Origin of the sequence: Bradyrhizobium sp., assembly GCF_027451485.1 — a bacterium.
Classification (GTDB): Bacteria; Pseudomonadota; Alphaproteobacteria; order Rhizobiales; family Xanthobacteraceae; genus Bradyrhizobium.
This window is the reverse complement of record NZ_DAIDJE010000009.1, coordinates 1-57,285: the sequence shown is the minus strand read 5'-3', so window position 1 is coordinate 57,285 and position 57,285 is coordinate 1. Positions and strand designations below refer to the sequence as shown.

Here is a 57,285-nt window from a genome sequence, read left to right as displayed (position 1 = left end):
CGAGGCCGGGCCGGCCTTCAGCCACGGCGCGTCGTCCAGCCGCCGCGCGCCGCTCATTTCTCCACTCCGGGAACGAGGCGGCCGTTTTCGAGATGCGCCGGAAAATATGTCGAGTTGGGCGGAGCGCCCGAGAACTGCGCCAGCAGTATCAGGCTGAGGACGACCAGCAGCAGCGAGCCGAGCAGCAATCTTCCGACGATGATGGCCGGCCACGACGAAAACGTCAGCAATCCGGAACGGGTGGCGAGCAGAAATAGCGCATAGACCGCAAACGGGATCAGAAAGATTCCGATCTCGGTCAGGGCCGGGCGGATCATGGCGCAAAGATCCGCTCGTACAGCACGCGCAGGATTCCGGCCGTGGCGCCCCAGATATATCGTTCCCCATAAGGCATGGCGTAGTAGAACCGCTCCATGCCGCGGAATTCCTTGCTGTGAAGCTGGTGGTTGGCCGGATTCATCAGGAATGCCAGCGGAACCTCGAAAGCGTCCTCGACTTCCGATGCGTTGATGCGCAAGGTGAAGCCCGGCTGGACCCGCGCCACGGTCGGCAGGATTCGAAAACCGAAGCTGGTGCCGTAGAGATCAAGATACCCGACCGGATCGATGAATTCGCGCGGCAGGCCCACCTCCTCTTCCGCCTCGCGTAGCGCCGCATCGAGCGGGGATGCATCTGCCGCATCGATCTTGCCGCCCGGGAATGAGATTTGACCGGCATGCTCATTGAGATGGGCAGAACGTTGCGTCAACAGCACCGTCGGCTCCGGGCGGTCGACAACCGGAATCAGCACCGCGGCCGGGCGGATCGGCTGTTCTCGCGCCAGAATCTCGAGCATGCGATCGGTACCCCGGTCACCGCTGGCCGGGATCAGTTCCGGATCGGTCAGACCTGCGGGAATGTCGAAGCCCAACCGTTGACGCGCCCGCGCGAAGAATTCTGCCGAACTGACTGTCGCCGGTTCGTTTTCCGTCATCGCCCCAGTCAAGATGCGCCCCTCACCTCTTCCGCATCCGCCATGGCAAAGAATGCGCCGGCGGATGCCACCCCGAACATCTCGCGACCATCGACCATCCGCGCCTCGCCGATGTCAACCAGATCATAATAGAGCGCCCGCGTGATCTTTGCCCAGAGATCGGCGCGCACATGCAGATAGGGCGTCAGCCCGCCTTCGGCTGAGGCCTCAAACCGCAGCGGATGGGCAGAATCGCACACCACCCAGTCATCCACGTTGGTCCGGAAGCGCAGACAATCGCCCTGCTCGCCCGGCTCCTTGATCATCTCGACGGCCAGGAACGGCACATCGTCGACGCGGATGCCGACCTTTTCGACCGGTGTCACGAGAAAATATTTGCCTTCCTCGCGTTTGAGGATCGTCGAGAAGAGACGGACCAAAGCTGGCCGCCCGATCGGCGTCCCCATATAGTACCAGGTGCCATCGGCCGCGATTCGCATGTCGAGATCGCCGCAAAACGGTGGATTCCACAGATGAACCGGCGGCAGGCCTTTTCCGGCCGTCGCAGCACCCTTCGCCGCGGCGGTGAGACCGTCAAGATCTTGAACCGGTTCCTGCCCTTGCTTCGCCATGGTTTGCCGTGAGTTTGCGCCGTGAGATTGGAACAGTCAGGTTTTGGAACGCTTGAGCGTTTGATGCTGGAATCGCGCCTCGGTGTTGAAACAAAATCAACCGTATTTGCCCGGACCAAGTCGCCATATCGTGATGCGGTTCATACCCCGAAATGCCACTAATGTGGGGATAGTTTAATTCAACGGATACAGGGCCTTCGCATGAGTTTAGCGTGGACCTGGCGAAGGTTTTCAGGAGAATAGAATGGCTGGCGCAGACAGTGTCGAGAAACTCGAGGACGTGATCGTCCGTTCGGCTGAGCAGGTCGCCGGTCAGGTTCGCAGCGCCAAGGAAGCGATTTCCACCGTTATCTTCGGTCAGGATCGGGTGATCGAGAATACGCTTGTGACGATCCTGTCGGGTGGTCACGCGCTTCTGATCGGCGTGCCCGGCCTTGCCAAGACCAAGCTCGTCGAAACCTTGGGCCTGACGCTCGGCCTTGACGCCAAGCGCATTCAGTTCACGCCGGACCTGATGCCTTCGGACATCCTCGGCGCAGAAGTGCTGGATGAGAGCAATTCAGGAAAGCGCTCGTTCCGCTTCATCTCCGGCCCCGTGTTCGCGCAGCTCCTGATGGCCGATGAGATCAACCGCGCCAGCCCCCGCACCCAATCCGCATTGCTCCAGGCCATGCAGGAGCAGCACATCACGGTCGCAGGCGCACGCCACGATTTGCCGAAGCCGTTCCATGTGCTGGCAACACAAAATCCGCTCGAGCAGGAAGGCACCTATCCGCTGCCCGAAGCTCAGCTCGATCGCTTCCTGATGGAAATCGACGTCGACTATCCGGATCGCGACGCCGAGCGGCGGATCCTGTTTGAAACCACGGGCGCCGAGGAGACATTGGCGAGAGCTGCGATGGATGCCGAAGCCCTGCTGACCGCGCAGCGGCTGGTCCGCCGGCTGCCGGTCGGCGATTCTGTTGTCGAGGCGATCCTGTCGCTGGTGCGCTCGGCGCGTCCTGGCCCCGAAGGCGGCGAGGCCGGCAAATTGATCGCCTGGGGACCCGGTCCCCGCGCCAGCCAGTCCTTGATGCTCGCCGTTCGCGCCCGAGCACTTCTCGATGGCCGTCTGGCACCGTCGATCGACGACGTGCTTGATTTGGCCGAGCCGGTGCTCAAGCATCGCATGGCGCTCACCTTCTCGGCCCGCGCCGAGGGCCGCACGATTGCAGACGTCATCAAACAGTTGAAGACGCGGATCGGTTAATGGTTCCGGCCGCCGCGCACAACACCAGAGAGATAGAAGCAGTCCGACGAGCTGATGGCGAAAGCCGGACGCTCGCCGCATCGCTGCCGCGCCTGGTGCTGGAAGCCCGCCGCATCGCCGCCAACGTCATCCATGGTTTGCACGGACGGCGGCGTGCCGGCGCCGGCGAAAGCTTCTGGCAGTACCGCCGTTTTGTCTCCGGCGAACCTGCCCAGCGCGTCGACTGGCGCCGCTCGGCGCGAGATGACCTTCTCTACGTTCGCGAACAGGAGTGGGAAGCCGCGCACACCATATGGCTGTGGCCGGACCGTTCCCCGTCCATGGCATTTGCCTCGAAAGAGGCGCGCGACAGCAAGCTGGAGCGTGCGCTGATCGTGGCTTTTGCGCTCGCTGAGCTTCTGGTCGAAGGCGGCGAGCGGGTCGGCATTCCCGGCCTTGTCAGCCCGACGGCGAGCCGCAGCATCATCGACAAGATGGCCCAGGCGATGTTGCACGACGATACGGCCCGCCTCAGCCTGCCGCCGTCCTTCGTGCCGTCACCGCTCTCGGAAGTCGTCGTGCTGTCGGATTTCTGGTCGTCGATCGCCGACATCCGGACCATGCTCGGGGGACTGTCGGCATCGGGCGCACATGGCACGCTGATCCAGATCGTCGATCCTGCGGAAGAAATCTTTCCCTATTCGGGACGGGTCGAATTCGTCGAACCGGAAAATGGCAACGTCATTCTCGCGGGCCGTGCCGAGAGCTGGGCGAACGATTATGTCGCGCGCCTGGCGCTCCACCGCGAGCAAATTCGCATCGAGACCGGCAAGCTCGGCTGGCTGTTTTCGACCCACACCACCAGCCGCTCGGCGGCCGAGCTGTTATTGTTCCTGCATTCGGGCATGATGGTGAATAAGGGAATTGCGCGCGGCACCACCGTCGAAGCGGGGCGCAGCGCATGATCGCGGGTTTGCCGCTCTCCTTTCTCGAGCCGATGCTGCTGCTGGGGCTGTTGAGCCTGCCGGTGCTCTGGTGGCTGCTCAGGGTGATGCCTCCGCGACCGCGGCGGATCGAGTTTCCGCCGACGCGGCTCTTGTTCGACATCGCGCCCAGGGAAGAGACCCCGTCCCGCACCCCTTGGTGGTTGACGGCGCTGCGGCTCGCAGCAGCCGCGCTGGTCATTCTGGCAGCCGCCGGACCGATCTGGAATCCGCCTGTTGGCGCCTCCGCCTCGCACGCTCCGCTGGCCATTCTGATCGACGACGGCTGGAGTGCGGCGGCGAGTTGGGACGCGCGCGTCAAGGCCGCGGACGAATTGATATCCAACGCCAGCAACGAGCGCCGCGGCGTCGCGCTGATTCCGCTATCCGAGCCGACGCGGGACATCACGATCATGCCGGGCGGCACCGCGCGAGTCGCCTTGCGGCAGCTTTCGCCCAAGCCCTATTCGATCGAACGGACAGAAAGCTTGGGCACCATCGATCGCTTCCTGAAGGCGACCGGCGATTGCGAGGTCATTTGGCTGTCGGACGGGGTTGATAGCGGGCACGGAGCCGACTTCCTCCAGGGCCTCAAGAAAGTTGTCGGTGACCGTACCGTGACGGTGTTCGAGGGCGGCACGGCGCCTGCCCTCGCGCTCGCTGCGGCCGAGAACGCTGCGGCCAAAATGACGGTGAAGGTGCTTCGCGCCGGCGGCGGCGTTGCAAGCGGCGCCGTGCGCGGGCTTGACCAAAAGGGTTCCCCGATCGGGGAAGCACATTTCGGCTTTGCGCCGGGGGAGCGTGAAACGGAGGCTTCATTCGACCTGCCGGTCGAGCTGCGTAACGACATCGCACGCCTGGAAATATCGGGCGAGCGTTCGGCCGGCGCGGTGCAACTGCTTGACAAACGATGGCGCCGCCGCGCCGTCGGTGTCGTTTCCGGCTCCAGCGCCGATGTCGCACAACCGCTATTGGCATCGACATTCTATCTCACGCGAGCGCTCTCGCCGTTTGCTGACGTCAGGCTCGGCGGCCACGGGGCTCCGCAACAGGCAATCTCGCAATTTCTTGACCAGAAGCTGCCCATGATGGTGCTGGCGGATGTCGGAACGCTGTCGCCGGAACTTCGCGAACGCATCGATGCGTGGATCGAACGCGGCGGCGTGCTGGTACGCTTTGCCGGCCCGCGGCTGGCGCAAGCCGATGACGATCTGGTGCCGGTAAAATTGCGCCGCGGCGGTCGAAGCCTCGGCGGCAGCCTGACCTGGGAAAAGCCGCAGCACCTCGCCGCTTTCGCGGCCGATAGCCCCTTTGCCGGGCTGGCAGTGCCGAAAGACGTTACCGTCAACCGGCAAGTGCTCGCCGAGCCCGACGCTGTGCTGCCAACGAAGAGCTGGGCATCACTGGAGGACGGCACGCCGCTCGTCACCGGCGAGCATCGCGGCAAGGGCCTGCTCGTCCTGTTTCACGTCAGCGCCGACGTGCGCTGGTCGGATCTTCCGCTGTCCGGCTCTTTCGTCGAAATGCTGCGGCGGATCGTCGATATTTCCGGCTATGCATCGGGTCCGGCTCCCGGCGCGGCCAGTGCAGCCAGTACCGAAACGGTGGCACCGCTGCACATCCTCGATGGTTTTGGGGCATTCGGGCCGCCGCCTTCGACCGCTAAACCGCTCGCCGCAGACTTCCGCAGCCGTGCGACGCTGGACCATCCGCCCGGATTTTATGGTCCCGCCGATGGACCACTGGCCGTCAACACGCTGGCGGCAACCGACCGTGTCACGCCGCTCGATACGTCGGTCCTGAACGCACGGCGTGCCAGTTACACCAATTCGGAACCGCGCGACCTGCGCGGCATCCTTCTGACCACAGCGCTCGCCTTGTTCCTGATCGACGCCGTGGTGGTCGCTTTCCTCGGCGGCGGAATCGCCGGCCTGTTGCGCCGGCGCGCGGCGCCGGCTGCGTTGATGCTCGCGCTGCTGTTGCCGATGGCCATGCCGGCGCCGACCAGGGCCGACAGCGCGGCCGACCAGTTTGCCATCAAGGCGACCACGCAGACGCGTCTCGCCTACGTGGTGACCGGCAACGCCGACGTCGACAACATTGTCAAAGCCGGACTGTCCGGGCTCACGCTGTTTCTGGCGCAGCGCACCGCGCTCGAAGCCGGCGACCCGGTCGGCGTGGATCCTGCGCACGACGAACTTGCCTTCTTCCCGCTGATCTATTGGCCGGTCGTCCCCGGTGCGCCAAAGCCGCCGCAGGCAGCGATCGACAAGATCGATGCCTACATGAAGCAAGGCGGTACGGTGCTGTTCGATACGCGCGACGCCATCGAAGCGCCACCGGGCGAGAACGGCGCCTCGCAAACGCCGGGCATGCAGACGCTGCGGGAGATTCTTTCCTCGCTCGACGTACCCGAACTCGAACCTGTGCCGCGGGAACACGTCCTGACCAAGACTTTCTATCTGCTGCGCGATTTTCCAGGGCGGTTCGACACGGGCCAGACCTGGGTCGAAGCGCTTCCGCGCAACGAGGACGATGACACCGCCTCGCGCCCGGCGCGCGGCGGCGACGGCGTCTCGCCCATCATCATCACTTCCAACGATCTCGCCGGCGCCTGGGCCATACGTCCGGACGGGCAGCCGATGCTACCGCTGTCTCCCGGCGAGCCGCGGCAGCGCGAATTCGCCTTCCGGGCCGGCGTCAACATCGTGATGTACACGCTGACCGGCAACTACAAAGCCGACCAGGTGCACGCACCGGCATTGATCGAGCGGTTGGGACAATGATCGCTGCGATCACGGACGGGTCCATGTCATGAACTACGGTATCGCGTTTACCCCGCTGATCCCCTCGCCCGTGCTCTGGGCGGCGCTGGCCGCGATCGCCGTGATTGCGGTGCTGCTGCTCGTGGGCCGCCCGCGTGGTGCGTGGCTGCGGCTGGCTGCGTTGGGCCTGCTGCTGCTGGCGCTCGCCAATCCGTCGTTCACCCGCGAGCGGCGTGAACCATTATCATCGGTGGCGGTCGTCGTCGTCGACAAGAGTCCGAGCCAAAGCTTTGGCGATCGCACCAACGAGACCGCGCGAGCGCAACAGGCCCTGGTCGACCGCCTGAAGAAGATTCCCGGACTTGAGGTTCGCGTAGTCGAAGCCGGCCAGGCCGATGGCGAAACCGACGGCACCAAACTGTTCGGCGCAGTTTCGTCAGCGCTCTCCGACGTACCGGTCGATCGCGTCGCCGGCGCGTTTCTGATCACGGACGGACGGGTGCATGATATTCCGGCCAACGCTGCCGCGCTCGGATTTCAGGCTCCGGTCCATGCGCTGATCACCGGCCGCAAGGACGAGCGTGACCGCCGCATTGCGATTACCGCAGCGCCCCGCTTCGGCATTGTCGGACAGCCGCAGACCATCACCTACCGTCTGGACGATCAGGGCGTCACCGGCCAGCGCGCCAAGGTCGCGGTGCGCATCGATGGTGAAACCATCAACGAACGAACGGTTCTTAGCGGCCAGACCGTCAATGTCGACGTCGACATCAAGCATGCCGGCCAGAATATCGTGGAGATCGAGGCCTCGCCGCTCGAAAACGAGCTCACACTCGTCAACAACCGCGCGGTCGTCGCGATCGACGGCGTGCGCGACAAGTTGCGCGTGCTGCTGGTGTCCGGCGAACCGCATTCCGGGGAGCGCACCTGGCGCAATCTTTTGAAGTCCGACCCCAGCGTCGACCTCGTGCATTTCACGATTCTGCGGCCGCCGGAGAAACAGGACGGCACGCCGATCAACGAGTTGTCGCTGATCGCCTTTCCGACACGCGAACTGTTCCAGCAGAAGATCCACGAATTTCAGCTGATCATCTTCGACCGTTACGCGCGCCAGGGCGTGCTGCCGACCGCTTACTTCGACAATATCGCGCGCTACGTACGCTCGGGCGGCGCGGTCCTCGTGTCTGCCGGTCCCGACTATGCCTCGTCCACCAGCATCTGGCGCACTCCGCTGGATACAGTACTTCCCGCAGAACCCGTCGGGGTCACCGAGAAGCCGTTTTATGCCCAGCTCAGCGACTTCGGCAAACGCCATCCCGTGACACGCGGCCTCGAAGGCTCGAACAGCAATCCGCCGCACTGGAGCCGCTTTTTCCGCACCGTGGATACCCGCAACGCGACAACCCCGCCTGTCATGACGGGGGCCGACGGCGAACCGCTGCTCTTGCTGTCGCGGTTTGGCGAGGGCCGCGTCGCGCTGCTGCTCACCGATCATATCTGGCTGTGGGCGCGCGGTTATGAAGGCGGCGGGCCGCACCTCGATCTTTTGCGGCGGATGTCGCACTGGCTGATGAAGCAGCCGGATCTCGACGAAGAAGCATTGCATTTGCAGGTGCACGGCCATGATCTTGTCGTGCAGCGCCAGACCATGGCCGACAGCGTTTCGCCGGTTACGGTGACCTCGCCGTCGGGCGCTACCCGCGAACTGACCTTGAGTGCCGGTGAGCCCGGGCTGTGGACGGCAACCATGCAAGCCAACGAGCTTGGCCTGTGGCAGGCGACCGACGGCACATTGAAGGCACTGATCAATGTCGGGCCGACCAACCCGAAGGAATTTTCGGAAGTCACCTCCACTACCGAAACGCTGAAGCCGCTGGCGCAAGCGACCGGCGGCGACGTCCAGCGTGTCGTTGACGGTTCCAGCATCGACATCCCACGCATCGTGCCGGTTCACGCTTCGAGCATTTTCCGTGGCGACGGCTGGATGGGCGTGAAAATGCGCGACGCCAGCATCGTGAAGGGCGTCGGCGTTCTGCCCGTCTTTGCCGGCCTGATCGGCTTGCTGCTGCTGCTCGGCGCGTTTGCTGCGACCTGGGTGCGCGAAGGGCGTTGAGCTGTTCGGACCTCACTCCCGGGCAGCGCTTCTACTTCGCAAAATCCCAATCGGGACGAATGGCGCCGGAGACGCCCTCGAATGCGCCGTCCACGAGTTCAGCGACCAGCAGGCGGCTATAGTCGACCGGTCCCGGCATGGTCGCCCGCCCGCGCGGCACAGGCCTGAAGCCGACACGGCTGTAGTAGGCCTCGTCGCCGACCAGGAGAACCAGGCGGTGGCCTTTCGCCTTGGCGTCGCGAAGGGCGCGTTCGAGCAGAAGGCGTCCGACGCCGTGCTTGCGAAACGGGGGTTCGACCGTCAACGGCCCGAGCAGCAGCGCCTTGACGTTTCCGACAGTGATCGGCAACTGCCGCACGGAGCCGACCAGCAGGGTCCCGATCCAGGCGGTGAACGACAGGTCCAGCAAATGATCGACGTGCTCGCGAATGCGATAGGCGCTCAGGACGAAACGGCCGGGCCCGAAGGTACGCTCAAGCAGACGTTCGACCGCCTGCGCGTCATTGGCGGTCTCGGCCAGGATCGTCAGCGAGAGATCACTCATCGGGCCACGTTGAACTTCGAATGTACGAGCCCGTCAAGCCTTCTCCACCACCCCTTGCGCCAGATAGGCCAACAGCTTCATCTCCCGGCGACCGCGCGTCACGGTGTCGAGCACCAGACCGGAGGCCAGCGAAAGCATCGCCAGGATCATCATCCCCATTGACAGCACCGCGGTCGGCAGGCGGGGGACGATGCCCTGCTCGAAATAGGTGATGAACACCGGAATCGCGAGCCCGATCGAGAGAAGCGCTAGAAAGATGCCGATCGCGGTGAAGAACCGCAGGGGCTTCTCGGATCGATAGAGCTTGAGGATGGTCCCGAGAATACGAAAGCCGTCGCGCCAGGTATTGAGCTTGCTCGTCGACCCTTCGGGGCGTGCATAATAAGGCGTCTCGATCTCGGCCGTCGGCAGCGCCAGTTCCAGGGCGTGAACGCTCAATTCGGTTTCGATCTCAAAACCGTCCGACAAAACGGGAAAGGATTTGACGAAGCGCCGCGAAAACACGCGATAGCCGGAAAGAATATCGTTGAAGGCCTTTCCAAACATCGACGCCAGGAAGCTGGTCAAAAGCCAGTTGCCGGTGCGGTGGCCCGGCCGCCAGGCAGCCCGCGCCTGATCCACCCGCAATCCTACCACCATATCGAGACGTTCCGACGCAAGAGTGTCGATCATTTTCGGGATGCTTGCGGCATCATAGGTGGCATCGCCATCGACCAGCACGTAAATATCAGCATCGACGTCGGCAAACATGCGCCGGACGACATGCCCCTTGCCCTGGCGTCTCTCGCTGCGAACGATGGCGCCGGCATCGCGGGCGACTGCAGCAGTGCGATCGGTTGAATTATTGTCGTAGACATAGATCGCGGCCGAAGGCAGGGACTTCCGGAAGTCGGCGATCACGGTTGCCACCGCGGCTTCCTCGTTGAAGCATGGCACCAGGACAGCCACTCGCGGCCGCGCCTCCTCAGCTTCCGGAAATTCGGACTTTGCGAATTCCGCCAGCGCCTCTGCCATACCCGCCAGATCGCCGCGGAACTTCAGCGGGCGCGTGGACTGCGGTGCGGCGCTCATGGGCAAATCCTTAACGATCGTTAGGGTTTGTCCGATCATACGGGCCTATCGCTAACGTTCTCTAACGCCAGGTTCGAATCGGCGGCTTGTCTTCGGTCACTTCCGAGATCCGCAATCGCGTTCCCAGTGTCGTGCCCGGCGGCAATGCCCGCGTTTCGAAAAAGCCACAATCGATGATCTCGCGGTTCGGCTCCGGTAAGCGATCCTGCCGGAAATTCCGGACCACGTAGAGCACGACATGATCACGCCTCGAAATATGACTGTTCAGATAAACGCCGAACAATATTGGCTCGCCGGCAAGCTCGATCCGTCCCTCCTCTACCAGTTCACGTTGCAGAGCCAGACGAATCGTCTCGCCGGTTTCCACCCCCCCGCCGGGCAGATGCCAGCCGCTGACATAGCTGTGCTTGACCAGGAACACGCGGTTGTCGCTGTCCAGCACCACCGCACGCACGCCGAGGGTCATGCCGCGCGCAAACCGCCAATAGAAATGAAACAGCCGCCGAAGCATCGGCTCAAAACGGGTTCGCAGGCGCTGTATGGTCGTCGTCACGGTAATCCTTGCAACGTCTGCGGTTGCGTTTGATCCTTGCATCCCGGCTAACGGCTTGCCAATACTTCGTTACTGCTTGCCGACAAAGTTGAGGCGCTCATCGGCAAGCTCTTTCGAACGGAAGCGGCTAATGGCGGCGTTTTCGCTTGCACATGTATCGGACCCGCACCTTCCGCCGCTGCCAGATCCGCGGCTCTCCGAACTCATGAGCAAGCGGTTGCTGGGCTACCTGAACTGGACCAGGAACCGGCACCGCTATCATCGGCGCGATGTGGTCGATGTGCTGACGTCGGACTTGGCGGCACAGGTGCCGGACCACGTTGCGGTCACCGGCGATCTCGTCAACCTGGCGCTGGAGGCCGAATTCGCGCCGGCTTTGGCATGGCTGAAGACTATCGGTCCGCCGGATCGCGTCACTGTCATTCCCGGCAACCACGATACCTATGTCCGCGCGACAGCTCACCGGTTTGCTGAAGCTTGGGGAAGCTATGTCGCTGGCGACGGCGCGCCGGATCGGGATGATATCTTTCCGTCGCTGCGACGCCGCGGCCCCCTGGCCTTGATCAGCGTTTCATCGGCGGTACCGACTCCGCCTTTCATGGCGACAGGTTGGCTCGGAAAAAAGCAAATGGAAGCGCTGGAGCGCATGCTCGCTTCGCTGGCCACCGAACCGCTGTTTCGTGTTCTGCTGATTCACCATCGGCTCCGCTCCACCGCACGCAGCAAGCGCCTGACCGACTCGTCTGATTTACTGACGCTGTTGAAGCAATATGGCTTGGAAATGGTGCTGCACGGGCATGACCACATCCACTCCACAATCCGGATCGATGGGCCGAATGGATCGTCGATTCCGGCAATCGGGGTGCCATCGGCCTCGGCATTCGCGCACGGCCAGCATCCGCACGCCGCCTACAACCTGTTTTCGATCGCGCGCGACGGCGATGGCTGGCGCTGCCAGCAGACGGTGCGCGGTATCAATGATGCGCTTCAGGTGCGGGAAATCAGACGGGTACGGCTGCTTTAGTCATGGGCTTAGAGGCTGCTCAGGCTCGCAAACAGCGCCACGGCGAATAGCGCCAGCGCCCCGAGAATGAAGCCAAGCGTAAACGGCCAGAACCGACTGCGGCGCGGCTCCTCGACCGGCGCTGCGTCAGCCGCGGGCGAAGCGACCAGCGCATGCTCGCGCTCGATCATGCGGCGCGCGACATAATCGGTGACGGCATCGACGATGACCGGCACGTCATGGGATTCGGCGATCAGGATGCGGCCGAAGCGGGTGTCCTGTACGAAGCGATAAGCGCGTTTGTCGCGTCCCATCAGCACATGGGCGACCACGTCGATCCACAACCGCGGTGTCTCGCCCTGGCTGATGCCGCGGTCGAACAAATCAACGTTGTCGGGAATTTGTGCAAACAGCGGGTCCAACGCCTCGCTCAGGATTTCAAGGCGCGCGACTTCGGCGTCCCGCAGATCGACCACGACACCGGTTCGGTCGGCAGCCTCGATCCGCGCCTTGCGGAGCGCATCGCGCAACCGCGTCGAGCGCGCCTCGCCAGCCTCGCTTCCGATATTCTGTGCCTCTGCCATCGGCTCTACGTCCCGTGCTGATCGCCCCCGGAAATCTGGTTAACCTATCAGTAACCTTGGCATCCGCAAAGAGCGTTTGTTCCCAACGGCTTAAGCCGTCCCCAAAAGCGAAGGCGATTATCCCTTACTTGACAGAAAGCCTCAGACATGGCAAAATCCTTCCATTCTAGGGAGGCATTGATGGCCAAACGTCCGAAGGCGGTTCACCAACTGACCGAAAAGCAATTCGAGGACATGTTTCCGCATGAAGACGCTTGCCGCGCCTACTTGGTGGCGCGCCGCTGGCCCGAAGGCGTCCGCTGCCCGCGTTGTGGAAATCCTGCTGTCTATGATCTGCCGTCCCGCAAATGGCATTGGCAATGCGAGAAATGTGCGCCGGATGGCTATCGATTCTCGGTTCTCGCCGGAACGATCTTTGAGAATACCAACAAGCCGCTCCGCGACTGGTACAAGGTCGTTCACCTCATGCTGACTAGCAAGAAGGGCATGAGCGCGCTGCAAATCAAGCGCTACATGGGTTTCGGTTCGTACAAGACCGCTTGGAGCATGTGCCACAAGGTCCGTACCGCGCTGATGCAGGACCTCGATAAACTCGGCGGCATCGTTGAGGTTGATGAAACCTTCGTCGGCGGAAAAGACAAGAACCGCCATTGGGATAAGAGGTCGGGCAAGAGCGGCGGCGCTGGCGATCCTCTCAAATTCGTCGTGATCGGTGCCGTCAAGCGTAAGGGTAATGTGATCGTCCGCGTGATTGATAAGATTAACACGCCCACACTTGAGACATTCGTCAGAGAAACCGTCTCGACTCGCGTCAGCCTTCTCTGCACCGATGAAAACGCTGGCTATCGTCGGCTGGGCTTCCGCTACAACCACGGCGTTGTTGACCATGCCAAGGGGGTTCATGTCGTCGGTGCAGTGCACACCAATACGATTGAAGGCTTCTGGTCGATCATCAAGCGCGGCGTCGTCGGTACTTTCCATAAGGTCAGCAAAAAGTACCTGCCACTTTACGTTGCAGAGTTCCAGTTCCGGTATAATAATCGCTTCAACGAGGATATTTTCGGCGCGGCGATTGAGGGCGTATGAAATTTCGGGTGCCAGAGCTTTTTCTTGGTGTGTTTCTGGCAGTCGCGGTCTTCGCAGTGGGAATGTTGTTCGCCTCATCGCGCAGCTCTCCACCCGAGCATCAATCCCCCACCAATGCTGCAAAAGAAAATGGCCAACAACCACCAGAAGGCGGATTTTGGGATTGGGTTACGCATGATGCGGCCGGTTTTTTCACGCTTTGGCTGGTTATTGTAGGAGGTGCCCAGATTGGATTGTTCTATTGGCAGTTGCGACTGATCCGCTTCGCCGCTGACGACGCCAAAAAGGCCGGTATAGCCGCTGAGCGTGCCGCCGATGCTACCTCCGCATCTGTGGAACTGGCGCGTGATACCGCTAAGCGGCAGTTGCGCGCTTACGTAACGGTCGCGGGAGTTATCAGAACCAAGGATCCTGGTAACTTGAATAAAAAAGAAGGCTTCGCCGTATGCGTTGACGTTAAAAACAACGGGCAAACTCCAGCCAGCGACGCTCTCCAGTGGGCTAAGATTGAGATTCGAGAACTTCCACTTGTTACCCAACTGCCCCTTCATTGTTTGGAAAACCCAACAAAAGGAATTTTGCCTCCCGGCGCTGGGACTGCAAATGTGATGTTTCCAACTTTCGAACGCGATCTGACGGCATTCGAGGAAAACGCCATCCTTCAAAATCACACGGCGATCTATGTTTACGGCGAGATCGACTACCTTGATGTTTTCGGTGATAGACACCTGACGCAGTTTCGATTCCGCTGCAATGGACAAGGGTACCCCCTTGGACTGTTCAAGCCCGACAGCGAAGGCAACGAAGCCACATAAAGCGAGAAAGCCGCTCTGTCTCAGCCACCGTAGCGACTTTGATCTACTTCTGTCAAGTTGGGTATAATCGCCAAAGCGAACACGGCCTCCCGCCCCTCAAAGGGACGAAGAGGCCGCGACCGCCCTTGGACGCCTTCTATTGGGGGATCAGGCCATCACGCGGGAAGGCTCTTCGACGATGGAAAAGCGAACGCCGGCCTTGTGGCGATGCTCCTCCGAAACTTCGCGCCAGCAGCTTTCCGCTTCGGCGCGAGTCTTGAACGGACCCTTCACCTGGGCCGAACCTTCCACGAGCTTGTGGAAGTTCATCGAGCCGAACTCCCCGCCGATCACCCAGAAATTGCTACCTGTGCTCATTGTCAGTCTCCTGTGCTGTCGCGCGATAAATCTGGAACTCGACAAGTCTCCAGACGGATCAACTTCGCCGTTAGCCGAACTGGTTCATCGTGTTGTGGACACCACCCGCCTTCAGGGCGGCTTCGCCGGCGAAATACTCCTTGTGATCGTCGCCGATGTCGGAGCCAGCCATGTTCTGATGCTTCACGCAGGCGATGCCCTGACGGATCTCGGCGCGCTGGACGTTCTTCACATAGCCGAGCATGCCTTGCTCGCCGAAGTATTCCCTCGCCAGATTGTCAGTCGAGAGCGCTGCCGTGTGATAGGTCGGCAACGTGATCAGATGGTGGAAGATGCCGGCGCGCTTCGCTGAATCGGCCTGGAAGGTGCGGATACGCTCGTCGGCTTCCTTCGCCAGCGGCGTGTCGTCGTATTCCGCCTTCATCAATTCGGCCCGATTGTACTTGCTGACGTCCTTGCCGGCCTCCTTCATTGCATCGTACACCTGCCAGCGGAAATTCAGCGTCCAGTTGAAGGACGGCGAGTTGTTGTAGGCCAGCTTCGCATTCGGGACTATCTTGCGGATCCGATCGACCATCTTGGCGATCTGCTCGATATGCGGCTTCTCGGTTTCGATCCACAAAAGATCGGCGCCGTTCTGCAGCGAGGTAATGCAGTCCAGCACGCAGCGATCTTCGCCGGTGCCCGGGCGGAACTGATAGAGATTGCTGGGCAACCGCTTCGGACGCATCATCTTGCCGTGACGGTTGATGATGACATCGCCGTTCCGGAAATTTTCGGCCGTGACTTCCTCGCAATCCAAGAAGCTGTTGTATTGGTCGCCGATATCGCCGGGCTTGTGGCTCACGGCGATCTGCTGGGTGAGACCGGCCCCGAGCGAATCGGTGCGGGTCACGATGACGCCGTCTTCAACGCCCAGTTCGAGGAAGGCGTGACGACAGGCGCGAATCTTGGCAAGGAAGACCTCGTGCGGCACGGTCACCTTGCCGTCCTGATGTCCGCACTGCTTTTCGTCGGAGACCTGATTTTCGATCTGGAGAGCGCAGGCGCCCGCTTCGATCATCTTCTTGGCCAGCAGATAGGTTGCTTCCGCATTGCCGAAGCCGGCATCGATGTCGGCGATGACGGGGACGACATGGGTCTGGAAATTGTCGATCTTTTCGATCAGCGCCTTCTCCTTCGCCTTATCGCCTTGATTGCGCGCAGCATCGAGCGCTCGAAAGATATCGTTCAGCTCGCGCGCGTCGGCCTGACGCAGGAAGGTATAGAGTTCCTCAATCAGGGCCGGCACCGACGTCTTCTCGTGCATTGACTGGTCAGGCAGCGGTCCGAATTCGGAGCGGAGCGCTGCGATCATCCAGCCCGACAGATACAGGTAGCGGCGATCGGTCGTGCCGAAGTGCTTCTTCACCGAGATCAGCTTCTGCTGCGCGATGAAACCGTGCCAGCAGCCCAGCGACTGGGTGTACTTGGTGGGGTCGCCATCATAGGCGGCCATGTCGGCCCGCATCAGCGCCGCAGTGTAACGGGCGATGTCGAGGCCGGTCTTGAAGCGGTTCTGCAGGCGCATGCGCGCCACCGCCTCGGCGGTTACCCCGTTCCAGGTCGGCTTGGTCTCGAGAAGCGCCCGGGCCGCCTCGATCTCGCTCTGATACGAAGCTGGACCCTGGAGGGCCTGAGTGCCGATTCCCCGAGGCTGGTAATTCATGCTCGCAATCCTTTCGAAGCAGCGCCGCTATGGTCAACATCTTTGACACCGCAGCGCAAAATGAGTGCCGTAAGATAAACGCGAGACTCAGAATTTGGTAAATAGCGGCAGATATTGATTGGTGATGCCTTGTAACACATGCACATGTAATATAAGTTATTTTGTAATTATTTGTCACAGGCCTGTCTCCCACAGGCCGAGATCAGGACAGCGCCATGCCAGCGGATTCCGGAAAGAAATTGTTTGTCGGCCCCCGCTTTCGTCGCATCCGCCAGCAGTTGGGCCTGTCGCAGACCCAGATCGCCGAAGGTCTCGGCATCTCGCCGAGCTACATCAATCTGATCGAGCGCAATCAGCGCCCGGTGACCGCGCAGATCCTGCTCCGCCTGGCGGAGGCTTACGATCTTGACCTGCGCGATCTCGCGACCGCCGACGAAGACCGTTTTTTCGCCGAACTGAACGAGATCTTCTCCGACCCGCTGTTCCGGCAGATCGATCTGCCGAAGCAGGAATTGCGCGATCTAGCCGAACTTTGTCCTGGCGTTACGCACGCGCTGCAACGCCTTTACGCCGCCTACACCGAAGCCCGCCGCGGCGAGACCATGGCGGCAGCGCAGATGGCCGACCGCGACGAGGGTACGCGTTTCGAGGCGAATCCGATCGAGCGCGTGCGCGATCTGATAGAGACCAACCGCAACTATTTTCCCGAACTCGAAACGGCCGCGGAAAATCTGCGCGACGAAATCAACGTACCTGCGGAGGATTTGTTTGCCGCGCTGTCGGGCCGCCTGCGTGAAAAACACTCGATCCTCACGCGCATCATGCCGGTCGATGTCATGCGCGAAACGCTCCGCCGCTTTGACCGTCACCGCCGGCAACTTCTGATTTCGGAACTTGTCGATGGCCCCGGCCGCGCCTTCCAGCTCGCTTTCCAAACCGGACTTGCCGAATGCGCCAGCACGATCGAGACAATCATCGGCCGCGCCGGGCCGCTGGATGACGCGCCACGGAGGCTTTATCGGATCACACTCGCCAATTACTTCGCTGCCGCGGTAATGATGCCGTACCAGCCGTTTCAAACCGCAGCCGATGCGCTTGCCTACGATCTCAACATCCTGTCGCAGCGGTTCAACGCCGGCTTCGAGCAGGTCTGTCATCGCCTGACCACCTTGCAGCGCCCCAATGCGCGGGGCGTTCCTTTCTTCATGCTGCGGGTCGACAATGCCGGCAACGTGTCGAAGCGCTTTTCCTCCGGCACGTTCCCGTTCTCGAAATTCGGCGGCACCTGTCCGCTATGGAACGTGCATTCCACCTTCGACACACCAGACCGCCTGCTGAGCCAGGTGATCGAGTTGCCCGATGGCACGCGATATTTCTCGATCGCGCAGGTGGTCCGCAGACCTGCGGCGCCGCACGCGCAGCCGCAGCCGCGCTTTGCGATCGGACTGGGGTGCGAAATCCGCCATGCCTCGAAGCTCGTCTATGCGAGCGGCCTCAATCTCGACACGTCGGAAGGCACGCCGATCGGGGTCAACTGCCGGCTGTGCGAACGCGAGAATTGCAGCCAGCGCGCAGAACCGCCGATCACCCGCACGCTGATCCTGGATGAAAATACGCGGCGAATGTCGTCGTTCGTCTTTTCCAATGCCCGCGAATTGTGAGCAGCCCTAACAATCGCGTGCGGAGGGCGGAAGCTTGGCGGCAGCGGTTGGCTAATCCGCCGGAACCGTTATGGTGCGTTGAGCCTTCTCCACCTCCCCGCCCCCGAAAGTGGATATCCCGACATGTTCGTTTCGTTCTTCCCTCGCCCGAAGCTGTTCTTCTGGTCAGCGCTCGTTTGGATCGTGCTGTCGATGGCCCTTTGGTACGGGTATGCAGGCCATGTGGTACCAGCGAAGGAACCCGAAATCATCGGCGTGGCGCGGTTCTGGTCGGCGCCGGAATTGTGGTTCGACCTCTATTTTGCGATCAGCGTCGCAATCTTCGCCGGTTTCTGGATGGTGCTGTCGCCGCATCCGTGGTCGGCATGGTCGATCCTTGGCTCGGCGCTGATCCTGTTCACCTCCTATTTCCAGGTCCAAGTGAGTGTGGCCATCAACGACTGGCGCGGGCCCTTCTATAACCTCATCCAAAAGGCGCTTACGCCTTCGACAAAAGGAATGGTCACGGACGCGGAATTTTACGGCTATATCCTGACTTTCTTCAGCATCGCTACGGTCTTCATTTTGGTCGTCGTGCTGACGCGGTTTTTCGTGAGCCACTTTGTTTTCCGCTGGCGCACTGCGATGAACGACTTCTACGTCGCGAATTGGCCCCGCTTGCGCACAATCGAAGGCGCCTCGCAGCGGGTGCAAGAAGATACCATGCGGTTTGCGACCATCCTGGAAAACCTCGGGGGCAACCTGGTCAACGCGGTGTTGACGCTGATCGCATTCCTTCCGGTGCTGTTACTCCTGTCAAAGGATGTCACTGAACTTCCCCTGGTCGGCGCGATTCCCTACCCGCTTGTCGTCGCGGCGGTGCTTTGGTCGGTGTTCGGCACCGGCCTTCTGGCGCTGGTCGGAATTCGTTTGCCTGGAATCGAGTTTCACAATCAAAGGGTCGAGGCGGCCTACCGCAAGGAGCTCGTCCTTGGCGAGGACAGCGCCGAGCGCGCCGACCCGCCGACCCTGGCTATGCTGTTTTCCTATGTTCGCCGGAATTATTTCTGGCTCTATCTGAACTACATGTACTTCAACGTGGGACGCTATCTTTACATTCAGACCGATGCGATCTTCGCCTACGTCCTGCTCGTGCCGACACTTGTTGCGGGAGCAATCACGTTAGGCATCATGCAACAGATTCTGGGTGCATTCTCGGAGGTCAGGAGTTCGTTCCAGTACCTTGTCAACTCCTGGAGCACGATCGTCGACCTGCTCTCGATCTATAAGCGCCTGCGTAGCTTTGAGGCAAAGCTCCACGGGGAGCCGCTGCCGCCGATCGAGTCGGAAGCGGAGCCGCAGCCTTCATGATTTCCGGTGCGAACGCTCGTTCATTCTACTAAAGGCTAATTTCTGGGAGGTTGCTGCGGACTCCTAATTTTTTTTTAAGCCGCGAGGAAACTGTTTTCCGCAACTCCGGGGGCTCGCGTTCGTTACCGCACCATACGAGCCCATAAAGGTAGGAGTTCTATATGAGAAGGCAGATTCTCGCGGGCGCGGCTGCGCTCGCTCTCGCAGTCGGAATGTCGACCAGCGCAATGGCCTTTGGTCATGGTGGCGGCGGCGGCTTCCACGGCGGAGGCGGTGGTTTTCACGGTGGCGGTGGCTTCCATGGCGGCGGCATGGGCTTCCATGGCGGCGGCATGGGCTTCCATGGTGGTGGCATGGGCTTCCACGGCGGCGGCATGGGCATGGCCCGCGGCGGCTTCCATGGCGGCATGGCCCGTGGCGGCTTTGGCGGCGCCCGCTACGCTGGCATGCGCGGCTACGGCGGCTGGCGCCATGGCGGTTGGGGCGGCAGGCGGTTCGCACGCGGTTACGGCGGCTGGGGCGGTTACGGCGGCTGGGGCTGGGGCGGCGGATGGGGTTATCCCTACGGCGTCGGATATGATGTCGGATACGATTACGGCTATCCATATGATGCTTATGCTGCCGACGTAGGATTGGTCAGTGTCGGGCTTGGAATAGCAGATGCGGTCACCGGCTATTGTGACCCATATTACGGCTACGGCTACGGTTACTGCGGACCGGGTTACGGCTATTACGGCGTGCCCCTCAATCCGTGGTAAGCGCCCGCTCCGCAACTTAGAAAGCGCCTCAAGATCCGCCCGGAGAACCCAGGCGGATCTTGGATTTATGGTGGCGGCCCACCGTCCCCAGACAGAACGTACGTAGCTTGCTGCCAGCCGGCATTGCACGTGCCCCTCCGAACACCCACTTCAATTCGCCGCATCCAAATTGGTGCAGGAACCGCGGGAATTGTCCTGACCGGGACGGAGGAGATGCGATGAGAAAGCAAATTCTGGCCACCACCACGGCGCTGGCGCTTGCCGCAGATCTGACGAGCCCCGGGATGGCTCTTGACCATAAGGCCGAGAGCCGTCGTTACGCCGGACATTTCGCTGGCGCGTCAGGTGGAATGCACGACCGCCGGGGCACGCACACCAGCCGGTTTCCAGGAGTTGCCGGCCCGGAGAGGCAGCACCGCGGTGGCTTTGTCGATCTCGGTCCACTCGGCATTACGACGGCTTGCGGCTCCTATCGCTATGGGCACGATGACTGCGGCTCCGGCTACGGCACGCCAATTGACGCCTGGTCCCGATAAGCAGCGGCGCGAGTTGTTAAGGGTAACCACAGATTCAGGGACATATCAGAACGGATCATCCGTCTTCGACCGAAACATGGGTTCATGTCGGCGCTAGTCGTCGCAGGCGCATCACCGTCGGCCCGTTCGCTGCTGCGCGTGAGGCTGCAGCCGTTGACCAGCTCGCTCGCTCCGTCGCGGCTATACCGGGCTCGCCACGATAGATCTCGCCTGTTCGCCTCATGCCCCTAAAATAATCTCAAGCCGATGGGGCGGCAGGGGTGATAACGGTGCTACTGGAGATCAATAGACAGCGACATCCAACCGGTAGCGGCATGCGGATATACTCGAAGTTCGGTCTTCTGTTTGGTTCAATCGGCCTCGCGGCGCTCGGGAGCCTGGCATGGGCGCAACCTGTCGCGCCGGAATTTCACCGGCCGGCACGCGCCGCCGTTCCGCGAGCCGCTAGTTGTCATAACGGGGCGAGTTTCGACCGCTTCCTGGCTGACCTCAAGCAACAGGCGCTGGCGGCCGGCGTTTCGCAGCGCGCCATCAACGAGGCCGCGCCTTACCTCGTCTACGATCAGGGCATCGTCAACCGCGACCGCGGCCAGCGCGTATTCGGGCAGATCTTCACCGAGTTCGCCGGCCGTATGGCCGCGCCCTATCGGATGCAGCAGGGCCAGGCGCGGATCAGAACTTATGCCGCCGCATTCGCTCGGGCCGAAAAGGAGTACGGCGTGCCTCCGGCGGTGATTGCGGCGTTCTGGGGCCTGGAAAGCGATTTCGGCGCCAATATGGGCAACCTGCCGACACTGCGCTCGCTGGTATCGCTCGCTTATGATTGCCGGCGTTCCGAGCGCTTTGTCGGCGAAACCATTGCCGCGCTGAAGATCATCGACCGCGGCGATCTCACGCCGGATGAAATGATCGGCTCGTGGGCCGGCGAGCTCGGCCAGACGCAATTTCTGCCGACGCATTATTTCACCTATGCCGTGGACTATGGCGGCCACCGCAATCTCCTGCATAGCCCCGAGGACGTGATCGGCTCGACGGCGAACTACATTGCGAACGGGCTGAAATGGCGGCGCGGCGAGCCCTGGCTACAGGAGGTTCGCGTGACGGCACCGGCCAATTTCCCGTGGGAGCAGGCCGATCTCACCATACGACTGCACCGTTCGAAATGGGCGCAGCTTGGCGTCAGATATCCCGACGGCCGGCCGTTGCCGAATGACGAGATGCCGGCTTCGCTGCTGCTGCCGATGGGCCGCAATGGCCCGGCCTTTCTCGCCTACGCCAATTTCGCGGCCTATACCGAATGGAATAACTCGCTGATCTACTCGACGACCGCGGCCTATCTTGCGACCCGCATTGCCGGCGCACCGCCGATGCAACGGCCGAGCGCCCCCGTGGCACAACTGCCGCTCGGCCAGTTACGCGAACTGCAACAGCTGTTGGTGCGCGCCGGTTACGACGTCGGCAAGATCGATGGCGTGATGGGGCAGCAGAGCCGCAGCGCGGTCAAGGCGATGCAGATCAAATTCGGCTTGCCGGCCGACTCCTGGCCGACGGCCGAACTGCTGGTGAAGATGCGCGGGGCGCGCTTGCCGTCCGCCGCTGCACTTGCGCAACCGCCGCGGTAATATCCAATCACGTTTTCGCTGCTATAGAATTGCAGACTTCCGGCCGCATCTCATTTGTGGCAAGCCGCCCGGCGACAAGAATTTACACGCCACGAAAGAGCATCACATGTCCTTCTATGACGCTTCCGTTCCCGCCCTCCTGCAGATTCTCGGCAGCCTCTCGGGCATTCTCAGCAAGGCAGAGGCCCATTGCGCATCGAAAAACCTCCAGCCGGAGGTATTGCTCTCGGCACGGCTCTATCCCGACATGCTGCCGTTCACGCGCCAGATTCAGCTGGCGTGCGATTTCGCTGGCAAGGGCTGTGCGCGGCTTGCCCATATCGACGTGCCTTCCACGCCCGATACCGAAAAGGGCTTTGGGGAATTGCGGCAGCGGCTGGCGAACACCAGCGAATATCTCAAGAAGTTTACCCCTACACAATTCGAAGGCGCCGACAGCCGCGAGGTCACTTTCCCGGTCGGCGCGGATCGCACGCTCACGCTGAAAGGTCAGGAATTCCTCAACCGCTTTGTATTCCCCAACTTCTATTTCCACGCAGCGATTGCCCACGGCATTCTTCGTCACAATGGCGTCGAGATCGGCAAACGGGACTTTCTCGGCGTTGCCTGAGCGATCCTCCGCAGTGCCGGCGGAGCGAAGTTTGCTAAAATGACGCGAACCAAAGGATGGTCTTCATTATTTGCGCCGTTTTCGAGCAAAATCTTGCCGGCTGGCGGTTTCGTGATTGCGAACGGCTTGTTGTTGCGAGCCGGAATGCACAACTCGATGTCACGTCCCGTCGATCGTACTCCCGCCTGCTTTTTCACTCACCGAGATCATCCCAATGAGCACATCCAAACTTTTCGAACCGTTCACGCTTGGCTCGATCACTCTCTCAAACCGCCTTGTGATGGCCCCGCTCACGCGCAACCGCGCCCTCAAAGGTTTCGTGCCCAATCCGCTGGCGGTTGAATATTACGGCCAGCGTGCGTCGGCAGGCCTTCTGATCAGCGAAGCCACCCAGGTTTCACAGCAGGGCCAGGGATATCAGGACACGCCCGGCATCTATTCCGAGGAACAGATTGCCGGCTGGCGCAAGGTGACGGATCGCGTGCACGCCAAAGGCGGGCGCATCTTCCTCCAGCTTTGGCATGTCGGTCGCATCTCGCATACCTCGCTGCAACCGAACAATGGTGCACCGGTCGCGCCATCCGCGATCCGGGCCAAGACCAAGACCTTCGTCAACGGTACCTTTGCCGACGTATCCGAGCCGCGCGCGCTCGAACTTTCGGAGATTCCTGGCATCATCGCCAGCTTCAGGCAGGGCGCCGCCAATGCCGTTGCGGCCGGGTTCGACGGTGTCGAGGTGCACGGCGCCAATGGTTATCTGCTCGACCAGTTCGCCAAGGACGGCACCAACAAGCGCACCGATGCCTATGGGGGCGGAATCGAGAACCGCGCCAAATTGATGCTGGAAGTCGCAAAGGCCGTCGCCTCGGAAGTGGGCGCCGAACGTACCGGTATCCGAATCTCACCTGTCACGCCGGCCAATGACGTCTCCGACTCCAACCCGCAGCCGCTGTTCGACTACATCGTCGACCGTCTCAACGCGTTGAATCTGGTCTATATCCACGTCATCGAAGGCGCGACGGGCGGTCCGCGGGATATCGCCCCATTCGACTACCAGTCGCTGCGCAATCGCTTCAAGGGCGCCTATATCGCCAACAACGGCTACGACTTTCAGCTGGCGAACAAGGTGCTGACGGCCAATGAGGCGGATCTGATCGCATTCGGGAAATTGTTCATTTCCAACCCGGATCTCGTCGAGCGCTTCAAGCGCGGCGCGCCCCTTAATGCATTCGACAAGGCCACTTTCTATGGTGGCGGCGCCAAGGGATATACGGACTATCCGGCGCTCGAATCCGCCTCCACCGCGGTGTGACAGGCGGTTATGCCGGTCTATGGCGCAGTCGTTCCCGGTTGCCCTCTCGCCTACGGCTGAGGGCGGCCGCGGCATCGATCTCGCCCTGGTATTAGTCCAGCGGCTGATCTTGCTGAATGGCTTGCGGCCGGCCTTCTTCGTCGATCGCGACATAGGTGAAGTGGCCGTCGGTCACGAGGATCGGCTGCAATTCCTTGCGGCGAAGCACCCAGGCTTCGAGGTGCACCGTGATCGACGTCCTCCCCATCCTGACGAGATTGGCGTGCACCGAAACGAGATCTCCGACATAGACGGGCTTGCGGAAATTCATCGCATCGATCGCAACGGTAACGGCGCGTGATTTCGTCGTCTTGGATGCAAACACGCCGCCGCCGACATCCATCTGGCTGAGCAGCCAGCCGCCGAAAATGTCGCCATTCTGGTTGGTATCGGCCGGCATCGCCAGCGTGCGAATGCAGAGCTCGCCGGACGGCGCGGTTGCGGTGACAGGCGAAGCGTGAACGGCTTGCGGGTCGGTCATATCATTACCTGAAATTTTCCCAGCCCGCATCCGGCGCGAACCGGCCGCCGAATTTGGTTTCCAGCTTACGCAAAGCGGACGTCACGTTTTCCACTCCTCGCGTCCGCGCGTAATTCAACGGACCGCCGCGGAACGGGGCGTAGCCCGTGCCGAAAATCATGGCGCCATCGACCATATCGGGATCATCGACGATGCCCTCGCGCAGGCAGGCGACGCAGACGTTCGACATCGGCAGGATCAGCCGGTCGATCATCTCCGCGTCGGGCTCCGCAGCGGATACAGGCCGGGCTTTGTCGGCCTTGCCGTCACGCCAGACATAAAATCCCCTTCCGGTTTTGCGGCCGAGTTCGCCCTTTGCAACCTTGTCGCGCAGCCAGGCCGGCGTCGGCGGCAACAGGTCGCCGAATTTCGAGCGGAGCATGTCGCCGACCGCAAGGCAGATATCGAGCCCGACCTGATCGGCGAGTTCGATCGGCCCCATCGGCATCCCGAACTTTTCGGCCGCCGCATCGATCACCGTCTTGTCGACATTGGCATCGAACAGCACCATGGCTTCCAGCATGTAGGGCGTCAACGCGCGATTGACGACAAAACCGGGCGAACTCCTGACCGGCAACGGCAGGCGATCGATCGCACCGACAAAGGCCAACGCTTCCTTCAGAAGCTGCGGATCGGTGCCGTCATGGCTGACGACCTCGATCAATTGCAGGCGCGAGACCGGATTGAAGAAGTGCAAGCCAAGCAACCGCTCCGGCTTTTCCAGAGTCGCGCGCAAATCCTGCAAAGGGATGCTAGACGTATTGGTGGCAAGGATCGCGCCCGCCTTCATTCGCGGCTCGAGGCCGGCATAGACCTTCTGCTTGAGCTCAAGCTTTTCCGGCACCGCCTCGATGATGAGGTCCGCCGTACGAACTCCCTCGCCGTCGAGATCGGGGATCAGGCGATCGAGTGCGTCACGCACTTCGGTACGCTTGCGGATGATCTTGCTGAACAGATCGGCCGCGCGCTTGACTGCGCCGGCAATCGGATCGGGCTTCATGTCCGCCAGCGTGGCCTTCAATCCTCGATTGGCGCACCAGGCCGCGATATCGCCGCCCATCGCACCGGCGCCGATGACGTGGACTTGCCTGATCTTGTTATCGGAGCCAGCCTGCTTCTTCATCTGATCGCGCAGGAAGAATACCCGGATCAGGTTTTGCGCCGTGGGCGTCACCATCAGGTGCGCGAACGAGCTCCGTTCGGCGGCGAGCATCGCAGCCTTGTTGCCGCCGTGCTTTTCCCAGAGATCGATCAATCCGTAGGGCGCCGGATAATGCTCGGGCGAGGCGGCCTTCGCCGCTTCGGAACGCATGCGCGAGGCGAGAAAGCCGCGCACCGGGCCGGCGTTCAAAACGCTATGGAGGAAACCGGGCCCGGCACGCTTGAGCCGGCCGAAGACGGCGTCCTTCACGGCATTGCGAACATGCCGCTCTTCCGTCACTGCATCGACGAGGCCGAGCGATTTGGCGCGGCGCGCATCGATGGTGCGGCCTGTGAGCATCAGCGTCATCGCCTGCATCGGATTGATGAGCTCAGTGAAACGGGCCGTGCCGCCGAGGCCGGGATGCAATCCCAGCATCACCTCCGGAAAACCGAAGCGCGCGTCGGAAATGGCGATGCGCGACTGACAGGCGAGCGCGACTTCCAGCCCACCACCGAGGCAAAAGCCGTGGATCACGCTCACCGTTGGAAATTTCACTGCTTCCAGCCGGTCGATCACCGCATGGGCGCGCGCAATCTGCGCCTCGACTGCAGCCGAATCTGTTGCTCCGCGGAATTCGTTGACGTCGGCCCCGGCGATGAAGCCGGAAGCTTTGGCCGAGCGGATCACCAAACCGGCCGGCCGCTCACTTTCGAGCGCGGCCAGCACCGCGTCGAACTCGGACAGCACCTCGGCTGACAGCGTGTTGGCGCTGGCGCCGTCCCGGTCAAACAGCAGCCAGGCGATGCCATCGGCATCGCGCGTCAGTTTGAAATGACGGTACGCGCCGCTAGCCGCCGGCTTCGGTCCGAGTTCGAGCACGCGGTCAGAAAGAACGTCGAGGATATGGCTTTCCATGACGCCCCCTATACCGTCTCGATCAGCATGGCGCCGCCCAGCCCGCCGCCGATACATTCGGTGGCGATGCCGCGCCTGGTGCCGAGCCGCTTCATCGCATTGACGAGATGCAGCACGATGCGGTTGCCGCTGGTGCCTACCGGATGGCCGAGACTGATCGCGCCGCCATCGACGTTCAGCCGGGTCTGGTCGAGCTGGCCTGCGGCGCCGTCGAGCCCCAAAACCTCCCGGCAGAATTTGTCGTCATTCCAGGCCGCAAGGCAGCCCAACACTTGCGTGGCAAAAGCCTCGTTCAATTCCCAGGTCTCGATATCCGGGAGCGCCAATTTGTTGCGCTTCAACAGTTCGGTCGCCGACATCACCGGGCCCAGTCCCATGATCGAGGGATCGAGCGCCGCCCAGTGGCTGTCGACGATCACGGCCTTTGGCGTAAGACCATGTTTTGCAACCGCCTCTTCCGAAGCGAGGATCACCCACGAGGCGCCATCGGTTATCTGCGAGGAATTGCCCGCGGTGACCTGGCCCCATGGCCGCTCGAACACTGGCTTCAGCGTAGCCAGTTTCTCCGGCGTCGAATCCGGCCGCACGCCGTCGTCGTGATCGTAGAATTTGCCGTCGCGGGCAAAGGCTGTCTCGACTTCTCCCTTCAAAAATCCGCTCGCTTGCGCATGCGCTAGCCGCCTGTGGCTTTCCGCGGCGTAGGCGTCGGACTGCTCACGCGTGATGCCGAAGAGATGGCCGACAACCTCCGCGGTCTGCCCCATGTTGAGTTCGGTGATCGGGTCGGTGAGGCCGCGCTCAAGCCCGATCACCGGCTTGAAATAGGCCGGGCGCGCTTTCGCGATCGCGCCGAGTTTCGCCAGGATCCCCTTGGCGGTCGCAAGCCCTGCAAACCAGCGCACTCCCTGCTGCGGCCATACCAGTGGCGCATAACTCAGCGCTTCGGTGCCACCGGCCAGAATAAGATCAGAGATGCCTTCGCGAATGTAGCGAAAGGCCGTGTCGATGGACTGCATGCCGCTGCCGCAATTGATCTGCACGGTGAAGGCCACCATCCGCTCGCCCATGCCGAGCCGGAGCGCAGCGACCCGCGCGGGATTCATTTCGTCGGCAATGACGTTGACGCAGCCAAGGATGACCTGATCGAAGCTGTCGGGTGCGAAGGGCTGGCGGGCGAGCAGCGGCCGGCCACACTGAACAGCCAGATCAACCGGCGTGAACGGACCGGGACCGGAGCGCGCCTTCAGGAACGGCGTGCGGCTGCCGTCGACAATAAAGACGGGTCGCGCCATCAGCTTGCCGCCCTCTGCTCACCGAGCTCCTGGAAGAACTGGTGCACGTTCGGCTTTTTGTAAATCGGCGACAGCGCCTCGGGCGCAAAATCGTCGACATCGATCACCTTCGCAACAGCCTCATGTGCCGCCTTGAGTTTTTCACCTTCAGCCTGCGTGATCACGCCCTGTTTTACGGCCTCATGCCAATCGTGCAGGCGTGCCGCGCGCATGCGCTTTGCAATCTCTTCCGCACCGGTGACGAGAAGGAATGCCTTCTCAAGTCGCGCCACGCCGCCATCGTCGTCCACGTGCGCAAGGTCGGGCGTCAGCCGATCGCGCACCGCCGATGGCTCCAGCACGAGCTGAGCACATTCGTGCACCACGCGGTCGGAAGGCCCGAGCACGCGTGCGCCGAACGGCTGAACCACGAGCTTCAAAATGGCGGCAATAAACCGATTGGGCAGGTTGGCCAGAATTTCCGCAAAGCGAATCTCGATGGTGCGAAAGCCGCTCGCCATGCACCATTCGAGCGCAGCGAAATCGGCGGCCTGACGTCCCTCGTCCTGCCAGCGTTTCAGCGCTGCCGACAACAGATAAAGCTCGGAGAGGATGTCGCCGAAACGCGCGGACAACATTTCCTTTCGCTTGAGCGCGCCGCCAAGCGTGAGCAGCGCCATATCGGCGCAGAGTGCGAAGGCCGACGAATACCGTGACAGCTGGCGATAGAATCTGGTCGCGTCACCGGCGTCGGGCGCCGGCGCAAACAGGCCGCCGGTCCAGCTACGTCCCAAGGCACGGAACAGCGTCATCACGCTGTGTCCAACATGCTTCCAGAACGCATCATCGAAATCATCCAGACCCTTGGCGCGGTCCTGTTCGCCGAGCGCGTTCATTTCCTGCAGCAGATAGGGATGAGCGCGGATCGCCCCCTGCCCGAACACGATCAGGTTGCGCGTCAGGATATTGGCGCCCTCGACGGTGATGCCGACCGGCACCGAGCGGTAAAGGTTGCCGATGTAATTCTGCGGCCCGTCGATCACGGCCTTGCCGCCATGGATGTCCATGGCGTCGTCGATCGCGATCCGCATGCGTTCGGTCGCCTGCAGCTTCATGATGCCGGAGATGACAGCCGGATGGTGGCCTTTGTTGAGCGCCGCACAGGTCAGCCGCCGCGCCGCATCGAGCAGGTATGCGGTGCCGGCGATGCGCGCGAGCGGTTCTTCGATGCCTTCGAATTTGCTGATGGAAATGCCGAACTGATCGCGAATGCGCGCATATGCACCGGTGGTGCGTGCAGCGTAGGCCGCGCCTGCCGCCGACAGCGATGGCAGCGAGATTCCGCGTCCGGCGGCAAGCGCCGTCATCAGCATCTTCCAGCCCTGGCCAAGGCGTTCCTTGCCGCCAATGATATAGTCGAGCGGAATGAAGACGTCCTTGCCCCAGTTCGGACCATTCTGAAAAACCTGCATCGCAGGCAAATGCCGGTGGCCGATGGAGACGCCGGGAAGATCGGTCGGGATCAGCGCAACGGTGATGCCGAGTTCGTCGTCGTTGCCGACGAGATGGTCGGGGTCGTAGGCCTTGAACGCCAGCCCCAGGAGTGTCGCGACCGGACCAAGCGTGATGTAACGCTTGTGCCAGTTGAGGCGAAGGCCGAGCACCTCTTCGCCCTCGAACTCGCCCTTGCAGATCACGCCGCTGTCGATCATCGAAGCCGCGTCCGAGCCCGCCTCCGGGCTGGTAAGGCCGAAACAGGGAATGTCGCGGCCATCCGCCAGCCGCGGCAGCCAGCGCTCCTGCTGCTCCTTGGTGCCGAAGCGCATCAGGAGTTCGCCGGGTCCGAGCGAGTTCGGCACCATGACGGTGACGGCTGCGACCAGCGAGCGCGATGACAATTTGCGCACCACTTCAGAATGCGCGTAGGGCGAAAAGCCGAGTCCGCCATGTTCCTTCGGGATGATCATCCCGAAGAACTTCTTCTGTTTGATGTAATCCCATACTTCGGGCGGCAGGTCGCGCCATTCCCAGTTGATCTTCCAGTCGTCGAGCATCGTGCAGAGTTCGTCGACGGTGTCGTTGAGGAAGGTCCTCTCCTCCGCCGTCAGCGTTGCCGGCGCATAATTGAGCAGCTTCGACCAGTCCGGGTTTCCGGTGAAGAGATCGGCATCCCACCAGACGTCGCCGGCCTCGAGCGCCTCCCGCTCGGTATCTGACATCGACGGCAGGACGCCGCGTGCCCAGGAGAAGATCGGCTTGGTCAGAAAATCGCGGCGGAAGGAGCTCATGACGATGTCCTTGGATCAGGCGGCGCGGACCTCAATTCTAACGGAAGAAACCGGATTCGGGTGAAGACTTCGACCCGAAAGAAGGACAAATTGATACGGCCTCACCGGAACGATTGTTTACGCTCCTGTCTGGAAATGCCTGATTTCGGCGGGCTTTGTGTGATGGCGCGCCGCGGACGCAAGCTGGCGGAAGAGCCTCAGTCCGGCCGCGGCATTTCAAACATGGCGTCCTGGCGAATCTCGAAATAATCGCCCCTGCGGCCGGCGCGCACGATCGGATGGGCCAGCGCCGTCTGATAGACGCCGTCCTTGATCATCGCCTTGTCGATATGGACGGCAACGACCTCGCCGAGCGTGAGCCACGCCTGCGCCTTCCTGCCGTCGGCGCCCTGCAGCTGAACGATCTGCGTCAGTTTGCATTCGAACGAAACCGGGCTTTCGCCAACGCGGGGCACCTTCACCAGCTTGCATGGCACAGCGGTGAGGCCTGCGATTCCGAATTCGTTGACCTCGTGGGCGACATGCGCGGCGGTCGCGTTCATCTGCTGTGCCAGATGCCTGGTCGCGAGATTCCAAACGAACTCGCCGGTCTCCTGGATATTGGCGACGCTGTCCTTCCAGGCGGTCGAGGAAAATCCGATGATCGGCGGCGTATAGCAGAAGCCGTTGAAGAAACTGTATGGCGCCAGATTGACGTTGCCCTTGCCATCGCGCGAGGAAATCCAGCCGATCGGCCTCGGCGCGATGATGGCATTGAATGGATCGTGTTTCAGGCCGTGGCCGTTCTTCGGCTCGTAATAGTACAGATCTTTTTCGGTCACGCTGGGCTCTTCCTGTGAAATGTCATTCATTCCGGATGCGATGTCTCGCACCGCCCCGGGCACGGCAACATATCTTCAGAATGTTCAGAAGGCTATTCCACCTTCCGTGTCGCCAGTCCGGCGAGCAGGAAATCGACCATCTGCTCGATTGGCGCATGGGGCTTCGGCTTGTTGAGCGCCTGAGCGATCATCTGGGGATGAAAATAACCGATCATGGCCTGACAGGTGCACAGGGCAGCCGATGGCACGTCGCTAGTCTCGAATTCGCCGGACGCGACCCCTTGCGCAATCACCGTGCCGATCGCCTCGACAACGGTCTGCATATGGGCAACACAGACTTCCCAGCACTCCTCCATCGCAATCTCGACCATTTCGTGCAGCTTGGAATCGCCGACAAAGCGCTCCGAATTCATGCGATGGATCGTGGTCAGCAGTTCACGCAGACGCGGCGTTGCGGGCCCCGGCTTCGCCACGATCGCCCTCGCCGCCATTTCCACTTCGCCCATCAGGTCACGCGCAACGCCTTCGTGAATCGCCTTTTTCGACTCGAAGAAGCGGTACACGTTGGCCGGGCTCATATGCAGCTCTTTGGCGATGTCCCCGACCGTGGTCTTCTGGTAGCCGATCTGGCGGAACAGCCGCTCGGCCACCTCGAGAATACGCTCCCGGGTGTCCGTTTCGGTATGTTCGGCAGTCAGCGTCATTTTCGCACTCGATTCATCCTGCTCGATCGGCGATCGGGCAGGCCCTTTGCAAACAACACCCCACCTGCGTCGATGTTCAAATCACTCCGCAGCCTCAGCCAACGGAAAAGCGGGCCGGTGGACGCCCCCTTGCGGCGGCGCAAGGCCAACATGAACGCTTCCGCCGCTTTCTTCAAGACTTTTACGGAACCAGAGCGCATAGAGACCCGGCAAGTACAGCAAGGTCAGGAACGTTGCGACGAACAGGCCACCCATAATGGTGATTGCCATCGGTCCCCAGAAGGCCGAACGCGACAGCGGAATCATCGCCAGGATCGCGGCCAGCGCCGTCAACACCACCGGCCGTGCGCGCCGCACGGTGGCTTCCACGATGGCCTGCCGCCGGGTCAGACCATGCGCGACGTCGGTTTCGATCTGGTCGACGAGGATCACGGTGTTGCGCATGATCATGCCGGCCAGCGCGATCAGGCCGAGCAGCGCGACAAAGCCGAACGGCTTGTTGGCGAGGTTTAGCCCCAGTGAGGCGCCGACAATGCCGAGCGGCGCGGTCAGAAATACGAGAAACAGCCGCGAGAAGCTCTGCAACTGGATCATCAAGAGCGTCAGCATCACGATGATCATCAGCGGAAACAGCACGAAAATCGAGGCATTGCCCTTCGCCGACTCCTCGAACGCGCCACCCGGTTCGATCCGGTAGGCCGGCTCCAGATGGTCGCGGATGTCCTGAAGTTTCGGCCAGATCTGGTTGGTGACGTCAGGCGCCTGAACACCGTCGACGACATCGCCCCGCACCGTGATTGCCATGTCGCGGTTGCGCCGCCAGATGATCGGCTCCTCATGATCGTATTCAATCCTGGCAATCTGCGTCAGCGGCACCGCAACCCCGTTGCGCGAGGTCACCGTAAGATCGCCGACATGGCCGAGATCCAGCCGCTCGGAAGGAACGGCACGCGCCACCACGTCGATTTTCTCGACGCCGTCTCGTACGGTCGTCACCGGCACGCCTGAAATCAGCATGGCCAGCGCTTGCGACACGTCCTGCGGGGTCAAGCCGAGCGCGCGAGCGCGATCCTGATCGACGACGAGCTTGAGATACGGCGATTGTTCGTTCCAGTCGAGCTGCGGATCCCGGATGTTCTTGTTCTCCCGGACAACGTCGCGCACCTTGTAGGCGATCTCGCGCACGATCTTGGGGTCCGGCCCGATCACGCGGAATTGCACCGGGAATCCGACCGGCGGCCCGAAGTTGAAGCGGTCGACCCGCACGCGCGCCTCGGAAAGATCGCCCGCGTCGACTGCCTTCTCGATTTTCGCCTTGATCCGTTCGCGCGCCTCGACGCCCTTGGCGACGATCACGATCTCGGCAAAGGCCTCATTCGGGAGTTGGGGATTGAGCCCGAGCCAGAATCGCGGCGACCCCTGTCCTACGTAAGAGGTGTAGGTTGCAATATCCTGATCGCCCTTAAGCAGTTCCTCGGCCTTCTTCACGGATTTTTCCGTGACATTGAAGGCGGTGCCCTCCGGAAGGCGGAGTTGCAGGAACAGTTCCGGGCGCTCGGACAGCGGGAAGAACTGCTGTTGAACGTGGCCGAAAGCGACGATTGAGGCGGCGAACACGCCGATCGTTGCCAACACGGTCTTGATGCGGTGGTTCACGCACCACTGAATCACGCTGCGTAGCGCTCGGTAGACCCGCGTCTGGTAGATCGCATGCGGATCGTGATTCCGATGAATCTTGACGTCAGGCAGCAGCTTGACGCCGATATAGGGTGTAAAAATCACGGCGACAAACCAGGACGCAACCAGCGAAATCGCCACGATCCAGAAGATGCCGCCGGCATATTCGCCGACCGCCGAATTGGCGAAGCCGATCGGTAGAAAACCGGCCGCGGTGACCAGCGTGCCCGTCAGCATAGGAAATGCCGTGGATTCCCAGGCAAAGGACGCCGCGCGGATCCGGTCCCATCCCTGCTCCATCTTCACGACCATCATCTCGACCGCGATGATGGCGTCATCGACCAAAAGGCCGAGCGCGATAATCAGGGCGCCGAGTGTGATGCGATGCAGATCGAGCGACATCGCATCCATCACAATAAAGACGATCGCAAGCACCAGCGGGACAGAGAGCGCGACCACGATGCCGGTGCGCCAACCGAGCGCCAGAAAGCTGACGAACAGCACGATTGCCAGCGCTTCGACGAAGGAGTGCACGAACTCACCGACCGCGTGCTCGACCACTTCCGGCTGGTCGGCGATGCGGTCGGTGGAGATGCCCTGCGGCACCGACCGCATGAATTCGTCGGTCGCAGCCGTCACCTCCTTGCCGAGTTCGAGAATGTTGGCGCCCTTCGCCGTGACCACGCCGATACCGATGGCGGGCTTACCTTCCTGACGCACGACGAAGCTGGGCGGATCGACATAGCCGTGGCTGACCGTGGCAATATCGCCAAGACGGAAGACGCGGCCGTTGCTCTCGACCGGCGTCTCCGCCACGGCTTTCACGCCGTCGAGCGCGCCCGTGACGCGCAGCGGCACGCGCTGCGCAGAGCTCTCCACCGTTCCGGCCGGCACGACATTGTTCTGCTTCGCAAGCGAGTCGAACAGCGCCTGCGGCGTGATGCCGAGCGTGGCGAGCTTGGCATGCGAGAATTCTACGTAGATCTTCTCGTCCTGCGTGCCGTAGATATCGACCTTGGTCACGCCGTTGACCTTCAACAGCCGCTGACGCAGCCCTTCGGCAGCCTTCTTGAGCTGAGCATAATCGGCGCCATCACTCGTCATCATGTAGAGGATCGAGTCGACGTCGGAGAATTCATCGTTGACGACAGGCCCGAGTATTCCCGACGGCAGCTGGCCCTGCACGTCGACGAGTTTCTTGCGCAGCAGATAAAACAGGTACGGCACCTCTTTCGGCGGCGTCGAATCGCGGAAAGTGACCTGCATGGCCGTGAAGCCCGGCTTTGAATAGGTCTGCACCTTCTCGAAATAGGGCAGCTCCTGCATCCTCTTCTCGATGGGGTCGGCGACCTGGTCCTGCATCTCCTTGGCGGTCGCGCCCGGCCACATGACCGAAACGTTCACTACTTTCACCGTGAAGAAGGGATCCTCGGCCCGGCCGAGTTTCTCGTAGGAGAAGAAGCCGGCCACGCCGAGTGCGATGATCAGGAACAACACCAATGCGGGATGACCCACCGCCCAGGCAGACAGGTTGAAGCGCTTCATCGGTCTCTCCGTCGGGCTAAAACGACAGTGACGACACGACCCGGACCTTCTGGCTCGGATCGAGCTTCTGCACACCGAGCACGACGATCTTCGCGCCCTGGTCGACGCCGCCGGAGATCACGACACAATTGCTGTCGTAGGATTTGACGGTGACCGGCTTCAATGAAATCGCGCCCTTGTCATCGACGACGTAAAGCGAGGGACCGCCACCCTGGCTGTACAGCGCCGACAGCGGCAGCCGCGCCACACGCTCGGTCTGCTGATCAGCCAGCGTCAACATCGCGGTCATCCCCAGCGAAACGTCATCGCCCGCATCCGGCAATGAGAACTTGGCAAGATAGGTTCGCGTCACGGGATCGGCCGACGGCGCGATCTCGCGCAGCTTCGCTGCGTGCTTCTTGTCCGGCTCCGACCAGAGCGAGACCGTGGCAACGCCCGACTTGGCGCGATCGAGAAGGGTCTCGGGCATCGCGACGACCGCTTCCTTCTCACCAAGCCGGGCGATGCGGATCGCGGCCTGACCCGCGGCAACCACCTGGCCAGGTTCGATCATCGTTGCAGTGACGACACCACGGCTGTCCGCCACAAGCGTTGCGTAGGAAAGGGAATTCTTCGTCAGCTCGACCGAACGCTCGGCGCGGTCAAGCCGTGCGCGCGCCTCGTCGGCCGCAGCCTTGGCCGAATCGAGCTGCGCATCGGTGGCCCAGCCCTTGGCGCGAAGGTCCTTGGCGCGCTGCTCGGCGGCGCCCGCCTGGGCCAGCACGCCGGTTGCCGCAGTGAATTCCGCCTCGGCCTGCTCGGCCTGCAACCTCAGATCGACCTCGTCCAATGTGGCGAGCGGCTGGCCGATGTCGACCGTCTGGCCAACCTCGACCAGCCGCTTCGCCACCTTCCCGGGAACGCGAAAGCCTATATCGGTCTCGATCCGGGGCCTGATCGTGCCGACAAAGCTGCGCTCGGGAGATTGGGCTTCATAATGGACGGTGGCGACCAGAACCGGGCGGGATTCCGCCGGCTTCTCGGCAACCGTATCGTTGCAGCCGGCCAACGCGGCGGCCATGGCTGCCAATGCAATTCCGACGAAGAGCTTGGAATAACTTGATAAAATCAAGCGGGCCAACATTGGACACTCCTCTAGGCTCCAGCCACTGAGGAGTGTTGATTATTGAATGATAAAAGTCAATATTTATCACTGCTCACGAATTCATGATGAAGTCTTCCTGGAGGCTGGCTGGCCGAGAGATAAAATGGAGACGACGAGGCGGGCCAAGCCGCTTCGGAATTGGCAAACTAGCGCCCACTTTCCGAAGTTCGTGTCCCAGCCCCCACTTTCGCCAACTTCGGAAAGTCTTGGACCCTAGCTAATTTGTTGATTCTATTACGGCTTCATCGATCTGAAGTCCCTGACCGAATTCGCCCCTTGTGGTGCAGGGATTTCAGATCCTGCGGTACTAGGCCTTCAACTCGTGGCTGCCGCAAACACCAGGAAAGCCGCTATCAGGGGCAAGGTGGCGGGTACCAATAGACGGATCGAGATGTACCTCACTCGCCGAGCTGAAAGCGCTCGAAGCGATGCAGCTCTTCCTCGATGCGCCGCTTTAATCCCTTACGCGGTCCCCTCGGGGCGCTACCTACCCAGGTCCATTTCCTCAACAGCACTTTCCGGTTATGTCGGTCGGTCTTGAGGTCGAGCGCAGCGACGATCTCGTCCCCGACCAGAACCGGCAGCGCGAAATAACCATAGCGTCGCTTTTCCTTCGGCACGTAGGCTTCGAAAACGTGCTCATAACCGAAGATCAGCCGCGTCCGCTTGCGCTGGATGATGAGCGGATCGAACGGGGACAAGATGTGGACACGCTCGCCGGCGCCGGTCCCGCCCGCCTCCAGCGTCTCTGGCCGCGCCCAATACTGTTGCTTGCCGGCGCCGTCAATCGCGACGGGAACAAGCTCCTTGCGGCGAACTCGCGCGTCAATCAATCGCCGGACCGGCTTCTTGCTCGGAGCATCGAGATGGCAGATGGAATCGAGGCTGACGACGCCCTGTGCGCGAAGGCTACGATCAAGCAGATATGCGGAAATCTCCCGCGCTGAGGCCGGCTTCGGCGGCTCGTCCCATTCGAAATGCCGGTCCATCAGTTCATAGGTCTTGAGCATGCCCTTTCGCGCGGAGATCGTAACACGGCCGTCGTAGAACGCCAGTTGCAACGCCCGCTTCGAGGGCTTGCGGCTGGCCCAGGCATGCACCTTCTCGACCAGGACGTCATCCTCGATGTCGCGGATAGTCAGCGCACCTTCCTTCTTCAACAAGCGCAGCACTCTGGCAAGATCGGCAGGCTTCACCTCCTTGAACCACCGATGGCCCTCGCGCCGGTGCCGTCTCATGGCGGGGATGAAAAACCGGAAATCCTTCGCGGGCACGTAGGACAGCGCGTGGGTCCAGTATTCAAAAATGCTTTTGTCGACGCTCTGGGCCTGATGCAGGTCGGTTCGGCGATAGGCCGGAATCCGGTTCCAGAGAATGTGATGGTGGCAGCGTTCGATCACGTTGATGGTGTCGATCTGCACATAACCGAGATGCTCGACTGCGGCCGCGGTGGCCTGCGGGCCTTCGCCAAAAGGAGCTTCGGAATCAAGCTGCTGGGCCCGCAGCCAGATTGCTCTGGCGGCGGCCTTGCTCAAAGGTATTGGCGTGTCGGCGCGCGGCATTGCCGCAATCTACCCGGAGTTCGCGAGGTCCGACAGGCGCGTCGGACGAAGGGACCAGGCGGCTCAAGGCTTGGGGTGATCACCGATGCTGCCGGTGGCAGTCTCGACGTCGCAGGTGGCCCTGCCAGGCTCGGTCGCCTTGCAACGATAAACGGTGCCGGTGAGCCGGTCGATCAGCCACACATTGTCATCGAGCCCGCTTTCCATGCCGCTGAAGCGTGTACCAACCGCCGTGACCAGCGTGGAGAGCAAAATGGCGATGGCAATGATAACCGAGCCGATCAGCACGGAAACCGGGGTTCCCATCTGTCCCGGCAAGGTCGGACGAGTCCCCTGATATCCGCTTGGTTTGTTTTGTTTCGGAAACAAGGACAGTTGACGTTACTCACGCAAATCGTCGTCGCGACCCACGACTTCCCGAAGTTCGTGAAAGGAGCGCGCTAAAGCGGAGCACGAACTTGGGAAGGCGGGCACCCGAAGTCTTTAGAAGGCCATCTGGCCGATTTTTTGTTCGCTCCCCGGCAGCGAAGCGACCGCATTGCGGCGCCGGCTATTGGTCCGGAACGACCCGAGATCGGCCGCGCGCCAGCGGTTCAAGCGCGAAGATCACGCGGCCGACTTGCCCTCGTAAGCGTCGCGCAATTCGTCGATATTGAGCTTGGTCATGCCCATAATGGCCTGCATCGCCCGCTTGGCGCCGGCTGCGTCCGATCCGCCAAGCAGTTGCGGCAGCACGGACGGCACGATCTGCCAAGATACGCCATAGCGATCGCGCAGCCATCCGCATTGCAGCGTCTCGCCGCCGGACGATAGCCCATTCCAAAGGCGATCGACCTCGGCCTGATCCGCACAGTCGACCTTGAATGAAATCGCATGCGTATATTCGAAGCGCGTCCCGCCATTGAGGGCCATGTACTCCTGGCCGGCCAGGATGAAATTGACCACCAGCACGGATCCGGCCTTGGCGCCGGGATTGTCGACGGGACTCCGTTGAACCTTGTTGATCCGGGAATCCGGCAGCAACGAAACGTAGAAGTTTGCGGCTTCCTCGGCTTCGCCGTTGAACCAGAGGCAGGGCGCGATTTTGGACATGGTCGGGTTCTCCTTCGATGACTTCGGCCGGAGGACGAACGAGCGAGACAACATCCGACACCCGATTATCGAAAATTTTAAGGCTGAAGGCCGGTGCGCGGGCCGTATTGTCGCAGAGAAGAAAATGGCCGGGAGCGAGCCCGGCCATCCGTTAAATCCTGATAAGACCGACCTTGTTAAGTCGCAATCGGCGTCGGCATCGTCAGGAACGCCTTGGCCGCATGCCAGAACAATTGCCGGTTGGTGGCGAGCACGACCGAGTGGGCTACGCCGGGCAAGATGATGAATTGGCGATCCCCGCTCGGCAGCTGCGCAAAGAAATCCTGAAGGTCGGCGACCGTGGCGATGCCATCATATTCGCCGCGGATCAGCAGCGTCGGCGCCATGACCTTCTTGGGATCGACCAGCGGCAGATTGGCCGTCATGTCGAGATAGGTGCCAGTCGGAATCTGATCGCCGAACTGCATTTCCACGTCCGCCAACGCATCGACGGCTGCCTGTTCACTGGTGCCCGGCTTGTCGCGGGTCGCGATCGAACGAATCATCTCGCGGTCACGCTTACGCATATTATGCGTCCGGTAATAGTCGAGCTTCTCGGCACGCTTGCTCAGCGTCGGCGACCCCGTGCCCTTGTAGGTGAACGCGGCGAGAACGAGACGATCGACGTGGTCGGGAGCAACTTGCGCAAAGGCGCCAGCCCGGATCGCGCCGGAAGATTCGCCGAGAAAGTGATATTTCTGCCGTCCGGTTTCGCGGGCCAGAACGTCGACCGCAGCCTTGAGATCTTCGACGCCGCTCTTGATATCGGAATTGCCGGAAGTACGCCCGGACTTCCCGTAGTTCTCGTGATCCATCGTCCAGCAGTCGAAGCCGTAGCGGGCGAACGCGTCCATCACCGAATACTCGCCATGCCCTGGGACGTGGAGATCAAAGGCGCGCGACGTCACCGATGAGCCGTGCACGAAGAACAGCACGGGCTTGGACGGCTCGCCGGCTTTCGGCGCGCCGACGCGCTTGCGGAACATCCACAAGGGCACATCGCCCTTCTTGGTCCAATATTCGCCACTCCAGATATCGCCGTCCGCAGCACTCGCGCTTCGCGCAGGCAGCGCAACCGAAAGGCTTCCAGCGACGAGGCCGAGACCTGCGCCCTTGATGAGGGTGCGACGCACGAGCGGCTGGTTGGCGAGCAATTCATTGGATTGCGTCACGGCTTCTCTCCGAATTTTTTCGATGTTTGCCTCGCGAATCCTGAAATTCGCGTTTTTTCGTCTAATGAAATCGCTATTTCTCGAGCCTGTCAGCAATTTAGCAGACGTCTTTTCGCGCCGGAAGATATCGAGCGCCGCAAGGTCAATCCTGCGGCGACGCACGCAGTCACGACGTCGTGTTCGAGCGTGTTAGTGCGTGTCTGCTTAAGCGTCTTTGGGATCGCGGTGCACGGGATCGACCCACAGCACCTTTTCCGGCTTCTCGACCGGTTCAATGTCGAGGTTGATCGCGACCGCCTCGCCATCGCTCCGCACCAGCACACACTCCAGCGGCTCATCGGGACTGGCGTTGATCTCCTGATGCGGCACGTAAGGCGGAACGAAAATGAAATCGCCTGGATTTGCCTCGGCCGTGAATTCGAGATGATCACCCCAGCGCATCCGCGCCTTGCCCCTGACGACGTAGATGATGCTTTCGAGATGGCCGTGATGGTGCGCGCCTGTCTTGGCGTCCGGCTTGATCGTGACCGTTCCTGCCCACAACTTCTGGGCACCTACGCGCGCGAAATTGATCGCGGCCTTACGGTCCATGCCGGCCGTCGACGGCACGTTGGGATCGAGCTGATTGCCGGGAATGACCCGGACGCCATCATGCTTCCAGCGCTGACCGGGATCATGCGAATGCGCCAAATGATCGTGACCATGATCGTGATCGTGCGATTTCGACATGTCGCAGTTCCCGTAAGTCAGTCGCCTAGACGGCCGGAGTCCCGTCAGCCCTTCACGCCGAGCAATTCGACGTCGAAGATCAGCGTCGCGTTCGGAGGGATGACGCCGCCGGCGCCGCGCGCGCCATAGCCAAGCTCGGGCGGAATGATCAGGGTTCGCTTGCCGCCCACCTTCATCGAGGCGACGCCCTCATCCCAGCCGGCAATCACCTTGCGCTGTCCGACCGGAAATTCGAGCGGTTCGTTGCGGTCGACGGAAGAGTCGAATTTTCGGCCCTTTTGGCCGTTCTGGTACAGCCACCCGGTGTAATGTACGACGCATATCTGGCCGGGTTTCGGCGTTGGACCTGTGCCAACCTTGGTATCGATGATCTCAAGTCCTGAAGCTGTGGTCATGGGTTTTCCCGGGGTCTGCGCCATTGCTGTGCTCGGCATCGACACTGCCGACACGGTAAGCACGGTCAGCGCAACGGCGGCGAAAGTGGAAAACACCGTGCGAAGAAAATGTCGCATCATGACTTAACCTTCTCCAAACGATCGGCGCCTGTCTAACGTAACGCTCCCGGCAAAACCAGCCCTGAGCGCATTGTCACATGTGAGGCTGAGCCTCAGTAGCCGAGCGCGCAACCGTCCTTGCGCGGGTCCGAGCCGCCGGTCAGCGTTCCCTTATCCCAATCGATCCAGATCGCCTGACCACCGCCGAGCGGCGGGATGATTTTGGTAGTCTGGTGCCCGAGCTTCTGGAGGCCCGCGACGATATCCGCCGGCACGCCATCTTCGAGCTGATAGACGCCTTCATAGTGCAGGCCACGCGGCATATCGATCGCTTCCTGCACATCGCATCCATAATCCAGGATATTGGTCAAGACGCGGGTCTGCCCAACCGGCTGATATTGGCCACCCATGACGCCATACGGCATCACCGCGCGGCCCCCCCTGGTCGCGAGCGCCGGAATGATGGTGTGCAATGGACGCTTGCCCGGCGCGATGCAGTTCGGATGACCCGGCTCGATGCGGAAGCCGGCGCCGCGGTTCTGGAACAGAACGCCCGTTTTGTTGGAGACGATAGCGGAACCCCAGGAATGGGCGATCGAGTTGATGAAGGAACAGACGTTACGGTCCTTGTCGACCACCGTGATGTAGATCGTCGACGGGTTCATGGGCGGCGAGACCTTCGGCAGGTCCAGCATGCGGTCCATGCGGATCTTGCCAGCCCACTCGTCGGCAAACTCCTTGGCAAGGATCCGCGCGACATCGACCTTGACGTGCGCGGGATCGCCAATGTGCTGCTCGCGCATCATGTAGGCAACGCGCGCGGCCTCGGCTTCCAGATGAAAGCGCTCGACGCTCACGGGCGCGAATTTCGTCAGGTCGAAGTGCGACAGGATATTCAACATCACCAGCATGGTGATGCCGGGCCCGTTCGGTGGGCACTGCCAGACGTCGAGATCTTTATACATGGTGCCGATCGGCACCGTCGTCTCGGTCGTATGCGCCGCGAAATCTTCCAGCGTGTGCAGACCGCCGGCGGCTCTCAGGGTCTCAACCATGTCCTCGGCGATCGCGCCCTTGTAGAACGCATCCGGGCCGCCCTTGGCGATCGCCCTCAGCGTCTGGCCAAGCTCGGGCTGCTTGATCACATCACCCGTCACTGCGGCATTGCCGTGCGGCAACAGATAGCGCTCGGTATTGATGCCCTTCTTGAGCTTCTCGAAGCCATTCTTCCAGTCGAAGGCAATTCGCGGCGCAACGACGTAGCCCTCTTCGGCGGCCTTGATTGCCGGTTGAAACAGCGTGTCGAAACCGAACCTGCCGTGGTCGCGGAGGATCGTCGCCCAGGCGTCGATCGAACCGGGCACGGTGACCGAATGCGCCGATGTCAGCGGGATCGCTCGGATGTTGCGCTCGAGAAACCATTCCGGAGTCGCCGCTTTCGGCGCGCGGCCCGAGCCGTTATAGGCGACGATCTTGCCCTCGCCTCTCGGCTGGATCAGCGCAAAGCAGTCGCCGCCGATCCCGGTCGATTGCGGCTCGATCACCGCGAGCAACGCGGAAGCCGCCACCGCCGCATCCGCAGCCGTGCCGCCCAAGCGCAGCACCTCGATCGCAGTCAGTGCCGCCAGCGGATGGGAGGTCGCGACCATGGCGTTCTGGGAATGGACCGTCGAGCGGCCGGCGAAATGGAAATTTCTCATACCAAATGGCTCACTTTATACGCTTCTCGGTGATTTTCAGGGTATATGCCCCCTGTTGCGGGTTACTTGGCATATTCAATGCCGCCTGCGCAATGCCGGGAAGACGCATAACTGGAGGGGGACCCCTGCCCATCCCGTCTGTCCCCTGATAGACCACGTCATGGCTTACAAGGTCGCCGCCTTTTACCAATTCGCTCCTCTGCCGGACTTCCGAGATCTGCACCAGCCGCTGCGAACGCTGTGCGGCGATCTCGCCCTAAGAGGCAGCGTGCTGCTGGCACATGAAGGGATCAACGGCACCCTGGCCGGCAGCGCTGTGGCCATCGACGAATTCGTTGCTACGCTCCGTCACGGCGGCCTGTTCAGAGGGCGGCTGGATCATCTGGAGCTCAAGTTTTCGGCGGCGCTGGCGATGCCGTTCGGCCGGCTCAAGATCCGGTTGAAAAAGGAGATCGTTACCTTTGGCGATGCGGCCGCCGATCCGACAAGGCAGGTCGGCATCTACGTGGAGCCGAAAGACTGGAACGATTTGATCGCGTCCCCCGGCACGGTGCTCATCGACACCCGCAACGCGTTCGAGGTCGCGATCGGCACGTTTGAGGGCGCCATCGATCCAGCGATTGCAAGCTTTGGCCAGTTCAAGGAGTTTACCGCCCGCCACCTCGATCCGGCACGCGATCGGAAAATCGCAATGTTCTGCACTGGCGGAATCCGCTGCGAAAAGGCATCAAGCTACCTGCTCTCGCGAGGTTTTGCCGAGGTCTATCACCTGAAGGGCGGCATCCTGAATTATCTCGAGCAAGTCGCAGAGGCAGAAAGCCGCTGGCGCGGCGAATGCTTCGTCTTCGACGAGCGCGTCGCGCTGGGACACGGCTTGCGCGAGCGGCCTGCGGAGTATCAACTCAATGAGTGATCTCAAGACGCTGTCGGAGCGCATCGTTACGCTTGAAGCGCGGCTTGCGTTTCAGGACCACACCATCGAGACCTTGAACAAGACAGTCACCGAACAGTGGTCGAAAATCGACGCCCTGGCGCGCGAGCTGATGGCACTGAACGAGCGGCTGCGGGAAGCGGAAAGTCAGATGCCGCGGCCGGCGAATGAGCCGCCACCGCATTATTGAGGAACGACACGTTTCGTGCGCGAAACGCAGCCGGGTCAGTGTCGCCGACTCCTCGGCTGCTTTTCATCGCCAGGATGCGGCTTCGAGGGAGAGGGCTGCACGGCGCTCGCCGGGTCAGAAGCTGGAAAACTGCCGACTAGGCCCTCCTCGAGCTTCCGATGCATTTCCTGATCGGCCGCCACGGCTTCTCGGGGCGTGGTGGCGTGTTTGTCGTGCGGTGCCGGGTCGAATTTGTCTGGCATGATACAGGCCTCCGCCCGAATAACGCCTCGGGAACGACGTCGTTCCCGTGGGTGAAAGTCCCGCAGGTAACTGTCCGGGTGGCAAACAATCTTGTTTTCGAGAGCATTTCTTGCTGTATCAGGAACCGAACAGACCACATCTCGAAGCGCGCATGATAAAGTCATTACTCGAAGTGCTCTCCGGCCGAAAACAGGCAGTGCCCCCGATCTGGATGATGCGGCAGGCCGGCCGATACTTGCCGGAATATCGGGAATTGCGGGCGAAAGCGGGCAGCTTTCTCGATCTGTGCTTCACGCCTGAATATGCCGCCGAGGTCACCCTTCAGCCGATCCGCCGCTTCGGCTTCGACGCCGCTATCATCTTCTCCGATATACTCGTCATTCCCTACGCGCTCGGCCGCTCCGTTCGGTTTGAAGCCGGCGAAGGCCCGCGGCTCGATCCACTGGACACGCCGGAGAAAATCGCCACCCTGGCGCCGCAAGCCGATTTCACCAAGCTCGAGCCGGTGTTCGAAGCCCTGCGCCGTGTCAAGCGCGGGCTCGACACCAAAACGGCATTGATCGGCTTCTGCGGCGCGCCGTGGACTGTCGCGACCTACATGGTGGCAGGACAGGGAACCCCGGATCAGGCGCCGGCGCGGATACTGGCCTATCAGCATCCTGAAGCCTTCGAAAAAATCATCGACGCGCTTGTCGACAATTCGATCCAGTATCTGGTCGGTCAACTGAAGGCCGGCGCTGACGCCTTGCAGATTTTCGATACCTGGGCCGGCGTGCTCCCGCCGCGCGAGTTCGCGCGCTGGTCAATCGAGCCCACGCGCCGCATTGTGGCGGGCGTTCGCCAGCAGATGCCCGGTGCGAAGATCATCGGCTTTCCCAGAGGCGCTGGCGCATTGCTGCCGGAGTATTTGGAAAGAACGGGCGTCGAGGGCGTCAGCATCGACTGGACCGCCGAACCGTCGCTAATCCGCGAGCGCGTGCAAAGCCGTGCAGCCGTTCAGGGTAACCTCGATCCGCTGGCGCTGATCGCCGGCGGCGACGCGCTCGATCGTGCGATCGACGACGTGCTGGACAATTACGCCGGCGGCCGGCTGATCTTCAACCTCGGTCACGGCATCCTGCCGGAGACGCCGATCGCTCATGTCGAGCAGATGATCAAGCGCGTGCGGGCCTACAAGCCCTGACTTTATTTCGGCCGGCTCCGTTCGATGATCCCGGCCGCCCCCTTGACCAATAGTTCGAGCCCCACCGCGCGGCCAAGTTCGCGCGGCCGGTCTGCAGGGCCTGACCGCGCGACCTCGATGAAGCGCTGACCGTCCTCGTCCAGCACGGAAGCCGTCAACGACATCAGCGTACCATCGATCGTTGCCAATCCCGCGATCGGGGAATTGCAATGACCATTCAGCACCCAGAGCACCTCGCGTTCGGCGTCAGCGCAACGGCGCGCGGCAAGGTCGTCGATCTTTGCCAGGAGGCGTCGCGTCGCCCAGTCGTCCGCGGCGCATTCCACTGCGACGATGCCCTGCCCGACCGCCGGCAGCATCTCCGCGCTTGAGAATTCGTATGCGATGCGGCTTGCAAGGCCGACCCGCTCCAAACCCGAGCGGGCCATGACGAGCGCGTCCGCCGGCCCGACCGCGCCGCCGTCCGGAAGGCGCTGTTTTTCGAGGGTGTCGAGCTTGCGCACGCGCGTATCGGCAGCGCCGCGATAGTGGATCATCTCGACATCGGGAAACAGCCGGCGCGCGTAGGCGGCGCGGCGCACGGCATTGGTGCCGATCTTGAATCCCTTGCCGCGCGAAATTTTCAGTTGATCGAGCGAAACTCCAGGGCGCAGCACCAGCACATCGCCCGCCGGATCGCGCGACAGCGTGGCGCCGATCACCAGTCCCGGCGTGTCCTCGTTGCCCGGCATGTCCTTGAGCGAATGCATCGCCGCCTGCAACTGTCCGGCACGGACGGCCTGGCGGATTTCGGCCACGAAGGCCCCGCCCTTGCCGCCGTGAGACAAGAGCTTGCCGGTCTGGTCGATATCGCCTGTCGTCTCGAACTTGACGATTTCAATATCGATGTCGGGCGCTGCCGCTGTCAGACGGCGGGCAATTTCCTCGGTCTGGGCCAAGGCCATGGCGCTCTTGCGTGTGCCGATCCGCAGCCGCATCAAACTCGTGCTCGTTCGCATTGATCGAGCGGATGCAATAGCACCGGGCGGCAACGGTGGCTAGCGTGCGTCCTCCAGGATCATGTCGGAGGCTTTCTCTGCGATCATGATCACCGGCGCGTTGGTATTGCCCGAGACAAGGCTGGGCATCACGGAAGCGTCGATGACGCGCAAGCCATCGGTGCCCCGAACGCGAAGCCGCTGATCGACGACCGCGAGCGGATCATTTCCCATCCGGCAGGTCGAGGTCGGATGGTAGATGGTGGTGCCGCGGGCACGGCAATAGGCGAGCAGCGCCTCGTCGCTGGTGACCTTGTCGCCGGGATCGACTTCCTCGACGACGTAAGGCGCGAGCGCCGGTGCACGAAGGATCTTCCGCAGCATCTTCAGTCCCTCAATATTGGCTGTGCGGTCGACTTCGCTGGCGAGATAATTGATCCGTATTTCCGGAGGCGCAGCGGGATCGGCGCTCCTGATCCGAAGCGACCCGCGGCTTTCAGGACGCAATTGACATACCGACGCCGTGAAGCCGGAAAATGAATGCAGCTTTTCGCCCATCTTGTCGGTCGAGAACGGCAGGAAATGAATCTGGATATCCGGCGACGCCAGTCTCGGATTGGTCCTGAAGAACGCGCCCGACGTGCCGGCGGCGATCGTCAGCGGCCCGGTTCGGAACGCGGCATAACGGAGCCCGGTCATCACCTTGCGGAAGGGATTGTTGACGATATCGTTGAGCGTAATGGCTTGCGAGCACCGCATCACGATGCGGACCTGCAAATGATCCTGCAGGTCGTGGCCGACGCCGGGCGCATCCAGCACGACGTCAATGCCGTGACTGCGCAACAGATCCGCAGGACCGACGCCCGAGAGCTGCAACAATTGCGGCGAGTTGTACGCTCCGCCCGAAACCAGAATTTCCCTTCGCGCTCGTGCCGAGCGCGGAATGCCCGCGGCGCGGTACGTCACCGCAGCGGCGCGGGCTCCCTCGAACAGGATTCGCTCGGCCATCGCCGACGTCTCGACATGCAGGTTGGGCCGGGCCTTGGCCGGACGAAGATAGGCAACTGCGGCGCTCGCCCTTCGTCCGCCCCTGGTCGTCGTCTGGAAAAAGCCCGCGCCTTCCTGAACCGCACCATTGAAGTCGGGGTTGCGAGAAATGCCAACCTGCACCGCCGCGTCGACAAACGCCGCGGACAGTGGATCGGCATGCCGCCAATCCGAAACCGGGAGCGGCCCGCCAACACCATGGAACTCATCACCGCCGCGAGCCTGATCCTCGGCCCTCTTGAAATATGGCAGCACGTCGTCATATCCCCAGCCGAAATTGCCCTGCTGGCGCCAGCGGTCGTAGTCCTGCTGTTGACCTCGAATGTAAAGCAGACCGTTGATCGAGCTTGATCCGCCAAGCACCTTGCCGCGCGGCTGGAATACGTTGCGCCCGTTAAGGCCAGGCTCCGGCTCGGTCTGGTACATCCAGTTAACGGCCTCTTCCTTGAACAGGCGGCCGTAACCGAGCGGGATATGAATCCAGGGGTTTGTATCGCGCGGGCCTGCCTCAAGCAGCAACACCGAATGTTTGCCGTTGGCAGTCAACCGATTGGCGAGCACACATCCTGCCGATCCCGCACCGACAATGATGTAGTCAACTTCGAGGTGATCAGAACCTGACGCCATTTTTTGGTTCATGTTTCTTCTTCAGGAGCGATGCCGGAGACCACAGGTGCGCGAAAGGAGAATAACTTCGCAGGACTGCCAGTCAAACAAAACAGCAGTTCGATCGGCTTCGAAGACCGGGCCGCATGCTTTGCGCACACGCCTAGATCAACGCCTTGCTGACTCGCTACTTGATCTCGACGATCCCAACCTGATTGACGAGGCTGTCAGCCATGACCGGATTACCGTCAGGCAAAACAGACATATTGCGTACGATGTCTCCGCCACCGGGAATGGCCCAACTCTGAAATTTTTCGCTTACCGGGTCGAAGCGGACCACCGTATTCGGCTTGGCGTTGGATTCGCTGTACCAGACCGCGCCCTTGGTGAAGACCATCCCATAGGGCTCCGACTGCGGGCCGCTCGGCGATGGCCACTCCTTGACGGCACCGTTCGCGAGATCAAGCCTTCCCAAATAGCCGCGAGCGAAATCGGCGTACCAGACAGCACCATCAGATCCAATGGCGAGACGCCGTGGCCGGGCCCTCGCATCGGGCAACGCGTATTCCTTGATCGCCATCGTGTCGGGATCGATCGCGGCAATTTTGTTGGTGCCGAACTCGACAAATACGGGAACGCCCTCCGCGTTGATCTGGATTCCGTAAGGCCGCGATTTCGGAGTCGGCGACGTTACAAGCCTGATTGAGCCGGTCGCAGGATCAAGGCGCCCGACCATATTGGCCTGCTGCACGGTAAACCACAGGATGCCCTTTTGGTCGAAATTGAGCGTGTGCGGATCCTTCGCCTTCGGATCCGGCAGCCGGTATTCAGTGACAAGACCGGTCTTTGGATCCAGTTTGCCGATCAGTCCGGCAAGATTTCCGGTGAACCAGATGTTGCCTTCCTTGTCGTCGACCAGCCCGTGTGGACCGGTGAAGGGGGACTTGAGCGTATATTCCCTGATGGCGCCGGTCTTCGGGTCGACCCGACCGAGCTTGTTGGCCAGTTGAGCGGCCCACCACACCGAGCCGTCCCGGGCGCCGAGTGGATCGTGTGGTCGCGCGCCAAGCGTCGGCACGTCCCACATATGGAAGTCGACCTTCACCGGACCATCGACGACAATAGCGGCCGGCCGCTTGCGCTCCGGAAAATTCTTCATGAGGTAATCGGTCAGGCCGCCCCACTCTGCGGCGGGCACGGGCGCCTGCATGTTCTGCATCATACGCACAACCATCAACCAACCCTCTGGGGTATAGCCACCGCGAACCCGATTGATGTCGTGGCAACCGTTGCAGGTGTCGACGAAGCGCTGCTTGCTCGGCCCCTCCGGCCATTCCTTTGCGGTGTACTGCGCGTGCGCAAGCGGCGCCGACAGGGCAACCAGTATCGACAGGACAGGCAATTTGACACTGACCATCATGCTCGCAGTCCTGCCATCCGGGATCGAACGTCCAGTTCACCTTTGTCGATAGAGGCCAGCTAAGCCGCAGGCCGATCGGTGCGTCAAGGCAGCCCCGATAACTCCCTGGATCGGAACCCGTATGTGAAAAATTCGCGATTTATCAGGCACGCGCGTGGGCAGGTGCAGCTTCGGCCGCCGCATACCAATCCGCCAGCTGGCTGCCGGTAAAGAAGCCGACATCGCTCGATGCCGTTAGCAGGTCCAACATATGCTCCAGCTCGTGGATGCGGTGCGGCACCGCAATGAGATGCGGATGAAGCCCGATTGCCAGCACGATCGCGCTGTCGCGGCATTCAGTCTCGAAACGGCGCAGCGTGAATTCCAGACGCCGCGCCATCTCGCCGGTGGCGTGCCGCTCAATCGCGTAGATGATCGAGTCGTTGATCTCGAGGTTGTAGGGCATCGCAATCAGTGGACCGGCCGACGTCGTCATCCACGAGGGACGATCATCGACCACCCAATCGCAAACGTAATCGATGCCCTTGCGTTTCAGGATGTCGGGAGTGTCGACCGTCTCGCGCAGGCCCGGCGACAGCCAGCCGCGCGGTCGACGGCCGACAAAACTCTCGATCTTGTCGAGGCTCGTGCCGATCACACCCTCTTCGCCGCCTTCCACATGATTGATGGCCTTCTGGTGCATGCCGTGGCCGATGAATTCCCATCCATGATCGCGCATCGCGATAGCCGATTGAGGGTAGGCGTCGATAACGCCGGCATTGAAACTCGTGGAGGCCGGCAGGCGGCGCGATGCAAACGCCTTGAGGATGCGAGGCAGCCCCGCACGCATGCCATAGTCGGCCCAGGAGAAGTTCGGCACATCGGGCACAGTCTCGCGTCCATGCGGCGGCGTGACGATCGTGCGCGGCATCGGCTGATCGAATTGCCAGTTCTCGACGTTGACGACGAGATGGACGAGAATACGCTTCCCCTGAAGCGGCGGCAAAGCCGCGCGCTCGGATGAAAGCCCATAGGGGATACGCGGATTTGCCATTTGGGAACCTTCAGGCGTGTGCCGCACCGACCTTCATGTCGGACATGATGCGCGCCTTGTAAGCCACGAATTCCGTGCTGGTGAGGCTTGCGATCGAACGCGGGCGTGGCAGGGTGATTGGAATGGTGCGGATGATCCGGCCGGGCCGCGCCGACATGACGCAAATCCGGTCCGACAGCAGGATTGCTTCATCGATGTCGTGAGTGACGAACAACACGGTGGTGCCGAGCGATTGCCAGACATCGAGCAGCAACTGCTGCATGGACAGCCGCGTCTGCGCGTCGAGCGCTCCGAACGGCTCGTCCATCAGGAGCGCTTTCGGCGACATCGCCAGCACCCGAGCGATACCGACGCGCTGGCGCATCCCGCCGGACAATTGCACCGGCAAGGCATCGGAAAAGGACTCAAGACCCACGATCTTCAAGAGATTGCGCGCCTTGGACTCATAATCGACACGCGCAACGCCCTGCACCTGCGGGCCGAAAATCACGTTCTGCCAGACATTCAGCCAGGGAAACAGTGCCGCCTCCTGAAAGACCACTCCACGATCGGGACCTGGCCGCGTCACGGTCTTGCCGTCGAACAACAGGCTGCCTTCGGTGGCCCTCTCGAAGCCGGCGAGCAGATTGAGCAGCGTCGATTTTCCGCAGCCGGACGGCCCGAGCAGCGCAACGAACTCGCCCTCGCCGATTGCAAGATCGATTCCTTCCAGCGCCCGGACTTCGGACTGGCCCGAAAAGGTCTTCGATACATTTTCGAACGTGATTGTGCCCATGGTCATGCCATCATGAATGGAACGATTGCAGGCGTCGCCACGCCAGCACCCAGCGTTCAATCAGCAGGATGACGCGGTCGCTGATCAGGCCCAGGAGGCCGATGGTCGCCATATCGGCAATGACGACGTCCATGCGTCCGACGTAGTAGGCATCCCACAGCACATAGCCGAGGCCGGATTTGACTGCGATCATTTCAGCGACGATCACCGCCGTCCAGGCGATTCCGAGTCCGATCCGCAGTCCCGTGAAGATCGCTGGCAGCGAGGCCGGCAGGACCACCCGCCGCAGAATCGTCCATCTTCCCGCGCCCATCATCATGGCGGCCCGGACGAGATTGCGCTCGATGTCGCGCGCGCCCTGCGCGGTGTTGACCACGATGGGATAGAAGGCGCCTAGCGCGATCAGAAACACCGCGCCCATGTCGCGGATGCCGAAAACCGCGATCGAAAACGGAAGCCAAGCCGTGATCGGGATCGGCCGCAGCAGTTGAACGGTGGGATCGAGTGTGCCTGAGGCAATCCGATTCCAGCCGATGGCGACTCCGACTGGCACGGCTACCAGTATCGCAACCAGGAATCCCTTGCCGACCCGTTCGGCGGAAAACAGCAAATTGGCAAGCCAGGTGCCGCTATAGGGATTTAGGCCAAGACCGGCCGAGCCAAAGGCCCACACCTTCCACGCATGCCACACCCGATCCGGCGTCGGCAGCACGCCGCCGAAAAGCGAGCCGCCGTTTCCGGCCCACTGCCAGAGCGCGATAACCGTGACCGGGAGAACGATCGCGAGAAGGACTTGTCGCAGATTCCGGCGAGCCGCGGAGGAGAGTACCGAGGAAGCCGAAGAGAAGACAGACGGTTGCTGCCTGGAAGCGATAGGTCCTGTCGAGATCGACATTCGCGCAATCCTCGCTCGGCGGTGTTCGCGCCGCCCTGCTTAGCCGTCTACTTGCCCAAGGCCTTATCGACGAACGAGCCGTCCCAATGTGCATCGATTTCGCCGGAGACATCCTTCTGAATTACCCCGAGATCGGCAAAGCCTTTGGCTTGGCGCTTGATTTGATCCGGCGAGATCACCTCACCGAGCTTGATGATCTTGGAGGCCTGCGCCGCAACCTTGGGCGCCATACCGGAAAGCCGCGCGTAGGCATCGGCGAAAGCAGCCGGAGACTTGGCCAATTCCTCTTGTTTCTTGAGGTAGGCCCAGACGAAACGTTCGATCGCGCCACGCTTGTTGCCGATCGCCGTCTTTGTAGTCATGAACATTCCGAGTTCGGCACCGACGGCCTTCGACGAACTGTATTCGAGGCCTTTGGCGAAGTAGCCATAGCCGTCCATTACCGGGATCGATTCAAACGGCTCCCAAGTGACGAGGCCATCGACCTCGCCCTTCTTCAGTGCCTGGTCGAAATTGGCGCCGCCGCCCTGAATATTGACCGCTTGAAAGCTGCTATAGGGAATTTTGTTTTCGACCAGCGTTGCGGCGAACTGAAACCAGACGGCCGAGCCCGGAGCGATTGCGATCTTCTTGCCCTTCAGGTCGGCCCAGCTATCGAACTTCACGCCGGTGCGGCCGATCACATATTTCGGCGAGGAGCCTACGCCCATCAGCCCGACGACGTCGTTCGATCCCTGCGCCAGAGAAATCGCAAGGTCAGCCGGACCGACGGAAGCGACGTCGAGAGAACCCGCCAGCAGCGCAGTGCGTGCATCGGCATAGCGCACAAATTCGACCAGCTTGAGATTGACGCCAAGCTTCTTCAGATCGTCAGCGACCAGGATAACGGGAGCGAGATGCCCAACCTTCTGGTAGCCAACCGTGAGTTCAACCGGCTGCGTCAACGGCGCCGGTTCCGGCCCGACTGCGCTTGCGGGCAACGGCCATCCGATCGCTGCCACGACGAACCATAGCCAAGCACCCCGCCTCAATTTCCGCACGACCTGCCTCCTTTTCGATCAGCCATTGAAAACTAGCTTCTGAGAAGATTGCACCAGATCAAGCCCCTTGTGCAACGTAGCCGGCCTGGTAGCGACGGCGCATCATGTCTCGGCGGCGATGTCCGGCAGCACCTCCATCGGCACGCGTCCGTGCCAGTCGGTGCGTTCCTGCAACCTGACCGCGATCTGGAGCAGGAGCGTTTCACTGCCGGGGCGCCCGATCATCTGGAGGCCGACCGGCATGCCACGGCTGTCGAAGCCCGCTGGCGCAGCCAACGCGGGCAGACCGAAATAATTGGCAAAGCGAGTGAAGCGGCTGAGCGCGTAAAGCACGCGCGGATTGAAATCTGCCGAAGCCGGATCGACCTCTGCTATGCGCGGCGTCCTGATCGGCATCACCGGCAAGATCGCCACATCGGCCTCACCGAGGTATGACAAGACAAATTGGCCGCGAAGCTCCTCGCGCGCAGCCAGCGCCGATGCAAGTTCGCTGTCCGAAACCGAAAGGCCCTTGCGCAAACGCTTGCGTAAGGTCGGGTCGATATTTGTATCCTCGATCCGCAAGCGATGTTCCCGCGTCGCCTCGGCTTGCAACACGACCAGCGTTTGCCGATCGGCGTCTTCAGGAAACCCGGATCGCTCTTCGATTGCAATGCCGCTTGCGGCAAGCACATTGGCGGCGCCGCGAACGACTGCTGCGATCTCGCCGTCGCTGGCATCGAGCGCATCCTGCAACATGACCGCTCGCAAAGGCCCATCCGATGAAACTTGCGTCTCGCCGGATACGACGGGCCACAGCAAAGCAAGGTCGGCAGCGCTGCGGGCGAAAATACCGGCGGTGTCTAGCGAAGGCGAAAGCGGCATCGCGCCATCGAGAGGAATCTTTCCGTTTCCGGGCTTGAGCGCGCTGACACCGCAGCAATGCGCCGGAATTCGCACCGAGCCTGCCGTGTCGGAGCCCAAGGCGGCAAAACAGCAGCCGGCCGCAACAAGAATGGCGGAGCCGGTCGATGAACCGCCGGGGATCATGTCAAAGCGCCATGGATTAAGTGCGCCGCGCCGCCCGATACCGGAGGCTTCATAAGCCAGTTCCGTCATCGTCGCAGTGCCGATCAGGCAGGCCCCGGCCTGATCGAGACGGTCGATGACCGAAGCGCGCGGCAGCGCCGGAGCCTGCGGCGTCGCGCATCCCCATGATGGCAGGCTGCGTCCAGTCGCGAACATATCCTTGGCGACATAAGGCAGGCCCGAGAGCGGTCCCTGGCCCGGCGCTTCGGCATGATAGATATGCTCAACGGCGTGGAGCTTTCGCCCGAGATCAGCGAGCCGCCGCCGGCATTGCTCAAGGGCCGCGACTCGGCCGCGCTCGGAGAGCGAACTCCAGTCCGGCAATCGCGCAGTCGATGTAGCAACCCGTGTCATTGCCTCTCGTTATCAGTACTGCGATGCGCGCACGACATATCCGAAGATCAAATGTCTAGGTACACCGATGACAGCCGGAAAACTCGATAACACAAGGCCCGTCAAGCCGTGAAGCCAGACGAAATAACCCATCATCCCGACGGATTGCCCCAACCACACCGCGGCTGGGCGGTCGTGACGATTGCCGTCGGCATCATCATGTCGGTCATGGATGGCGCGATCGCCAATGTGGCGCTGCCGACGATTGCCCGCGATCTCCACGCGAGTCCAGCCTTCTCGATCTGGATTGTCAACGGCTACCAGCTTGCGATCACGATCTCGCTGCTGCCGCTAGCCTCGCTCGGCGAAATTATCGGCTACCGCCGCGTCTACATTGCCGGACTTTTTCTTTTCACCGTCGCATCGCTGTTCTGCGTGTTCGCGCACACGCTGACACTGCTGACGACCGCCCGCATCCTGCAAGGGTTTGGCGCGGCCGGGATCATGAGCGTCAACATGGCGCTGGTCCGGCATATCTATCCGCGCAAGATGTTGGGGCGCGGGATCGGCATCAATGCGATGGTTGTCGCGGTTTCCGCAGCCGTTGGGCCAACCATCGCGGCAGGCATTCTGGCGGTCGGCCCTTGGCCGTATCTTTTTGCGATCAACGTCCCGCTTGGCATCGGCGCACTGGCCATCGGCATCAAGTATCTGCCCTACACCAAGCCTGCAGGCCACGACTTCGACTGGACAAGCGCGGCGCTCAGCGCCATCACGTTCGGCCTGGGGCTTGCTGCGATCGACAGCGTCGGCCACGGTGAAGCTGCGGCAATTGCGCTGGCCGAACTTGGCGGCGCGGTCGTTGCAGGCTTCCTGCTGGTCCGTGCGCAAAAGCATGTCACCTCGCCGTTGTTGCCGCTCGACCTACTGCGCATTCCGATTTTTGCCCTGTCGATTGCGACCTCGGTCGCATCGTTCTGCGGACAGATGCTGGCCTTTGTCGCGCTGCCTTTCTACCTCGAAAGCCGTTTTGGATATTCTGCGGTCGAAATCGGTCTCCTGATTACGCCCTGGCCCATCGCAGTCGCTTTCGCCGCGCCGCTGGCCGGACGCCTGGTTGAGCACCAGCCAGCCGGCCTTCTCGGCGGGATTGGTCTGGTGCTTTTTGCACTTGGCCTTGGCGCGCTGGCGTGGCTGCCGCCTCATCCCGCGCTGTTCGATGTGGCATGGCGAATGGCGGTCGCCGGTGCTGGCTTCGGCTTGTTCCAGACGCCGAACAACCGCACCATGATCGCGGCCGCCCCTCGCGAGCGCTCGGGCGGCGCCAGCGGGATGCTGGGAACGGCGCGGCTGTTGGGACAGACCACCGGAGCAGCTCTGGTGTCCCTCTTGCTTGCCCGCTTCGCCTTGGAAGGCACGCGGCTTGCCCTGCTCACGGGCGTCGGCTTTGCAGTCGCGGGAGCCGCCCTGAGCATGCTGAGATTGTCGGAGGCCGGTGCGCGAGGGGCCGAGCGGGTGCGGGTCAGCGAAGACCAGCGGCTGAAAGGCGAATAGAGGACATTTGCTTCCTCCGTCCTTCCGTACAAATTTATAAACTTGTCTCAAATTTCGTTGTTGCGGTGGCTTCAACCTGCTATGAACAATCGCTTTCTTCCTCGCGAAAGAGAGAAAGCACCATGGGCGAGTTCTCCGATTGGCTATCGCAGCAACATCACGGGCTGAAGACCTACAAGGCCTTCCGAAAGACCCTGCTTGACCGGATCGCCAGTGACACGCCCCATCGCGCGCTCTATCGCCTGCTCGCCGGACTGACTGAAGAGTATATTGCTCGCTATGACGGTGAGGCTGTCCCGGTGGGTGTCGCCGAGGAAACCTATCGCCATCTGCTTGATGTGGTCGCCAAGGCCGAAAGCGCATTAACTGCACCGGCGTCCCAGCAGATTCAGATATTGAATGAACTGGCAGCCGCCCGGCTCGTGTAACGGTTTAACGACAAGGGGCGGATGCGAAATCAGCCACTTCCTCCCCAAGGCGAGATTCGCCGCACCGTTCGATCTCGCTATCCATTTTCTGAAAAAAGCTTGCGTTATTAGGACCTTCGCGATAGAAATGATTGTTTCTTCTCGAGTACCGACGAGGAAACAACATGGTCGAGTTGCATAGCTGGCTTTCTCATCAGCATCCGGGTCTACGGACCTACGTCGCCCTTCAACGCAAAACGGACGAACTGGCAGAGACCGATGCGGACCATCGCGCGGTCTACAGGCTGCTGTCTTCTATTCTCGATCCCTTCATCGCCTCTTTTGATGAGGAGCCGCTTCCGGCAGGCGTTGCAGAAACGACGTTCGAGCGATTACTTGCGGTGGTGCGCGATGCTGACAACGCAATCACGCTCGCACCGGATCAGCAGATTGATGCGCTGAATAAGATCGCTTCCGTCGATCT

Annotated in this window: 54 protein-coding genes (1 of these 54 only partly in view); 20 read left to right on the top strand and 34 right to left on the bottom strand. The window is 61.6% G+C overall.

Annotation, left to right across the window (positions count from 1 at the left end; genetic code table 11):
• The 4 genes in view from NEZ08_RS01325 to NEZ08_RS01310 are tightly spaced (at most 8 nt apart) and all read right to left on the bottom strand, a layout consistent with a single transcriptional unit that may run on beyond the window.
• Positions 1-57, bottom strand: the start of a protein-coding gene (locus NEZ08_RS01325; RefSeq protein WP_298102306.1) for a CCA tRNA nucleotidyltransferase. The gene continues 1,200 nt to the left of window position 1, outside the view; the window shows 57 of its 1,257 coding nt (coding positions 1-57); the start codon lies at positions 55-57; the stop codon falls past the left edge of the window.
• Positions 54-317 carry a DUF6111 family protein gene (locus NEZ08_RS01320; protein WP_298102304.1) on the bottom strand — a complete coding sequence of 88 codons (264 nt, stop codon included), beginning with the start codon at positions 315-317 and terminating at the stop codon, positions 54-56. Before NEZ08_RS01320 ends, NEZ08_RS01325 begins: the two co-directional genes overlap by 4 nt.
• Entirely contained in the window at positions 314-973 is a 660-nt protein-coding gene (locus NEZ08_RS01315) for a CoA pyrophosphatase (protein ID WP_298102303.1), read from the bottom strand. Before NEZ08_RS01315 ends, NEZ08_RS01320 begins: the two co-directional genes overlap by 4 nt.
• 8 nt (positions 974-981) lie before the next feature.
• Positions 982-1,584, bottom strand: a complete 603-nt coding sequence (locus tag NEZ08_RS01310) for a DUF1285 domain-containing protein (RefSeq protein WP_298102300.1) — start codon at positions 1,582-1,584, stop codon at positions 982-984.
• Between the two features lie 244 nt (positions 1,585-1,828).
• Here NEZ08_RS01310 and NEZ08_RS01305 point away from each other — a divergent pair, with 244 nt between their 5' ends.
• Genes NEZ08_RS01305 through NEZ08_RS01290 form a run of 4 tightly spaced genes read left to right on the top strand, consistent with a single transcriptional unit; the run spans position 1,829 to position 8,673 of the window.
• Complete coding sequence (locus NEZ08_RS01305; RefSeq protein WP_298102298.1) at positions 1,829-2,833, top strand: MoxR family ATPase; 1,005 nt, start codon at positions 1,829-1,831, stop codon at positions 2,831-2,833.
• Positions 2,833-3,777, top strand: a complete 945-nt coding sequence (locus NEZ08_RS01300) for a DUF58 domain-containing protein (protein WP_298102295.1) — start codon at positions 2,833-2,835, stop codon at positions 3,775-3,777. Before NEZ08_RS01305 ends, NEZ08_RS01300 begins: the two co-directional genes overlap by 1 nt.
• On the top strand, positions 3,777-6,581 hold the full coding sequence (locus NEZ08_RS01295) for a DUF4159 domain-containing protein (RefSeq protein WP_298102452.1): 2,805 nt from the start codon (positions 3,777-3,779) through the stop codon (positions 6,579-6,581). The genes NEZ08_RS01300 and NEZ08_RS01295 overlap by 1 nt, the downstream gene beginning before the upstream one ends.
• 28 nt (positions 6,582-6,609) lie before the next feature.
• On the top strand, positions 6,610-8,673 hold the full coding sequence (locus tag NEZ08_RS01290; RefSeq protein ID WP_298102294.1) for a hypothetical protein: 2,064 nt from the start codon (positions 6,610-6,612) through the stop codon (positions 8,671-8,673).
• Between the two features lie 31 nt (positions 8,674-8,704).
• On the opposite strand, the gene NEZ08_RS01285 is transcribed toward NEZ08_RS01290, so the two are convergent.
• The 3 genes from NEZ08_RS01285 to NEZ08_RS01275 all read right to left on the bottom strand — a co-directional run bounded on the left by NEZ08_RS01285 (position 8,705) and on the right by NEZ08_RS01275 (position 10,799).
• The gene (locus NEZ08_RS01285; RefSeq protein ID WP_298102292.1) at positions 8,705-9,217 is read right to left on the bottom strand and encodes a GNAT family N-acetyltransferase; all 513 of its coding nucleotides are present in this window, start codon (positions 9,215-9,217) and stop codon (positions 8,705-8,707) included.
• A gap of 33 nt (positions 9,218-9,250) precedes the next feature.
• Positions 9,251-10,288 (bottom strand): glycosyltransferase family 2 protein, encoded by a 1,038-nt coding sequence (locus NEZ08_RS01280; protein WP_298102290.1) that lies wholly within the window; start codon positions 10,286-10,288, stop codon positions 9,251-9,253.
• A gap of 61 nt (positions 10,289-10,349) precedes the next feature.
• On the bottom strand, positions 10,350-10,799 hold the full coding sequence (locus NEZ08_RS01275; protein ID WP_298102447.1) for an NUDIX domain-containing protein: 450 nt from the start codon (positions 10,797-10,799) through the stop codon (positions 10,350-10,352).
• Between the two features lie 172 nt (positions 10,800-10,971).
• Between NEZ08_RS01275 and NEZ08_RS01270 the strand changes: the two genes are divergently transcribed.
• Positions 10,972-11,865: a metallophosphoesterase gene (locus tag NEZ08_RS01270; protein WP_298102287.1), complete on the top strand. Its 894-nt coding sequence runs from the start codon at positions 10,972-10,974 to the stop codon at positions 11,863-11,865.
• Between the two features lie 8 nt (positions 11,866-11,873).
• Here the strand turns inward: NEZ08_RS01270 and NEZ08_RS01265 are convergent, their stop codons facing one another.
• Positions 11,874-12,428, bottom strand: a complete 555-nt coding sequence (locus NEZ08_RS01265) for a hypothetical protein (protein WP_298102285.1) — start codon at positions 12,426-12,428, stop codon at positions 11,874-11,876.
• 180 nt (positions 12,429-12,608) lie between these two features.
• Between NEZ08_RS01265 and NEZ08_RS01260 the strand changes: the two genes are divergently transcribed.
• Complete coding sequence (locus tag NEZ08_RS01260) at positions 12,609-13,514, top strand: IS1595 family transposase (protein WP_298102283.1); 906 nt, start codon at positions 12,609-12,611, stop codon at positions 13,512-13,514.
• Positions 13,511-14,329, top strand: a complete 819-nt coding sequence (locus NEZ08_RS01255) for a hypothetical protein (RefSeq protein ID WP_298102280.1) — start codon at positions 13,511-13,513, stop codon at positions 14,327-14,329. Before NEZ08_RS01260 ends, NEZ08_RS01255 begins: the two co-directional genes overlap by 4 nt.
• A 147-nt stretch (positions 14,330-14,476) precedes the next feature.
• Here NEZ08_RS01255 and NEZ08_RS01250 read toward each other — a convergent pair whose 3' ends face one another.
• Positions 14,477-14,686, bottom strand: coding sequence for a hypothetical protein (locus tag NEZ08_RS01250; RefSeq protein WP_298102278.1), 210 nt, complete (start codon positions 14,684-14,686; stop codon positions 14,477-14,479).
• A 70-nt stretch (positions 14,687-14,756) separates the two neighbouring features.
• The gene (locus NEZ08_RS01245; protein WP_298102276.1) at positions 14,757-16,394 is read right to left on the bottom strand and encodes an isocitrate lyase; all 1,638 of its coding nucleotides are present in this window, start codon (positions 16,392-16,394) and stop codon (positions 14,757-14,759) included.
• A gap of 215 nt (positions 16,395-16,609) precedes the next feature.
• Here NEZ08_RS01245 and NEZ08_RS01240 point away from each other — a divergent pair, with 215 nt between their 5' ends.
• From NEZ08_RS01240 to NEZ08_RS01210, 7 genes are all read left to right on the top strand, one after another.
• The gene (locus NEZ08_RS01240; RefSeq protein WP_298102274.1) at positions 16,610-18,055 is read left to right on the top strand and encodes a short-chain fatty acyl-CoA regulator family protein; all 1,446 of its coding nucleotides are present in this window, start codon (positions 16,610-16,612) and stop codon (positions 18,053-18,055) included.
• A gap of 123 nt (positions 18,056-18,178) precedes the next feature.
• Entirely contained in the window at positions 18,179-19,405 is a 1,227-nt protein-coding gene (sbmA, locus tag NEZ08_RS01235; protein ID WP_298102271.1) for a peptide antibiotic transporter SbmA, read from the top strand.
• A 161-nt stretch (positions 19,406-19,566) separates the two neighbouring features.
• Positions 19,567-20,163, top strand: a complete 597-nt coding sequence (locus NEZ08_RS01230; protein WP_298102268.1) for a hypothetical protein — start codon at positions 19,567-19,569, stop codon at positions 20,161-20,163.
• 218 nt (positions 20,164-20,381) lie between these two features.
• Complete coding sequence (locus NEZ08_RS01225) at positions 20,382-20,699, top strand: hypothetical protein (RefSeq protein WP_298102266.1); 318 nt, start codon at positions 20,382-20,384, stop codon at positions 20,697-20,699.
• A gap of 314 nt (positions 20,700-21,013) precedes the next feature.
• Complete coding sequence (locus NEZ08_RS01220) at positions 21,014-22,321, top strand: lytic murein transglycosylase (protein WP_298102263.1); 1,308 nt, start codon at positions 21,014-21,016, stop codon at positions 22,319-22,321.
• Between the two features lie 106 nt (positions 22,322-22,427).
• A complete protein-coding gene (locus NEZ08_RS01215) occupies positions 22,428-22,931 on the top strand; it encodes a DUF1993 family protein (RefSeq protein ID WP_298102260.1) in 504 nt (167 codons plus the stop codon).
• Positions 22,932-23,145: 214 nt separating this feature from the next.
• On the top strand, positions 23,146-24,243 hold the full coding sequence (locus tag NEZ08_RS01210; protein WP_298102258.1) for an alkene reductase: 1,098 nt from the start codon (positions 23,146-23,148) through the stop codon (positions 24,241-24,243).
• Between the two features lie 91 nt (positions 24,244-24,334).
• Here the strand turns inward: NEZ08_RS01210 and NEZ08_RS01205 are convergent, their stop codons facing one another.
• The 15 genes from NEZ08_RS01205 to ggt form a co-directional block, all read right to left on the bottom strand.
• Positions 24,335-24,763 carry an acyl-CoA thioesterase gene (locus NEZ08_RS01205; protein ID WP_298102255.1) on the bottom strand — a complete coding sequence of 143 codons (429 nt, stop codon included), beginning with the start codon at positions 24,761-24,763 and terminating at the stop codon, positions 24,335-24,337.
• A 4-nt stretch (positions 24,764-24,767) separates the two neighbouring features.
• Positions 24,768-26,861, bottom strand: a complete 2,094-nt coding sequence (locus NEZ08_RS01200) for a 3-hydroxyacyl-CoA dehydrogenase NAD-binding domain-containing protein (protein WP_298102253.1) — start codon at positions 26,859-26,861, stop codon at positions 24,768-24,770.
• Positions 26,862-26,869: 8 nt separating this feature from the next.
• Complete coding sequence (locus NEZ08_RS01195) at positions 26,870-28,153, bottom strand: acetyl-CoA C-acetyltransferase (protein WP_298102249.1); 1,284 nt, start codon at positions 28,151-28,153, stop codon at positions 26,870-26,872.
• On the bottom strand, positions 28,153-30,420 hold the full coding sequence (locus NEZ08_RS01190; protein WP_298102247.1) for an acyl-CoA dehydrogenase: 2,268 nt from the start codon (positions 30,418-30,420) through the stop codon (positions 28,153-28,155). Before NEZ08_RS01190 ends, NEZ08_RS01195 begins: the two co-directional genes overlap by 1 nt.
• A gap of 197 nt (positions 30,421-30,617) precedes the next feature.
• Complete coding sequence (locus NEZ08_RS01185) at positions 30,618-31,241, bottom strand: flavin reductase family protein (RefSeq protein ID WP_298102244.1); 624 nt, start codon at positions 31,239-31,241, stop codon at positions 30,618-30,620.
• Between the two features lie 92 nt (positions 31,242-31,333).
• A complete protein-coding gene (locus NEZ08_RS01180) occupies positions 31,334-31,945 on the bottom strand; it encodes a TetR/AcrR family transcriptional regulator (RefSeq protein WP_298102242.1) in 612 nt (203 codons plus the stop codon).
• Between the two features lie 81 nt (positions 31,946-32,026).
• A complete protein-coding gene (locus NEZ08_RS01175; RefSeq protein ID WP_298102239.1) occupies positions 32,027-35,167 on the bottom strand; it encodes an efflux RND transporter permease subunit in 3,141 nt (1,046 codons plus the stop codon).
• 16 nt (positions 35,168-35,183) lie between these two features.
• Positions 35,184-36,290 carry an efflux RND transporter periplasmic adaptor subunit gene (locus NEZ08_RS01170; protein ID WP_298102236.1) on the bottom strand — a complete coding sequence of 369 codons (1,107 nt, stop codon included), beginning with the start codon at positions 36,288-36,290 and terminating at the stop codon, positions 35,184-35,186.
• A 419-nt stretch (positions 36,291-36,709) separates the two neighbouring features.
• Positions 36,710-37,873: a crosslink repair DNA glycosylase YcaQ family protein gene (locus tag NEZ08_RS01165; protein ID WP_298102233.1), complete on the bottom strand. Its 1,164-nt coding sequence runs from the start codon at positions 37,871-37,873 to the stop codon at positions 36,710-36,712.
• A 63-nt stretch (positions 37,874-37,936) separates the two neighbouring features.
• Positions 37,937-38,161, bottom strand: a complete 225-nt coding sequence (locus NEZ08_RS01160) for a hypothetical protein (RefSeq protein ID WP_367278353.1) — start codon at positions 38,159-38,161, stop codon at positions 37,937-37,939.
• A gap of 318 nt (positions 38,162-38,479) precedes the next feature.
• On the bottom strand, positions 38,480-38,965 hold the full coding sequence (locus tag NEZ08_RS01155; RefSeq protein WP_298102230.1) for a VOC family protein: 486 nt from the start codon (positions 38,963-38,965) through the stop codon (positions 38,480-38,482).
• Positions 38,966-39,141: 176 nt separating this feature from the next.
• Positions 39,142-40,176 carry an alpha/beta fold hydrolase gene (locus NEZ08_RS01150; protein WP_298102227.1) on the bottom strand — a complete coding sequence of 345 codons (1,035 nt, stop codon included), beginning with the start codon at positions 40,174-40,176 and terminating at the stop codon, positions 39,142-39,144.
• A gap of 204 nt (positions 40,177-40,380) precedes the next feature.
• Positions 40,381-40,905: a cupin domain-containing protein gene (locus NEZ08_RS01145; RefSeq protein ID WP_298102224.1), complete on the bottom strand. Its 525-nt coding sequence runs from the start codon at positions 40,903-40,905 to the stop codon at positions 40,381-40,383.
• 44 nt (positions 40,906-40,949) lie between these two features.
• Positions 40,950-41,417 carry an FKBP-type peptidyl-prolyl cis-trans isomerase gene (locus NEZ08_RS01140; protein WP_298102441.1) on the bottom strand — a complete coding sequence of 156 codons (468 nt, stop codon included), beginning with the start codon at positions 41,415-41,417 and terminating at the stop codon, positions 40,950-40,952.
• A gap of 95 nt (positions 41,418-41,512) precedes the next feature.
• Positions 41,513-43,099: a gamma-glutamyltransferase gene (ggt, locus tag NEZ08_RS01135; protein ID WP_298102221.1), complete on the bottom strand. Its 1,587-nt coding sequence runs from the start codon at positions 43,097-43,099 to the stop codon at positions 41,513-41,515.
• Positions 43,100-43,259: 160 nt separating this feature from the next.
• Here ggt and NEZ08_RS01130 point away from each other — a divergent pair, with 160 nt between their 5' ends.
• A complete protein-coding gene (locus tag NEZ08_RS01130) occupies positions 43,260-44,012 on the top strand; it encodes a rhodanese-related sulfurtransferase (RefSeq protein ID WP_298102218.1) in 753 nt (250 codons plus the stop codon).
• Entirely contained in the window at positions 44,005-44,220 is a 216-nt protein-coding gene (locus NEZ08_RS01125; protein WP_298102215.1) for a SlyX family protein, read from the top strand. Before NEZ08_RS01130 ends, NEZ08_RS01125 begins: the two co-directional genes overlap by 8 nt.
• A gap of 35 nt (positions 44,221-44,255) precedes the next feature.
• Here the strand turns inward: NEZ08_RS01125 and NEZ08_RS01120 are convergent, their stop codons facing one another.
• On the bottom strand, positions 44,256-44,462 hold the full coding sequence (locus NEZ08_RS01120; protein ID WP_298102212.1) for a hypothetical protein: 207 nt from the start codon (positions 44,460-44,462) through the stop codon (positions 44,256-44,258).
• Positions 44,463-44,614: 152 nt separating this feature from the next.
• On the opposite strand from NEZ08_RS01120, the gene hemE reads away from it, so the two are divergent.
• Complete coding sequence (gene hemE / locus NEZ08_RS01115) at positions 44,615-45,646, top strand: uroporphyrinogen decarboxylase (protein ID WP_298102209.1); 1,032 nt, start codon at positions 44,615-44,617, stop codon at positions 45,644-45,646.
• Positions 45,647-45,648: 2 nt separating this feature from the next.
• Here hemE and hemC read toward each other — a convergent pair whose 3' ends face one another.
• The 8 genes from hemC to NEZ08_RS01075 form a co-directional block, all read right to left on the bottom strand.
• A complete protein-coding gene (gene hemC / locus NEZ08_RS01110) occupies positions 45,649-46,623 on the bottom strand; it encodes a hydroxymethylbilane synthase (protein WP_298102206.1) in 975 nt (324 codons plus the stop codon).
• 60 nt (positions 46,624-46,683) lie between these two features.
• The gene (locus NEZ08_RS01105; protein WP_298102203.1) at positions 46,684-48,297 is read right to left on the bottom strand and encodes a GMC family oxidoreductase; all 1,614 of its coding nucleotides are present in this window, start codon (positions 48,295-48,297) and stop codon (positions 46,684-46,686) included.
• A gap of 166 nt (positions 48,298-48,463) precedes the next feature.
• Positions 48,464-49,696 (bottom strand): hypothetical protein, encoded by a 1,233-nt coding sequence (locus NEZ08_RS01100; protein WP_298102200.1) that lies wholly within the window; start codon positions 49,694-49,696, stop codon positions 48,464-48,466.
• A 142-nt stretch (positions 49,697-49,838) separates the two neighbouring features.
• Positions 49,839-50,729 carry a polysaccharide deacetylase family protein gene (locus NEZ08_RS01095; protein WP_298102197.1) on the bottom strand — a complete coding sequence of 297 codons (891 nt, stop codon included), beginning with the start codon at positions 50,727-50,729 and terminating at the stop codon, positions 49,839-49,841.
• Between the two features lie 10 nt (positions 50,730-50,739).
• The gene (locus tag NEZ08_RS01090; RefSeq protein ID WP_367278352.1) at positions 50,740-51,510 is read right to left on the bottom strand and encodes an ABC transporter ATP-binding protein; all 771 of its coding nucleotides are present in this window, start codon (positions 51,508-51,510) and stop codon (positions 50,740-50,742) included.
• A gap of 4 nt (positions 51,511-51,514) precedes the next feature.
• Positions 51,515-52,399, bottom strand: coding sequence for an ABC transporter permease (locus tag NEZ08_RS01085; RefSeq protein WP_298102194.1), 885 nt, complete (start codon positions 52,397-52,399; stop codon positions 51,515-51,517).
• A gap of 47 nt (positions 52,400-52,446) precedes the next feature.
• Positions 52,447-53,439 (bottom strand): ABC transporter substrate-binding protein, encoded by a 993-nt coding sequence (locus NEZ08_RS01080; RefSeq protein ID WP_298102192.1) that lies wholly within the window; start codon positions 53,437-53,439, stop codon positions 52,447-52,449.
• 102 nt (positions 53,440-53,541) lie between these two features.
• A complete protein-coding gene (locus tag NEZ08_RS01075; RefSeq protein WP_298102191.1) occupies positions 53,542-54,861 on the bottom strand; it encodes an amidase in 1,320 nt (439 codons plus the stop codon).
• A 123-nt stretch (positions 54,862-54,984) separates the two neighbouring features.
• Here NEZ08_RS01075 and NEZ08_RS01070 point away from each other — a divergent pair, with 123 nt between their 5' ends.
• The 3 genes from NEZ08_RS01070 to NEZ08_RS01060 form a co-directional block, all read left to right on the top strand.
• On the top strand, positions 54,985-56,394 hold the full coding sequence (locus NEZ08_RS01070; RefSeq protein WP_298102435.1) for an MFS transporter: 1,410 nt from the start codon (positions 54,985-54,987) through the stop codon (positions 56,392-56,394).
• 122 nt (positions 56,395-56,516) lie between these two features.
• Positions 56,517-56,822: a hypothetical protein gene (locus NEZ08_RS01065; protein WP_298102189.1), complete on the top strand. Its 306-nt coding sequence runs from the start codon at positions 56,517-56,519 to the stop codon at positions 56,820-56,822.
• Between the two features lie 164 nt (positions 56,823-56,986).
• On the top strand, positions 56,987-57,285 hold a 299-nt coding region (locus NEZ08_RS01060; RefSeq protein WP_298102186.1), incomplete at its 3' end, for a hypothetical protein.

Coding starts and splice junctions, on each gene's coding strand:
- NEZ08_RS01320 (WP_298102304.1), bottom strand. CDS start 317: ATGATCCGCCCGGCCCTGACCGAGATCGGAATCTTTCTGATCCCGTTT.
- NEZ08_RS01315 (WP_298102303.1), bottom strand. CDS start 973: ATGACGGAAAACGAACCGGCGACAGTCAGTTCGGCAGAATTCTTCGCG.
- NEZ08_RS01310 (WP_298102300.1), bottom strand. CDS start 1,584: ATGGCGAAGCAAGGGCAGGAACCGGTTCAAGATCTTGACGGTCTCACC.
- NEZ08_RS01305 (WP_298102298.1), top strand. CDS start 1,829: ATGGCTGGCGCAGACAGTGTCGAGAAACTCGAGGACGTGATCGTCCGT.
- NEZ08_RS01300 (WP_298102295.1), top strand. CDS start 2,833: ATGGTTCCGGCCGCCGCGCACAACACCAGAGAGATAGAAGCAGTCCGA.
- NEZ08_RS01290 (WP_298102294.1), top strand. CDS start 6,610: ATGAACTACGGTATCGCGTTTACCCCGCTGATCCCCTCGCCCGTGCTC.
- NEZ08_RS01285 (WP_298102292.1), bottom strand. CDS start 9,217: ATGAGTGATCTCTCGCTGACGATCCTGGCCGAGACCGCCAATGACGCG.
- NEZ08_RS01280 (WP_298102290.1), bottom strand. CDS start 10,288: ATGAGCGCCGCACCGCAGTCCACGCGCCCGCTGAAGTTCCGCGGCGAT.
- NEZ08_RS01275 (WP_298102447.1), bottom strand. CDS start 10,799: ATGCTTCGGCGGCTGTTTCATTTCTATTGGCGGTTTGCGCGCGGCATG.
- NEZ08_RS01270 (WP_298102287.1), top strand. CDS start 10,972: ATGGCGGCGTTTTCGCTTGCACATGTATCGGACCCGCACCTTCCGCCG.
- NEZ08_RS01265 (WP_298102285.1), bottom strand. CDS start 12,428: ATGGCAGAGGCACAGAATATCGGAAGCGAGGCTGGCGAGGCGCGCTCG.
- NEZ08_RS01260 (WP_298102283.1), top strand. CDS start 12,609: ATGGCCAAACGTCCGAAGGCGGTTCACCAACTGACCGAAAAGCAATTC.
- NEZ08_RS01255 (WP_298102280.1), top strand. CDS start 13,511: ATGAAATTTCGGGTGCCAGAGCTTTTTCTTGGTGTGTTTCTGGCAGTC.
- NEZ08_RS01250 (WP_298102278.1), bottom strand. CDS start 14,686: ATGAGCACAGGTAGCAATTTCTGGGTGATCGGCGGGGAGTTCGGCTCG.
- NEZ08_RS01245 (WP_298102276.1), bottom strand. CDS start 16,394: ATGAATTACCAGCCTCGGGGAATCGGCACTCAGGCCCTCCAGGGTCCA.
- NEZ08_RS01240 (WP_298102274.1), top strand. CDS start 16,610: ATGCCAGCGGATTCCGGAAAGAAATTGTTTGTCGGCCCCCGCTTTCGT.
- sbmA (WP_298102271.1), top strand. CDS start 18,179: ATGTTCGTTTCGTTCTTCCCTCGCCCGAAGCTGTTCTTCTGGTCAGCG.
- NEZ08_RS01230 (WP_298102268.1), top strand. CDS start 19,567: ATGAGAAGGCAGATTCTCGCGGGCGCGGCTGCGCTCGCTCTCGCAGTC.
- NEZ08_RS01225 (WP_298102266.1), top strand. CDS start 20,382: ATGAGAAAGCAAATTCTGGCCACCACCACGGCGCTGGCGCTTGCCGCA.
- NEZ08_RS01220 (WP_298102263.1), top strand. CDS start 21,014: ATGCGGATATACTCGAAGTTCGGTCTTCTGTTTGGTTCAATCGGCCTC.
- NEZ08_RS01215 (WP_298102260.1), top strand. CDS start 22,428: ATGTCCTTCTATGACGCTTCCGTTCCCGCCCTCCTGCAGATTCTCGGC.
- NEZ08_RS01210 (WP_298102258.1), top strand. CDS start 23,146: ATGAGCACATCCAAACTTTTCGAACCGTTCACGCTTGGCTCGATCACT.
- NEZ08_RS01205 (WP_298102255.1), bottom strand. CDS start 24,763: ATGACCGACCCGCAAGCCGTTCACGCTTCGCCTGTCACCGCAACCGCG.
- NEZ08_RS01200 (WP_298102253.1), bottom strand. CDS start 26,861: ATGGAAAGCCATATCCTCGACGTTCTTTCTGACCGCGTGCTCGAACTC.
- NEZ08_RS01195 (WP_298102249.1), bottom strand. CDS start 28,153: ATGGCGCGACCCGTCTTTATTGTCGACGGCAGCCGCACGCCGTTCCTG.
- NEZ08_RS01190 (WP_298102247.1), bottom strand. CDS start 30,420: ATGAGCTCCTTCCGCCGCGATTTTCTGACCAAGCCGATCTTCTCCTGG.
- NEZ08_RS01180 (WP_298102242.1), bottom strand. CDS start 31,945: ATGACGCTGACTGCCGAACATACCGAAACGGACACCCGGGAGCGTATT.
- NEZ08_RS01175 (WP_298102239.1), bottom strand. CDS start 35,167: ATGAAGCGCTTCAACCTGTCTGCCTGGGCGGTGGGTCATCCCGCATTG.
- NEZ08_RS01170 (WP_298102236.1), bottom strand. CDS start 36,290: ATGTTGGCCCGCTTGATTTTATCAAGTTATTCCAAGCTCTTCGTCGGA.
- NEZ08_RS01165 (WP_298102233.1), bottom strand. CDS start 37,873: ATGCCGCGCGCCGACACGCCAATACCTTTGAGCAAGGCCGCCGCCAGA.
- NEZ08_RS01155 (WP_298102230.1), bottom strand. CDS start 38,965: ATGTCCAAAATCGCGCCCTGCCTCTGGTTCAACGGCGAAGCCGAGGAA.
- NEZ08_RS01145 (WP_298102224.1), bottom strand. CDS start 40,905: ATGTCGAAATCGCACGATCACGATCATGGTCACGATCATTTGGCGCAT.
- NEZ08_RS01140 (WP_298102441.1), bottom strand. CDS start 41,417: ATGCGACATTTTCTTCGCACGGTGTTTTCCACTTTCGCCGCCGTTGCG.
- ggt (WP_298102221.1), bottom strand. CDS start 43,099: ATGAGAAATTTCCATTTCGCCGGCCGCTCGACGGTCCATTCCCAGAAC.
- NEZ08_RS01130 (WP_298102218.1), top strand. CDS start 43,260: ATGGCTTACAAGGTCGCCGCCTTTTACCAATTCGCTCCTCTGCCGGAC.
- NEZ08_RS01125 (WP_298102215.1), top strand. CDS start 44,005: ATGAGTGATCTCAAGACGCTGTCGGAGCGCATCGTTACGCTTGAAGCG.
- NEZ08_RS01120 (WP_298102212.1), bottom strand. CDS start 44,462: ATGCCAGACAAATTCGACCCGGCACCGCACGACAAACACGCCACCACG.
- hemE (WP_298102209.1), top strand. CDS start 44,615: ATGATAAAGTCATTACTCGAAGTGCTCTCCGGCCGAAAACAGGCAGTG.
- hemC (WP_298102206.1), bottom strand. CDS start 46,623: ATGCGGCTGCGGATCGGCACACGCAAGAGCGCCATGGCCTTGGCCCAG.
- NEZ08_RS01105 (WP_298102203.1), bottom strand. CDS start 48,297: ATGGCGTCAGGTTCTGATCACCTCGAAGTTGACTACATCATTGTCGGT.
- NEZ08_RS01100 (WP_298102200.1), bottom strand. CDS start 49,696: ATGATGGTCAGTGTCAAATTGCCTGTCCTGTCGATACTGGTTGCCCTG.
- NEZ08_RS01095 (WP_298102197.1), bottom strand. CDS start 50,729: ATGGCAAATCCGCGTATCCCCTATGGGCTTTCATCCGAGCGCGCGGCT.
- NEZ08_RS01090 (WP_367278352.1), bottom strand. CDS start 51,510: ATGACCATGGGCACAATCACGTTCGAAAATGTATCGAAGACCTTTTCG.
- NEZ08_RS01085 (WP_298102194.1), bottom strand. CDS start 52,399: ATGTCGATCTCGACAGGACCTATCGCTTCCAGGCAGCAACCGTCTGTC.
- NEZ08_RS01075 (WP_298102191.1), bottom strand. CDS start 54,861: ATGACACGGGTTGCTACATCGACTGCGCGATTGCCGGACTGGAGTTCG.
- NEZ08_RS01065 (WP_298102189.1), top strand. CDS start 56,517: ATGGGCGAGTTCTCCGATTGGCTATCGCAGCAACATCACGGGCTGAAG.